The 54,000-nt window shown below is 64.9% G+C and carries 56 protein-coding genes (1 of these 56 cut by a window edge); 28 read left to right on the forward strand and 28 right to left on the reverse strand.

Annotated features, from left to right (window positions below):
• The first annotated feature begins 206 nt into the window (after positions 1 to 206).
• Together AAEO60_RS03850 and AAEO60_RS03855 are read left to right on the forward strand one after the other, a co-directional pair.
• Positions 207 to 1,577, forward strand: a complete 1,371-nt coding sequence (locus AAEO60_RS03850) for a DNA recombination protein RmuC (RefSeq protein ID WP_341672324.1) — start codon at positions 207 to 209, stop codon at positions 1,575 to 1,577.
• Positions 1,574 to 2,311 carry a hypothetical protein gene (locus AAEO60_RS03855; RefSeq protein WP_341672325.1) on the forward strand — a complete coding sequence of 246 codons (738 nt, stop codon included), beginning with the start codon at positions 1,574 to 1,576 and terminating at the stop codon, positions 2,309 to 2,311. The genes AAEO60_RS03850 and AAEO60_RS03855 overlap by 4 nt, the downstream gene beginning before the upstream one ends.
• Here AAEO60_RS03855 and AAEO60_RS03860 read toward each other — a convergent pair.
• Genes AAEO60_RS03860 through AAEO60_RS03890 form a run of 7 tightly spaced genes read right to left on the reverse strand, consistent with a single transcriptional unit; the run spans position 2,308 to position 7,571 of the window.
• Entirely contained in the window at positions 2,308 to 3,120 is an 813-nt protein-coding gene (locus AAEO60_RS03860; protein ID WP_341672326.1) for a TrmH family RNA methyltransferase, read from the reverse strand. The genes AAEO60_RS03855 and AAEO60_RS03860 overlap by 4 nt on opposite strands.
• Entirely contained in the window at positions 3,120 to 3,395 is a 276-nt protein-coding gene (locus AAEO60_RS03865) for an HPr family phosphocarrier protein (protein WP_341672327.1), read from the reverse strand. The genes AAEO60_RS03860 and AAEO60_RS03865 overlap by 1 nt, the downstream gene beginning before the upstream one ends.
• A 14-nt stretch (positions 3,396 to 3,409) precedes the next feature.
• A complete protein-coding gene (locus AAEO60_RS03870; protein WP_341672328.1) occupies positions 3,410 to 3,814 on the reverse strand; it encodes a PTS sugar transporter subunit IIA in 405 nt (134 codons plus the stop codon).
• Between the two features lie 55 nt (positions 3,815 to 3,869).
• On the reverse strand, positions 3,870 to 4,781 hold the full coding sequence (gene rapZ / locus AAEO60_RS03875; protein ID WP_341672329.1) for an RNase adapter RapZ: 912 nt from the start codon (positions 4,779 to 4,781) through the stop codon (positions 3,870 to 3,872).
• A 45-nt stretch (positions 4,782 to 4,826) separates the two neighbouring features.
• A complete protein-coding gene (locus AAEO60_RS03880; RefSeq protein WP_341672330.1) occupies positions 4,827 to 5,246 on the reverse strand; it encodes an HPr kinase/phosphorylase in 420 nt (139 codons plus the stop codon).
• Positions 5,243 to 6,811: a stimulus-sensing domain-containing protein gene (locus tag AAEO60_RS03885; protein WP_341672331.1), complete on the reverse strand. Its 1,569-nt coding sequence runs from the start codon at positions 6,809 to 6,811 to the stop codon at positions 5,243 to 5,245. Before AAEO60_RS03885 ends, AAEO60_RS03880 begins: the two co-directional genes overlap by 4 nt.
• Positions 6,804 to 7,571, reverse strand: a complete 768-nt coding sequence (locus AAEO60_RS03890; RefSeq protein WP_341672332.1) for a response regulator transcription factor — start codon at positions 7,569 to 7,571, stop codon at positions 6,804 to 6,806. The genes AAEO60_RS03885 and AAEO60_RS03890 overlap by 8 nt, the downstream gene beginning before the upstream one ends.
• A 237-nt stretch (positions 7,572 to 7,808) precedes the next feature.
• Between AAEO60_RS03890 and AAEO60_RS03895 the strand changes: the two genes are divergently transcribed.
• The 4 genes from AAEO60_RS03895 to AAEO60_RS03910 all read left to right on the forward strand — a co-directional run bounded on the left by AAEO60_RS03895 (position 7,809) and on the right by AAEO60_RS03910 (position 11,796).
• Positions 7,809 to 9,419, forward strand: coding sequence for a phosphoenolpyruvate carboxykinase (locus AAEO60_RS03895; protein ID WP_341672333.1), 1,611 nt, complete (start codon positions 7,809 to 7,811; stop codon positions 9,417 to 9,419).
• A gap of 125 nt (positions 9,420 to 9,544) precedes the next feature.
• Entirely contained in the window at positions 9,545 to 9,901 is a 357-nt protein-coding gene (locus AAEO60_RS03900; RefSeq protein ID WP_341672334.1) for a hypothetical protein, read from the forward strand.
• Between the two features lie 225 nt (positions 9,902 to 10,126).
• Positions 10,127 to 10,960 (forward strand): glutaminyl-peptide cyclotransferase, encoded by an 834-nt coding sequence (locus AAEO60_RS03905; RefSeq protein WP_341672335.1) that lies wholly within the window; start codon positions 10,127 to 10,129, stop codon positions 10,958 to 10,960.
• 38 nt (positions 10,961 to 10,998) lie between these two features.
• Complete coding sequence (locus tag AAEO60_RS03910; RefSeq protein ID WP_341672336.1) at positions 10,999 to 11,796, forward strand: class I SAM-dependent methyltransferase; 798 nt, start codon at positions 10,999 to 11,001, stop codon at positions 11,794 to 11,796.
• Here the strand turns inward: AAEO60_RS03910 and AAEO60_RS03915 are convergent.
• From AAEO60_RS03915 to AAEO60_RS03925, 3 genes are all read right to left on the reverse strand, one after another.
• Positions 11,735 to 12,802, reverse strand: a complete 1,068-nt coding sequence (locus AAEO60_RS03915; protein ID WP_341672337.1) for a polysaccharide deacetylase family protein — start codon at positions 12,800 to 12,802, stop codon at positions 11,735 to 11,737. The genes AAEO60_RS03910 and AAEO60_RS03915 overlap by 62 nt on opposite strands.
• Before the next feature lie 116 nt (positions 12,803 to 12,918).
• The gene (locus tag AAEO60_RS03920) at positions 12,919 to 15,633 is read right to left on the reverse strand and encodes a CHAT domain-containing protein (protein WP_341672338.1); all 2,715 of its coding nucleotides are present in this window, start codon (positions 15,631 to 15,633) and stop codon (positions 12,919 to 12,921) included.
• A 38-nt stretch (positions 15,634 to 15,671) separates the two neighbouring features.
• The gene (locus AAEO60_RS03925) at positions 15,672 to 17,513 is read right to left on the reverse strand and encodes a DUF885 domain-containing protein (RefSeq protein ID WP_341672339.1); all 1,842 of its coding nucleotides are present in this window, start codon (positions 17,511 to 17,513) and stop codon (positions 15,672 to 15,674) included.
• Positions 17,514 to 17,579: 66 nt separating this feature from the next.
• Between AAEO60_RS03925 and AAEO60_RS03930 the strand changes: the two genes are divergently transcribed.
• Positions 17,580 to 17,786: a hypothetical protein gene (locus tag AAEO60_RS03930; protein ID WP_341672340.1), complete on the forward strand. Its 207-nt coding sequence runs from the start codon at positions 17,580 to 17,582 to the stop codon at positions 17,784 to 17,786.
• Positions 17,787 to 17,816: 30 nt separating this feature from the next.
• Here AAEO60_RS03930 and AAEO60_RS03935 read toward each other — a convergent pair whose 3' ends face one another.
• Both AAEO60_RS03935 and AAEO60_RS03940 read right to left on the reverse strand, forming a co-directional pair.
• On the reverse strand, positions 17,817 to 18,497 hold the full coding sequence (locus AAEO60_RS03935) for an energy transducer TonB (RefSeq protein ID WP_341672341.1): 681 nt from the start codon (positions 18,495 to 18,497) through the stop codon (positions 17,817 to 17,819).
• 142 nt (positions 18,498 to 18,639) lie between these two features.
• A complete protein-coding gene (locus AAEO60_RS03940) occupies positions 18,640 to 19,296 on the reverse strand; it encodes an alpha/beta hydrolase (RefSeq protein WP_341672342.1) in 657 nt (218 codons plus the stop codon).
• A 165-nt stretch (positions 19,297 to 19,461) separates the two neighbouring features.
• Here AAEO60_RS03940 and AAEO60_RS03945 point away from each other — a divergent pair, with 165 nt between their 5' ends.
• The 3 genes from AAEO60_RS03945 to AAEO60_RS03955 are packed head-to-tail and all read left to right on the forward strand — an operon-like array spanning position 19,462 to position 21,918.
• A complete protein-coding gene (locus AAEO60_RS03945) occupies positions 19,462 to 20,457 on the forward strand; it encodes a cysteine desulfurase family protein (protein WP_481125110.1) in 996 nt (331 codons plus the stop codon).
• 52 nt (positions 20,458 to 20,509) lie between these two features.
• Complete coding sequence (locus AAEO60_RS03950; protein ID WP_341672344.1) at positions 20,510 to 21,583, forward strand: cysteine desulfurase family protein; 1,074 nt, start codon at positions 20,510 to 20,512, stop codon at positions 21,581 to 21,583.
• A 5-nt stretch (positions 21,584 to 21,588) separates the two neighbouring features.
• Positions 21,589 to 21,918 (forward strand): 2Fe-2S iron-sulfur cluster-binding protein, encoded by a 330-nt coding sequence (locus tag AAEO60_RS03955; RefSeq protein WP_341673539.1) that lies wholly within the window; start codon positions 21,589 to 21,591, stop codon positions 21,916 to 21,918.
• Here AAEO60_RS03955 and AAEO60_RS03960 read toward each other — a convergent pair.
• Positions 21,915 to 22,892: a DUF4349 domain-containing protein gene (locus AAEO60_RS03960; RefSeq protein WP_341672345.1), complete on the reverse strand. Its 978-nt coding sequence runs from the start codon at positions 22,890 to 22,892 to the stop codon at positions 21,915 to 21,917. The genes AAEO60_RS03955 and AAEO60_RS03960 overlap by 4 nt on opposite strands.
• A gap of 109 nt (positions 22,893 to 23,001) precedes the next feature.
• On the reverse strand, positions 23,002 to 23,553 hold the full coding sequence (locus AAEO60_RS03965; RefSeq protein WP_341672346.1) for a type 1 glutamine amidotransferase domain-containing protein: 552 nt from the start codon (positions 23,551 to 23,553) through the stop codon (positions 23,002 to 23,004).
• A 104-nt stretch (positions 23,554 to 23,657) separates the two neighbouring features.
• On the opposite strand from AAEO60_RS03965, the gene parC reads away from it, so the two are divergent.
• Positions 23,658 to 25,955: a DNA topoisomerase IV subunit A gene (parC, locus tag AAEO60_RS03970; RefSeq protein ID WP_341672347.1), complete on the forward strand. Its 2,298-nt coding sequence runs from the start codon at positions 23,658 to 23,660 to the stop codon at positions 25,953 to 25,955.
• Between the two features lie 62 nt (positions 25,956 to 26,017).
• Here parC and AAEO60_RS03975 read toward each other — a convergent pair whose 3' ends face one another.
• The 6 genes from AAEO60_RS03975 to AAEO60_RS04000 form a co-directional block, all read right to left on the reverse strand.
• Complete coding sequence (locus AAEO60_RS03975) at positions 26,018 to 26,521, reverse strand: hypothetical protein (RefSeq protein WP_341672348.1); 504 nt, start codon at positions 26,519 to 26,521, stop codon at positions 26,018 to 26,020.
• Positions 26,522 to 26,764: 243 nt separating this feature from the next.
• Positions 26,765 to 27,934 (reverse strand): CCA tRNA nucleotidyltransferase, encoded by a 1,170-nt coding sequence (locus tag AAEO60_RS03980; RefSeq protein ID WP_341672349.1) that lies wholly within the window; start codon positions 27,932 to 27,934, stop codon positions 26,765 to 26,767.
• Positions 27,927 to 28,529, reverse strand: a complete 603-nt coding sequence (locus tag AAEO60_RS03985) for a CoA pyrophosphatase (protein ID WP_341672350.1) — start codon at positions 28,527 to 28,529, stop codon at positions 27,927 to 27,929. The genes AAEO60_RS03980 and AAEO60_RS03985 overlap by 8 nt, the downstream gene beginning before the upstream one ends.
• A complete protein-coding gene (locus AAEO60_RS03990) occupies positions 28,526 to 29,080 on the reverse strand; it encodes a DUF1285 domain-containing protein (protein ID WP_341672351.1) in 555 nt (184 codons plus the stop codon). Before AAEO60_RS03990 ends, AAEO60_RS03985 begins: the two co-directional genes overlap by 4 nt.
• A gap of 20 nt (positions 29,081 to 29,100) precedes the next feature.
• The gene (locus AAEO60_RS03995) at positions 29,101 to 29,619 is read right to left on the reverse strand and encodes a GNAT family N-acetyltransferase (RefSeq protein ID WP_341672352.1); all 519 of its coding nucleotides are present in this window, start codon (positions 29,617 to 29,619) and stop codon (positions 29,101 to 29,103) included.
• A 61-nt stretch (positions 29,620 to 29,680) separates the two neighbouring features.
• Complete coding sequence (locus AAEO60_RS04000; RefSeq protein ID WP_341672353.1) at positions 29,681 to 30,835, reverse strand: PQQ-dependent sugar dehydrogenase; 1,155 nt, start codon at positions 30,833 to 30,835, stop codon at positions 29,681 to 29,683.
• Here AAEO60_RS04000 and AAEO60_RS04005 point away from each other — a divergent pair.
• Entirely contained in the window at positions 30,834 to 31,472 is a 639-nt protein-coding gene (locus tag AAEO60_RS04005; RefSeq protein ID WP_341672354.1) for a ribonuclease HII, read from the forward strand. The genes AAEO60_RS04000 and AAEO60_RS04005 overlap by 2 nt on opposite strands.
• On the opposite strand, the gene AAEO60_RS04010 is transcribed toward AAEO60_RS04005, so the two are convergent.
• Positions 31,469 to 32,164, reverse strand: coding sequence for a sulfotransferase family protein (locus AAEO60_RS04010; RefSeq protein WP_341672355.1), 696 nt, complete (start codon positions 32,162 to 32,164; stop codon positions 31,469 to 31,471). The genes AAEO60_RS04005 and AAEO60_RS04010 overlap by 4 nt on opposite strands.
• A gap of 229 nt (positions 32,165 to 32,393) precedes the next feature.
• On the opposite strand from AAEO60_RS04010, the gene AAEO60_RS04015 reads away from it, so the two are divergent.
• Positions 32,394 to 33,536 (forward strand): site-specific DNA-methyltransferase, encoded by a 1,143-nt coding sequence (locus AAEO60_RS04015; protein WP_423970079.1) that lies wholly within the window; start codon positions 32,394 to 32,396, stop codon positions 33,534 to 33,536.
• A gap of 49 nt (positions 33,537 to 33,585) precedes the next feature.
• Positions 33,586 to 34,698 carry a dihydropteroate synthase gene (gene folP, locus AAEO60_RS04020; RefSeq protein ID WP_341672356.1) on the forward strand — a complete coding sequence of 371 codons (1,113 nt, stop codon included), beginning with the start codon at positions 33,586 to 33,588 and terminating at the stop codon, positions 34,696 to 34,698.
• Here folP and AAEO60_RS04025 read toward each other — a convergent pair.
• On the reverse strand, positions 34,695 to 36,116 hold the full coding sequence (locus AAEO60_RS04025) for a sigma-54-dependent transcriptional regulator (RefSeq protein ID WP_341672357.1): 1,422 nt from the start codon (positions 36,114 to 36,116) through the stop codon (positions 34,695 to 34,697). The two genes, folP and AAEO60_RS04025, sit on opposite strands and share 4 nt — an antisense overlap.
• Before the next feature lie 184 nt (positions 36,117 to 36,300).
• On the opposite strand from AAEO60_RS04025, the gene AAEO60_RS04030 reads away from it, so the two are divergent.
• From AAEO60_RS04030 to AAEO60_RS04075, 10 genes are all read left to right on the forward strand, one after another.
• Positions 36,301 to 36,423, forward strand: a complete 123-nt coding sequence (locus AAEO60_RS04030; RefSeq protein WP_341672358.1) for an aa3-type cytochrome c oxidase subunit IV — start codon at positions 36,301 to 36,303, stop codon at positions 36,421 to 36,423.
• A gap of 16 nt (positions 36,424 to 36,439) precedes the next feature.
• Positions 36,440 to 37,552, forward strand: coding sequence for an NAD(P) transhydrogenase subunit alpha (locus AAEO60_RS04035; RefSeq protein WP_341672359.1), 1,113 nt, complete (start codon positions 36,440 to 36,442; stop codon positions 37,550 to 37,552).
• Positions 37,553 to 37,557: 5 nt separating this feature from the next.
• On the forward strand, positions 37,558 to 37,839 hold the full coding sequence (locus tag AAEO60_RS04040) for an NAD(P) transhydrogenase subunit alpha part 2 (protein WP_269101485.1): 282 nt from the start codon (positions 37,558 to 37,560) through the stop codon (positions 37,837 to 37,839).
• Positions 37,840 to 39,291 (forward strand): NAD(P)(+) transhydrogenase (Re/Si-specific) subunit beta, encoded by a 1,452-nt coding sequence (locus tag AAEO60_RS04045; protein WP_341672360.1) that lies wholly within the window; start codon positions 37,840 to 37,842, stop codon positions 39,289 to 39,291. It begins immediately after the preceding gene.
• A gap of 147 nt (positions 39,292 to 39,438) precedes the next feature.
• Positions 39,439 to 40,131, forward strand: a complete 693-nt coding sequence (locus AAEO60_RS04050; RefSeq protein ID WP_341672361.1) for an aspartate/glutamate racemase family protein — start codon at positions 39,439 to 39,441, stop codon at positions 40,129 to 40,131.
• A gap of 82 nt (positions 40,132 to 40,213) precedes the next feature.
• On the forward strand, positions 40,214 to 41,374 hold the full coding sequence (locus AAEO60_RS04055; protein WP_341672362.1) for a deoxyguanosinetriphosphate triphosphohydrolase: 1,161 nt from the start codon (positions 40,214 to 40,216) through the stop codon (positions 41,372 to 41,374).
• A gap of 8 nt (positions 41,375 to 41,382) precedes the next feature.
• A complete protein-coding gene (locus tag AAEO60_RS04060) occupies positions 41,383 to 42,090 on the forward strand; it encodes an NAD-dependent epimerase/dehydratase family protein (RefSeq protein WP_341672363.1) in 708 nt (235 codons plus the stop codon).
• Between the two features lie 21 nt (positions 42,091 to 42,111).
• Complete coding sequence (locus AAEO60_RS04065) at positions 42,112 to 43,098, forward strand: bile acid:sodium symporter family protein (protein WP_341672364.1); 987 nt, start codon at positions 42,112 to 42,114, stop codon at positions 43,096 to 43,098.
• The gene (locus tag AAEO60_RS04070) at positions 43,088 to 43,546 is read left to right on the forward strand and encodes an ABA4-like family protein (protein WP_341672365.1); all 459 of its coding nucleotides are present in this window, start codon (positions 43,088 to 43,090) and stop codon (positions 43,544 to 43,546) included. Before AAEO60_RS04065 ends, AAEO60_RS04070 begins: the two co-directional genes overlap by 11 nt.
• Complete coding sequence (locus AAEO60_RS04075; protein ID WP_341672366.1) at positions 43,543 to 44,139, forward strand: DUF938 domain-containing protein; 597 nt, start codon at positions 43,543 to 43,545, stop codon at positions 44,137 to 44,139. The genes AAEO60_RS04070 and AAEO60_RS04075 overlap by 4 nt, the downstream gene beginning before the upstream one ends.
• Positions 44,140 to 44,210: 71 nt before the next feature.
• Here the strand turns inward: AAEO60_RS04075 and AAEO60_RS04080 are convergent, their stop codons facing one another.
• Both AAEO60_RS04080 and AAEO60_RS04085 read right to left on the reverse strand, forming a co-directional pair.
• A complete protein-coding gene (locus AAEO60_RS04080) occupies positions 44,211 to 44,339 on the reverse strand; it encodes a hypothetical protein (protein WP_341672367.1) in 129 nt (42 codons plus the stop codon).
• Positions 44,340 to 44,404: 65 nt separating this feature from the next.
• Entirely contained in the window at positions 44,405 to 45,331 is a 927-nt protein-coding gene (locus AAEO60_RS04085) for a DMT family transporter (RefSeq protein ID WP_341672368.1), read from the reverse strand.
• A gap of 78 nt (positions 45,332 to 45,409) precedes the next feature.
• Here AAEO60_RS04085 and AAEO60_RS04090 point away from each other — a divergent pair, with 78 nt between their 5' ends.
• Positions 45,410 to 45,640, forward strand: a complete 231-nt coding sequence (locus AAEO60_RS04090) for a hypothetical protein (RefSeq protein WP_341672369.1) — start codon at positions 45,410 to 45,412, stop codon at positions 45,638 to 45,640.
• A 254-nt stretch (positions 45,641 to 45,894) separates the two neighbouring features.
• On the opposite strand, the gene AAEO60_RS04095 is transcribed toward AAEO60_RS04090, so the two are convergent.
• Positions 45,895 to 47,421, reverse strand: a complete 1,527-nt coding sequence (locus AAEO60_RS04095) for a TadA family conjugal transfer-associated ATPase (RefSeq protein ID WP_341672370.1) — start codon at positions 47,419 to 47,421, stop codon at positions 45,895 to 45,897.
• Between the two features lie 176 nt (positions 47,422 to 47,597).
• Between AAEO60_RS04095 and AAEO60_RS04100 the strand changes: the two genes are divergently transcribed.
• Together AAEO60_RS04100 and AAEO60_RS04105 are read left to right on the forward strand one after the other, a co-directional pair.
• Positions 47,598 to 48,725, forward strand: a complete 1,128-nt coding sequence (locus tag AAEO60_RS04100; RefSeq protein ID WP_341672371.1) for a glycosyltransferase — start codon at positions 47,598 to 47,600, stop codon at positions 48,723 to 48,725.
• Entirely contained in the window at positions 48,722 to 49,672 is a 951-nt protein-coding gene (locus tag AAEO60_RS04105) for a glycosyltransferase family 2 protein (protein WP_341672372.1), read from the forward strand. Before AAEO60_RS04100 ends, AAEO60_RS04105 begins: the two co-directional genes overlap by 4 nt.
• On the opposite strand, the gene AAEO60_RS04110 is transcribed toward AAEO60_RS04105, so the two are convergent.
• Positions 49,665 to 50,483: a sulfotransferase family 2 domain-containing protein gene (locus AAEO60_RS04110; protein WP_341672373.1), complete on the reverse strand. Its 819-nt coding sequence runs from the start codon at positions 50,481 to 50,483 to the stop codon at positions 49,665 to 49,667. The genes AAEO60_RS04105 and AAEO60_RS04110 overlap by 8 nt on opposite strands.
• Positions 50,484 to 50,553: 70 nt before the next feature.
• Between AAEO60_RS04110 and AAEO60_RS04115 the strand changes: the two genes are divergently transcribed.
• On the forward strand, positions 50,554 to 51,807 hold the full coding sequence (locus AAEO60_RS04115) for an oligosaccharide flippase family protein (protein WP_341672374.1): 1,254 nt from the start codon (positions 50,554 to 50,556) through the stop codon (positions 51,805 to 51,807).
• On the opposite strand, the gene AAEO60_RS04120 is transcribed toward AAEO60_RS04115, so the two are convergent.
• Both AAEO60_RS04120 and AAEO60_RS04125 read right to left on the reverse strand, forming a co-directional pair.
• On the reverse strand, positions 51,792 to 53,456 hold the full coding sequence (locus tag AAEO60_RS04120; protein WP_341672375.1) for a hypothetical protein: 1,665 nt from the start codon (positions 53,454 to 53,456) through the stop codon (positions 51,792 to 51,794). The genes AAEO60_RS04115 and AAEO60_RS04120 overlap by 16 nt on opposite strands.
• On the reverse strand, positions 53,453 to 54,000 hold the 3' portion of the coding sequence (locus AAEO60_RS04125; protein ID WP_341672376.1) for a glycosyltransferase family 2 protein. It continues 466 nt past the right edge of the window; the window shows 548 of its 1,014 coding nt (coding positions 467-1,014); its start codon lies off the right edge, out of view; it ends in the stop codon at positions 53,453 to 53,455. Before AAEO60_RS04125 ends, AAEO60_RS04120 begins: the two co-directional genes overlap by 4 nt.

Here is a 54,000-nt window from a genome sequence, read left to right on the forward strand (position 1 = left end):
GAAACTCGGCTCCACTCAACGTGTCAGCTTGCAGACGGATACCACTGGCTTCTTATAAGGCCGGATGGTCGCATCATTGGTGAATCGCAGGTCGGATTCCCGACCGAAGAGGAAGCATTGAGCGATCTCGGAGTCCGTTTGCACAACAGCTGACCGGTGCCGCCGACGGCTAAATCGTCGGCGGCATTGGGCAGAAGGGAGAAGGCATGGATCCAATTATCGTAGTCGCCATGGTGGTTGGTGCGTTGATCGTCGGCATTGCTGGCGGATACTGGCTGGGCGCTCGCCCGCTTATCGACTTGCGTAGTGAGAAAGCGGCGCTGGAAGAGCGTGCACAGGCGGCAGAGGCGGAATTCAGGCAGGCCGGTGCGGAGCTAGGCAGGGCGCATATCGAGATCGCCACGCTAAGGACCAATGCCGAAAACTTCGACAAGCAGATCGCCGCGATGAAGGAAGCGCGCGAGGAATTGCTGGCGCAGTTCAAGGCCACGGGTTCGGAAGTGCTGTCGCGGGCGCAGGAGGAGTTCCTCAAGACCGCCAGCGAGCGGCTGGGCCATTCGGAAAAGGCCAGCGAGGCCAAGCTCAAGGCGCTGCTCGATCCGGTCGACCGGCGACTGAAGAGCTACGAGGAGCAGGTCGCCACGCTGGAGAAAAACCGCGTCGACGCCTTCGGCCAGCTGACCGGCCTGATCGAGAACATGCAGCGTGGGCAGGAAGAGGTCCGGCGCGAGGCGCAGCGGCTGGGCAATTCGCTCACCAATGCCCCCAAGGCGCGCGGCCGCTGGGGCGAACGGGCCTTGCAGAACGTGCTGGAGCAGTGCGGCCTGTCCGAACACACCGATTTCACGCTGGAACATTCGGTCGATACCGACAGCGGGCGGCTGCGGCCTGACGCCATCGTCCACGTGCCGGGGCAGAAGAAGCTGGTGATCGACGCCAAGGTCTCGCTCAACGCTTACCAGGCTGCCTTCGAGGCCGAGGATGACGAGGTGCGCCGCCAGCACATGGCCCAGCACGCCAAGTCGATGCGCGGTCATGTGCAGACGCTGGGGGCCAAGAGCTACCAGAGCCAGTTCGAGGAAGCGCCCGACTACGTGGTGATGTTCGTCCCCGGCGAGCACTTCGTCGCCGCCGCGCTGGAGGCGGATCCGGAGCTGTGGGACTTCGCCTTCAAGAACGGCGTGCTGCTGGCCACGCCCACCAACCTCGTCGCCATCGCGCGCACCGTGGCGCAGGTCTGGCGGCAAGATCGGATGGCGGCGGAGGCAAAAGAAATCGGCCGCATGGGTGCAGAGCTCTACGATCGCCTGCGCGTGGCGGCGGAACACATGAAGCGCGTTGGCAGCGGGCTGGAATCGGCGGTTTCCAATTACAACAAGTTCGTCGGCAGCTTTGAGCGCAATGTCCTGACATCGGGCCGCCGGATGGCGGAGAAGGGGCTGGAAATCAGCAAGGAGATCGACGAGGTACCGCTGGTGGAAGGCGCCCCGCGCTATGGGGTTGGGGATGTCGCTGAACCGTCCGAAGGCCTGCTCATCGAAGGCAGCGAGGACGAGAAGGATACTGCTGCAACATGACCGCCAGAAGCGCCTTGCTCGCTGCCGTGACCCTGTTTGCAGCGCTTTCCGCCTGCGACCGCAGTGACCCGCCGTCTGACCGCATCGAACGCGCGGCTGAGCAACTGGTGTCCGATGCAGAGGGAGAGACCCTTCCGGCACGGCCAACCGGACCCTTCGCGCCGCGTGACGAGTGCCGTGACCAGCCGGGCGGCGGCGCATTCCTCGCCAGCCTGCTCGACGCGGTCGCCACACGCGAAGCCGATGACCTGCTAGCCTTGTCTTCGGAAGACATCCGGCTGGATTTTGGAGGCGGCAACGGCGCGGCGGAACTGCGTGATCGGCTGGCGGCTGACGACGGCGCGCTTTGGGACGAATTGGCCGAGATCGTTGCCATGGGCTGCGCTTCCGACGGCGCGACAATGACCATGCCTTGGTACTTCGCGCAAGGACTGCCGGTCGATCCTTACGGCGGCATGATCGTTACCGGTGAAGAGGTGCCGCTGCTCGACGAACCGTCCGCTGACGCTCCGGTGCTGGCAAGCCTGTCCTGGGAAGCGGTCGAGCTGACCGGGAGTCCCGAAACTGACGTTGCAGGGGGCTTCACGCGCGTCAGCTGGGCGCAGGGGGCGGCAGGCCAGACGCTGGTAGGTTTCGTCGAGTCCGACCGGCTGCGTCCATACATAGATTACCGCCTGATCGCCTCGCGCCGCAACGGCAGCTGGCACCTGACGGCCTTCATCGCCGGGGACTAGGCCTCCAGCGTATCGAGCACTTCGTAGGCCAGCACCGCCGCTGCCACCGCAGCATTGAGGCTGTCGGCCCGGCCCTTCATCGGCATGGTCACGCGCAGGTCGCAGGCCATTTCGTAGTCCTCGGGCAGTCCGCGCGATTCGTTGCCGACCAGCACGAAGCATGGCGCGGCATAGGGCGCACCGCGATAGGGCACGGCATCGCGCAGGCTCGCTGCCACGAGTTGTCCGTCCCCCTGACGCAACCAGTCGACAAATTCGTCCCACCCGGCCTGTGCCAGTTGCTGGGTAAACACTGCACCCATGCTCGCGCGCACGGCCTCGACGCTGAAGGGGTCGGCGCAGTCGTCGATCAGGATCAGCCCGCCAGCGCCCACGGCATCGCCGGTGCGCAGCATTGTGCCAAGGTTGCCCGGATCGCGCAGCGCCTGCGACACCAGCCAGATCTTCGCTTTGCTTCGGTCAAGCGCGGCGAGCGAGGTATCGAATTCCGCGAACACGCCAGCCACAGCCTGCGGGTTGTCCTTGCCGGTGATCTTGGAGAGGATGTCCGAGCTGGTCTCGATCACCTCGCCGCCAGCAGCGGCAACGTCAGCCTCCAGCGCATCGAGCAGCGGATGCGGATCGCGGCCCTTGGCCATCACCAGCGTCTTCGGCACATGCCCGCATTCGCGCGCGTCAGTCAGCAAGCGCAGGCCTTCGGCAAGGAAAACGCCCTCGCGCTTGCGGTGCTTCTTCTCGCGCAGGGAGCGCAGGTATTTGACCGTGGGATTGGAAAAGCCGGTAATCTCGCGCCGGTGAGTACTGGACATCAGTCCTCGCCGAACTTGCCTTCGACGAGCTGGACCAACTGGCCCAGCCGCACCTGGGCATCGTCGCCTTCGACGGAGACTATGACCGTGTCACCCATGGCAGCGCCCAGCATCATCAGTCCCAGGATCGAGCCGCCGGCTGCACACTGACCATCCTTCTCCACCTTGACGTTGCAGCCGGGCATTTCGGCCACGGCGGCGACGAACTTGGCGCTGGCGCGGGCGTGCAGGCCGCGTTTGTTGGGGATGATCACTTCGCAACTGGCTTCGCTCATCCGTTCCCCCTCGGTCAGGCGTCCTGCCCGAGAAATTCGGACGCCAACGTAATGTAGTTGCGGCCTGCCTCGCGCGCAGCCTGCGCGGCCTTGAGCAGCGGCAGTTCCTTGCGGGCGCCGGCCAGCCGGATCAGCATGGGCAGGTTGATGCCGGCGATCACCTCGGTGCGGCCGGCTTCCAGCAGCGAGATGGCGAGGTTCGACGGCGTGCCGCCGAACAGGTCCGTCAGCATGATCGCGCCCGACCCGGTATCGACCTTGTCGATGGCCGTGGCGATTTCCTTGCGCCGCATTTCCATGTCGTCGCTGGGTCCGATGCAGATCGTGGCGATCGCATCCTGGTGGCCCACCACGTGCTCCATGGCGGAAACGAATTCCTCGGCCAGGCGGCCGTGAGTGACGAGAATAATACCGATCATTGGGGAGGGGTGCTTCTTGCGCTCTCGATAACAGCGGTTCGGGGCGGGCGGCCTATCACGGGTGTTGCGTTCCTTCCACCAGGTCTTCCGCGCGAGATCCCAGGTTGCGGTGCAGGACGGTGGGCGAAAAGCCGCCATCGCGCAAGACCTGCGCCATCTTCTCGGCAGTGTAAACCGAACGGTGTCTCCCGCCGGTACAGCCGAAGGCGATGTTGACGTAGGCCTTTCCCTGTTTCGCGTACCGCGGGAGCAGTTCCAACAGCAGCGAACTGATCTTCTCGAAGCTGGAGGTAAAAACCGCGCTGCCTTCGATGAATTCGCCGACTCCGGCATCCAGCCCGGTCTGTTCGCGCAGTCCCGGTTCCCAATGCGGGTTGTCGAGATAGCGCATGTCGAACACCAGGTCCGCCGTGGGCGGCTTGCCGCGCGCAAAGGCGAAGCTGGAGACGGTGACCGTCATCTGCTGCGGTGCCGTCTGCGAGAAATGCTCGCGGATCGTCTGCTTCAGGTCGTTGGTGGAATAATCGGTTGTGTCGATCAGCACGTCGGCCCAGCGCCGCATGGGAGCGAGCAATTCACGCTCTGCGGCAATTCCTGACGGAACCGGTAGGTCGCCAGCCAGGAAATGGCGGCGGCGGGTCTCGTTGAAACGGCGTTCCAGCTCGTATCCGGCGCAGTCGAGGAAGAGAGTGGAGATCGCCAAGCCATCCTCTTCGATCCAGCGTTTCACCTGGGCGATGATGTCCGCTGGTACGAAGTCACGGGTGCGGCAGTCGAAGCCGATTGCCAGCGAGTGCGCGCCGGGCGCGTTGCCTCCCACCATGCGGTCGAGCAGGCGGATCGGGAAGTTGTCGATCGATTCCCAACCCAGGTCCTCCAGCTCGCGCAGCGCCGTTGTCTTGCCCGCGCCGAGCATGCCGGTGACCAGCAGGATACGTTGTTGCGACTCTGGCGCCTTGTTTGCCATGGCAGCGTCATCTGCGCGCATGGCGAGCAAATGTGAAGGGGGCTTTCAGTCCAGCCCGTGCATCTCGAGTGCCGCCTCGGCGCGCAGGGGCAAGGCCGGGGTGTCGGGATAGAGCGCCACCTGAGGCACCGGCCTGCCCAGAATCATTGCCATGCCATGGCCCAGCGGCAGGCGTTCGGCATCGTCAGTCAGGCTGATGACAATGGCCACTGGCGCACGGGTCGTCGGCACTTCCAGCAGCCCGACATTGCGCACTTCGATCAGGCCCATGGTGTTGGGCGGCGGGCTGGCGATCACCAGTTCGCCGACCTGCGACAGCGTCACCCCGTCATCGCCGATCAGTTCGCCGCCGCGGTCGAGCAGGGCGAGCGCGAGGCTCGACTTGCCGGTGCCGGGAGCCCCGGTGATCACCATGGCGCGCCCGCGCATGGCGACGCAGCTGACATTCGGAAGGACGTCACTCATACAGCAGGCAATTCCAGTACCAGGCAGGCGCCGCCAAGCCCTGTTACGTCGTCCTCCACAGTCAGGCTCCCCGAGTGCGCTTCGGCAATGGTGCGCCCGATCGCGAGGCCGAGGCCGGAATGGTTGCCGTATTCCTCGCCTTCCGGACGGTGAGAGTGGAAGCGGCGGAATACCTTCTCGCGTTCGTCCTCGGGAATGCCCGGACCTTCGTCGCAGACCGTTGCGGTGACGCGTGGGCCGTTACGGGCGATGGTCACGACGATGCGACCGCCTTCGGGTGAGAAGGACACCGCGTTGTCGAGCAGGTTTTCGGCGATGCGTTCGAGTCGCACGGGCACGCCCATGACCTCACCCATGTTCGTCTTGCAGGCGATCTCGACCGCGCAGCCGCGCGTCTCGCCGCGTTCCAGCTTGCGCGCCACCACGTTGGAGAAGAGCGAGCACAGGTCGACCTGCTCGAACGTCGCCCGGCTCAACTCCGCGTCGATGCGGCTGGCTTCGGAGATTTCGGTCACCAGGCGGTCGATCCGCCGCACGTCGTGCGCGGCCACCTCGACCAACTGGTTGCGCAGGTCGGGATCGTCGACCTTGGGCAGGGTTTCGGTGGCGCTGCGCAAGGATGCGAGCGGGTTCTTGATTTCGTGCGCCACGTCGGCGGCGAAGCTTTCGACCGCGTCGATACGGTGGCGCAGGGTGGCGGTCATGTCCGATACGGCACGCGCCAGCAGGCCGATCTCGTCCGTGCGCTCGTCCATGCGCGGCACTTCCACCTCGCGGTCCCGGCCCAGCCGTACGCGCGATGCCGCCTGCACCAGTCGCCGCAGCGGTTCGATGATCGTGGTGGCGAGGTAGAGCGAGAGGATCGTGGACAGCGCCAGTGCCAGCAGGATGATGGTCATCAGGCTGGAGCGCGCGCTGCGCACGGCGGCTGTGATGTCCACCGCGTTGCGGGTGGTCAGCAGGCTCGCACCATTGAGGCCGACGGGGGCAGCGGCATTGATGACAGGCGTGCCATCCGGCGCGCGGCGCAGCTCGATCTGGCTCAGGCCCTGTTGCCGCACGCGGACCAGTTCCGGCCAGGCGTCGGCATTGGTCTCGTCCGGCTCGACATAGGCCGGCGGGGACGGGGCACCCACGGCGATGTTGACGGCGTTGTCCGTCCATCGCGCAAGGTCCTCGAGGAAGGGTTCGGCCACCGGGTCGTCAAAGGTGAAGCTGGGTTCGTCCAGCTCGAAGCTGTCGGCGATGAGCTTGCCGCTGGCGTCGTACATGCGCAGCCGCATCGATTGCTCGCGCCCGATCTGGCTGAGGAGGGCTTCCTGCCGTTCTACCGTGGCACCTGCAAGCGCCTCTGCCGTAATCTGCGCCTCGATACGGGCGAGCTTGTAGCGTTCGTCCAGCAGCTGGCGGCGATAGGAATCGAGGAAGAACAGGCTGCCCGCCAGCACCAGCAGCGGGATCAGGTTCACGGTCAGGATGCGCCGCGTCAGCGATCCGCCGAAGGGAATGGCGAGCCGTTCAAGCCTGCTTGCTTGCAGTGTGTCCTCGCTGGACGGGTCAGCCATCGGAGAACGAATAGCCGGCGCCGTAGAGCGTTTCGATCGCCCCGAATCCGGGATCGACCGCGCGGAATTTCCGCCGCAGCCGCTTGATATGCGAATCGACCGTGCGGTCATCGACGAAGATATCGTCGGGGTAGGCGGCATCCATCAGCTGGTTGCGGCTCTTGATCACGCCGGGACGGATTGCCAGCGCCTCGAGGATCAGGAATTCGGTGACGGTCAGGCTGACGGGCTTACCGTCCCAGGTCACCTGGTGGCGAGCGGGATCCATCACCAGCCGTCCCCGCGCTATGGTCTCGTGCGCGCCGTCGGGCATGGGCGCGACGTCCTGCTCGTCGTGCGGCAGCGGCGCGGCACGGCGCAGGATGGCGCGGATGCGGGCAACCAGCAGGCGCTGGCTGAAGGGCTTCGCGATATAGTCGTCGGCGCCCATCGCAAGCCCGGCTTCCTCGTCTTGCTCCTGGTCCTTGCTCGTCAGGAAAATAACTGGAATATCAGAACTTTCGCGCAGCCGCTTCAGCAGTTCCATGCCGTCCATGCGGGGCATCTTGATATCGAATACGGCGAGGTCCGGCGGGTTCTTGCGCAGGGCAGCAAGAGCGGCTTCGCCGTCCGAATATACGCGCGTGGCATAGCCTTCCGCCTGCAGGGCAATGGACAGCGTCGTGAGGATGTTGCGGTCGTCATCCACCAGCGCGATGGTGCGCTGACCCTCGTCGGAGACGGACGCTTCACCGGTCACACTGTCAGTTGTTTCCGTCATGCCTATTCCTTGCCTGAAAGGGACGTAACCCGCCGCTGCGAGAGACACAATGTTGCTGCATGCGGACACCGAAAAAATGCTGCACTGCAACGTCGCAACAGGGGGCCGGACGCAACTATAGGGCAATGGGTCCATGCCAAATTGACGCCGCAATTCTGGGCCTCTATGCGGGCCGCAAGTTTCCGGCGCGACGACCCTGTGCCGGGACGGATTTCTTGTTGTGTTGAGGAGCACTGCGTGTCGATCCCGCTTAATGTGTCGCTGTCCGATCAGGGCATAGCGACTTCCGCCACCCTTCATGCCAATCTCGGGACTCCCGCGCTGGTCGAACATGCCATCGCCAAGGGCGAGGGCAAACTGACGAAGGATGGCGCGCTGCTGGTCGACACCGGCAAGTTCACCGGCCGTAGCGTGAAGGACAAGTTCGTCGTCCGCGATGCCGCCACCGAAGACACGATCGACTGGGGCGCCATCAACCAGCCGATGGACCAGGCAAGCTGGGACAACCTGAAAGCTGATTTCCTGGCCGCCGTGGAAGGCCAGGACGAGCTTTACGTTGCCGACCTGTTCGGCGGTAGCCAGCCGGAATACCGCGTCAACGTGCGCGTGATCACGCAGATGGCCTGGCACAACCTGTTCGTGCGCACGATGCTCGTGCGGCCCACGGCAGAAGAGGTGGCTGGCTTCAGCCCCGAATACACGATCATCAACCTGCCCAGCTTCAAGGCCGATCCGGAACGCCACGGTTGCCGCAGCGACACGGTGATTGCAGTCAACTTCACCGAGAAGCTGATCCTGATCGGCAACACCGAATACTCCGGCGAAATGAAGAAGGGCGTGTTCGGCCTGCTCAACTTCCTGCTGCCCGCGCAGGGGGTGATGCCCATGCACTGTTCGGCCAACATCGGTGCCGACGGCAAGAGCGCGATTTTCTTCGGCCTTTCGGGCACCGGCAAGACCACGCTGTCGGCTGACGCCAGCCGTACTTTGATCGGCGACGACGAGCACGGCTGGTCGGATGACAACGTCTTCAACTTCGAAGGCGGCTGCTATGCCAAGATGATCAACCTGTCCGCCGAAGGCGAGCCGGAGATCTACGCCACCACCAAGATGTTCGGCACGGTGCTTGAAAACGTCACCATGGACGAGCAGACCCGCGAACTGGACTTCACCGACGGCAGCAAGACGGAGAACACCCGCGGCGCCTATCCGATCGAGTTCATCCCGAACACTTCGGAGAAGAACCTCGGCCCGGCTCCGTCGAACGTGGTCATGCTGACCGCCGACGCCTTTGGTGTGCTGCCTCCGATCGCGCGGCTGACGCCGGACCAGGCGATGTACTACTTCCTCTCGGGCTACACCGCCAAGGTGGCCGGCACCGAGATCGGCGTGACCGAGCCCGAAGCAACTTTCAGCACCTGCTTTGGTGCTGCCTTCATGCCGCGTCACCCCAGCGTCTACGGCAACCTGCTGAAGGATCGCATCGCCAAGGGCGGGGCGCAGTGCTGGCTGTTCAACACCGGCTGGACCGGCGGCAAGTATGGCGTCGGCCACCGCATGCCGATCAAGGCCACGCGCGGGCTGCTGAACGCCGTGCTCGACGGCAAGATGGACGACGTCGAATTCCGCAAGGACCCGAACTTCGGCTTCGATGTGCCGGTTTTCGTGCCCGCACTGGAGGAGGCCGGGATCGACCAGACCCTGCTCGATCCGCGTGCCACCTGGGCCGACAAGGACGAATACGACGCCACCGCGCGCAAGCTGGTGCAACTGTTCATCGACAACTTCGAACAATTTGCAGAGCACGTTGATGAGGGTGTTCGGCAGGCTGCGCCGCAGGCCGCCTGACACGCGTTACCCGGTTTTCCGGCTGGAGAGGAGGGCCCCGCACGGTGAACGCCGGAGCGGGGCCTTTATTATGTCATCAGAGGGGCCTAGTCTTTCAACGAAATTCATCTCGAGGAGACAGACCCATGAGCATGCTTGACGGAATTCTGCGCAACATCGGCGGCGCTCCGGACGATATCGCCAACCTCGCCGAACGCGTCGGACTCGACCCTTCCATGGTCGAGCGCGCCGTGGCCACGCTGGGCCAGACGCACCAGATGCAGGGTGATACCGTCGAGCTCGCTTCGCAGCGCACCGGTCTCGACACGGGTGTCCTGTCGCAGATCGTGCAGCAGATCGGCGGCGAAGGCTCGCTCACCGAATTTGCCAATGCCATCAAGAACGATCCTTCGAGCCTGAAGGGCCTGATCGACCAGGATGGTGACGGCGACGTGATGGACGATATCTCCGGCATGGCCGGCAAGCTTTTCGGTCGCGACTGACCGCAGTCTGCAAGTGGCTGTCTGGTGGCGGCGCCTGCTCGCCATGAAGGTATGGGTGGCGCCGTGCAGTCCCGGGCCCAGCTGCCCGGTTGACCAAGGGCCGCCAAACATGGTTGCCCGAGGGACGACGCCGTTCGTTCTGATAACGCAGCCAATTTTTCGCATGAGCCCATGTCATCAGGGTCTTCAGCCCCTGCTCATCTCCGGCGCAGCAGGAGGGCGTCAATGATGAAGGTTCGCAATCTCCTCTTGTCCTTCATGGCGGCGCTGGCACTGCCGGCCGCCGTGCAGGCGCAGCAGCCACAAGCTGCCGCTGCGGAGGAGGCCCCGGCTGGACCGGCGGTCTACGATGCGCAGATCATCGCGACTTACCCGCACGACGCCAATGCCTTCACCCAGGGCCTGTTATGGCACGACGGGGCGCTTTACGAGAGCACCGGGCAGGAAGGTGAATCCGAGGTGCGCCGCGTCACACTGGAAACCGGCGAGATCGAGCAGAGCCAGCCGATCCCGACCGAGCAGTTCGGCGAAGGGCTGGCACTGTGGGGTGACGAATTGGTCAGCCTCACCTGGATGGACAGGGAGGTTCACCGTTGGGACGTCGCCACGCTGGAACACCGCGCGACGCAGGAGTTTCCGTTCGAGGGCTGGGGGCTGACCTACGACGGCACCAGCCTCATCGCCTCTGACGGATCATCCGTGCTGCGCTTCCTCGATCCGGAAACGCTGGAGGTGCAGCGCGAGTTGACCGTGACGCTGGGCGGCGACGAAGTCATCCGTCTCAACGAGCTGGAATGGATCGACGGCATGGTGTTCGCCAATGTCTGGTTCACCGGCTTCCTGCTGGGGATCGATCCGGTGGACGGCGTGGTGCAGCAGGTGGTCGACCTGCGCCCCCTGGTGCCCGCCAACCGGCAAGGTCGCAACGATGCGGTGCTGAACGGTATTGCCCACGATCCGGAGAGCGGACGGCTGTTCGTGACCGGCAAGCTGTGGCCCAACCTCTACGAAATCCGCCTGGTCGAGCGGGTGGGGGCGACGGCCGCCGCCGCGCGCTAGCAAGGCAATTTCAAGCATTGCGCGCTAGGGTGCGCCGCATGACTGCCCACGTCCCCATTGCGGCCGAGGCCGATCCCGTACACCGGGAGGAGTTTCGCGCCATTGCCCGCGAGCTGGGTCTCGACCCGGACGATCGCTGGGTGGGAGGCTATGTCGACTACGAATGGGAACACTTGCGCCCGGTGCTGGCCGCCTATGGCATCGACCCTGCGGACAAGACGGCGCTGGAATTTGGCTGCAACTACGGCGCGTCCGGCATTGTCCTGGCGCGGCTCGGCGCACAGGTGACGGGCGTTGACGTCGATTCCGGCAACATCCGCCTGGCAAGAGCAAATGTCGCCATGCATGGCGCCGATGCGGCCATGTCCGTGCTGCACGTGCCGGACACGCGCACTATGCCCTTTGAAGACGCGCAGTTCGACCTCGTGATAGCCAACAGCGTGCTCGAATATGTCGCGCCGGAGCAGTTGGACGCCGTCATGGCGGAAATCCACCGCGTCATGAAACCGGGCGGACAGATGCTGGTACTGGGCACCGCCAGCCGCCTCGCCCCGCGCGAGGTGCATTCGGGCCGCTGGCTGGTGAACTACCTGCCGCGTGCGGTGGACCGGCTGGTGGGCAAGGACTGGCAGCGCGGCCTCAAGCCCTGGCACCTGGCCCGCACCTTGCACGGGCGTTTCACGGCAACTGCCGAAGATAGCTGGATCGCCGCCCGCAGCGGGGTGCATGGGCAGCCATCGGCGCCGGTTCGGCTGGTGAACCGGCTGGCACGGATCACAGGACGCGCGCCTGGTTGGCTATCTCCAAATATCGAATTGCTCTTGCGACGGGCTTAGCCTCGCCTTCCGCTTCCTCGACATGGGCCTGCGTCTTGCGGCCATAGAGGGCATTGGCAACTGCCTGTTCCACCATCCGTGTGCCATTGAGCAAGGGCGCACCCGCGAGCACGGGAGCCATTGCCTTGCGCTTGGTGGGCCTGGGTGGGTGCTGTGTGTAGGTCGCCGTATCGACGCCGCGCATCTTTTCGACATGGGCGCAGACCTTCTCAAACCGGCGCTGCACGATCCGGTTGAGCCGCGTGCGCTGGCGGCAGAGCAGTTCGAACGAGTGCGAGACCACGGTGAAGCAGGCGAAGTCGTTATCGCGCGCATGGCGCAGGGCGGCCACGATCTCGCGGTAGGATAGTGCGGTCAGCTGGGCATGGCGCAGGCCGCCGAAGGCATCGCCGATGCAGCCGATGGGCACCTCGATCACGCCAAGACGGCGCAGCGGGCGGCGGTGTTCCTCTCCCAGGCCGATTTCGCAGTCGCCCTCCATCAGGCCCGGCGGGTGGCTGGAATCGTGCGTCAGGCCAAGGTCTGCCAGTGCGCGCAGCGTGTCGTCGTTGGCGCCGTAGTTGCCCGCTCGGAAGGCGACAGGGCGGGGGGCGCCCGCTTCCATCAGCAGTTCCATCGCCAGTTCCAGCAGTACGCGCTGTTCGTCGCGGGTGAAGTCCTTGATGTCCGCGCCGATGCGGTCGCCCAGCGGATTCTTGTTGCCCAGCAGGTTCAGCCATTCGGTATGGAGGTGCAGCTGCACGTCGTGCCCGCGCTCGATGATCGGCTCCACCACGTCGGCAATCGCGCCCGTCCCCCACAGCAGGGCGGGCATGGGATCGACGAAGAAGACGCCTTTCAGCCCGTGGCGGTCGAACACGTCCATCTGGTGGAAGATACCCGCGTCACCGTCAGGGGTTTCGCCCTTGATCGCGCGGGCGAAGTTTTGCGCACGTGAACCGGCCCCGTGCCGTGCGGTGAAGCCATATTCGTATTCGGTGTCGATGGTTATGTACAACGCAACCATGATCGCCAGCTTGTCTTCTGTCTCCGTGCGCCAGCAAGCCGCAAAACGCGGATGGCCGGATGCGGGACAGATAGCAGTGCGGGGTTAAGCTTGCGTATCGCGCCGTCGGGGCGCTCCTACCGCAGGTCGCCAACGGTGATGAACGGCGCCCAGCTGCTGGGATGGTCCGCCCGTTCGATGTCGGCATTGTTGCGCACGTCAATCATGGCCTGCTGCAGGGCCTCGGCGCGCGACATGCCGGGGTTGTCTTCCAGCATGCGGACCGAGGTGGAAGTGAGCAGCGGCGCGATCTCGTCGATCACCGGCCAGTGCGATGCCAGCAGGCTGCGCGCGCCGGCGTAGAAGAACGATCGCGCCAGGCCAGACAGCCCGCCGCCGCCGATGCCATCGGCTGCGGCAGTGTTGCAGGCACTCAGCATGACCCAGTCGGCAGACAGGTCGAGCGAGAGAATTTCGGATGCCGTCAGCAACCCGTCGTCGGCCATGGTCGCTTCTTCTGGCGGCGTGAACACGAGGCCCGGTTCCGAGGCGATGCCGCCTTCCCCTGCGGTCAAACCATGGGTGGCGAAGACAAGGTAACGGACGTCGGAGAGGTCCTGCGTCTTCACGGCGGTTTCGGTGGCGGCAGGGCCGATGAATACCGAGTGCTCATCAACGGCGAGCGCCTGCGCCAGCATCTGCACTTCCCGCGCCGTACCCGGCAGGCGGCTGAGCGCGCGCAGGCTGGTGAGGTCAGCCAGCGCCGTCTGGTTCGAGCCCGGCCCGGCCACCGTGGCCAGCCGCTGGCTGCCTACCAGCCCGGCGTTGCGTCCGCCGCGTGTGGCCGCTTCGCCCTCCAGCACCGGATCGGCAAAACCCACCATGGTGCGCGCGCCGGAAGTCGCCGCGCCATCGCGCCGCAGGAAGGCAAGCGAGGAGAGCGACGGTAGCTGCGCCATGGCAAACCTGTCCCCCAACCACTGCATCGCGCGGTAATCGTGGTGACGCTCGTCTGCCTCGGCAGGCTCATCCAGCAGCAGTACGGTGAGCGGGATGGAAGAGAGGGCAGGCCCGGTCGCATAGAGTAGTGCGTCACTGCCCTCGAGGGTGGGCATCAATGGTTCGATCAATTCGCGATAGAGGATCCACGCGCTGTTCGCGTCGAAGCCGCCATCCCAGTTGTTGACGATACCCGCGCCCCAGGGATCGAGGTCGTTGCGCAGCACGCGCGCCTGCGAGCGGATATCCTGTTCGGTCCATTCGGACTTGTGCCATGCAGTGGCATCAGGCGTCAGCGCGAGCACGTGGGTGCCGTATTGCGTGGGCAGGACCAGCAGCATCGCCTCTCCCGGGAGGAGCAGGGCCTGTGCTTCCTCCGGCGTCAATGCGGAGGGGCGGATCAGGCTGAAGAACTCGGGCGCAGCTTCCTGCAACTCCCGATCAATGTCCTGCTGGCGCGCGCGGGCACGGAGGAATTCCTGCCCGTCCAGTGTCTGCATGGCGATGCCCAGCTCCTCTCGTTCGCGGGCGAGACCGTCCAGCCCTGCACGCTCCGCTACGGCAAGGGCAGCGACGCGCGCGATGGCCGGTGTCGTGCGGTCCTGTGCGGACTCCTGGGCGGCTGCGAAAGCCTCGGCAAACAGGGCCGTGTCGTCACTGTCGCCGCTTTCGCGCACGCGCCAAGCCGCTTCGACGAGATTGGCAAATTGCTGCCGGGCGTCCTGGCCGAAAGGCTCGTCCCTCGGTGCGCGGAACTCCCGGTCAATCGCCGCCTCGACATCTTGGGTGAACGGTCGCCCTTGCCGGTAGCCGATCAGGTAGCGCGTACCGAAGCGGGCGCTTTCCAGGGCAAGGTCCACGTCGCCATCGCTTTCGAGCAAGAGGCGCGCCAACTGTGACCGGGCCTGCCCCTCGCGGTGGTCGGGCTGCATCGGGTCGCCGGTCTTGGGTGAGATAAGCTCCGGCGGGACCCTGTTGGCGGTCGGATGCGTCACCAGCGGTGCCAAGGCGGCAGTTGCGCCTTCAAGGTCGAACTGGGTCTCACGAGCAAGCGCGAGGTACTGGCCGACCGTGATTGCCAGTTCGTTTCCGAGATCGCCGCCTTCGGTGTAGATCACGAGCAGATCCTTTGCTTCGCGCTCCATCTGTTCCCACTCGCCGATCTGGTAGAGTTCGTCGAGGATGGCAAAGCGGGCGGCCTGGTAGCCGGGCCAGAAGACACCGCCATAGTCTTCTTCCAGCCGCGCAGCTTCACGGAAGATCGCGATCAGCGCCTCGCCGCTCTGGCCTTCTGCCGCTTCGCGCAGGGCGGCCATCTGCTGGCGCATCGCCTCGTTGGCGTAGGGGAAGTCGGCCAGCCAGGCGTAAGGCTCTTCGTCCGCCTCTTCGTCGAACCCGGTGTAGACGTTCTCGTAATCGCCATTGCCTTCGCCGGCCTGTTCCAACAGGATTTCGCGCCAGGCGACCATCAGTTCGGTATCGTTGTGGTCCGGACCCAGGGTGGCCTCCGCCAGCGGTACAGCCTCGATCAGGCGCTCGCGCAGCTCCGATTCATACCGGCCGTCATAGTCGACGATGTTGGCAAGCCCTACCGCGTCGGCCAGGAGCTCCAAGTAGAGCTCGCCGTCACGCGGGTAGGTGTCGCCGACATAGCCGACTACCGCAAATTCTTGATCGAGGGCCTCTGCATCCGAGTCGGCCTCGGCATTGAACAACTCGGCAAATCGCGGATCGCTGTCGAGTGCTTCCTGAACCGCTGGCGAGGGCGGGCGCTGCGCCACGGCGGAAGGCGTAAAGGCCATGCTGGCCGCCAACACGGCCAGCAGGCTCGCGAACAGTCTCTTGCCGATCAAACTGATGACTTACCCCCGCAGTCAGTACTTGGTGCGACTTATCCGCCGTTCTCGATATAGCGGGTGATGTTGCCGGCCAATACGTCCAAGGGGACATTGCCGCCGTCAACCACGGCCTGGTCGAAATCGCGCAGGTCGTAGGCATCGCCCAGTTCCATCACGGCCCGCTCGCGCTGGCGCAGGATTTCGAGCTTGCCGATCATGTAGCCGCAGGCCTGTCCCGGCCACGAGCAATACCGGTCGACCTCGTTGATCACCTCTTCGAACTTGTTGCCGTTGCGCTCCATGAAGAAGCGCACGCCCTCGTCGCGGGTCCACCGCTTGTGGTGCAGGCCGGTATCGACCACCAGGCGGCAGGCGCGGAAGGCGGCGGCCTGCAGGTAGCCCAGCGCCCAGGCGGGGTTCTCCTCGTAGGCGCCCAGTTCGGAGGCCAGCTGTTCGGCATAGAGCGCCCAGCCTTCGGAGAAGGCGTTGAAGGCGAGGATCGAGCGGATCAGCGGCAGCTGGTTGGAATACTCGCCCTCCCACACATGGCCGGGAATGGTCTCGTGGTGCACCAGTGTCGGCACGTCGTACTTGCGGTGCAGGTCCGTGGTGCGCAGGTTGATCCACATCTTGCCTGGCACGGTGCCGTCGACGCTGCCCGCGCCGCCATAGGCGGTGGGCGCGCCGGGTTCCTCGGCCGGCGGCAGGCGCCGGACTTCGAGGTTGCCCGATGCCACCCGGCGGAAGGCGCGGGGCATCTGGTCGCGGATCCAGTCGATGCGGTCTTCGATGAATTCCATGATCTCGGCGCGGCCGGGATCGCCCTCGGCGAACATGAAGCGCGGGTCTTCGGCGAGCGCGGTCATGCGGTCGCCCACCGTGCCGTCGGTATAGCCGATATCGCGCAGGATCGGGTCCATCTGCGCGTGGATGTCTTCCAGCGTGGAGAGGCCCAGTTCGTGAATCTCGTCGGGGCCCATGTTGGTGGTGGTGCTCGACTTGAGCGACCAGGCGTACCATTCGTCGCCGCGCGGCTGGTTCCACATGCCGGCATGGCCCTCGGCGGCAGCGCGCTGGGTTTCCAGTTCGGCCAATTGGGCTTCCAGCGCCGGAGTAATCTGCTCGGTGACGATTGCGTTTGCACGGCTTTCCCAGTCACCGGCGATCCCAAGCTCGCCCGTGCGGCGGACGATGGACTCCACCATGGCCCCGCCAGACTGCGTGTCAGCGATCTGCGAACGCATCTGCTCGATCGCCTTGTCGAGCAGGAAATCGGGCGGGACGACGCCCATCTCGCGCGCGCCTATGATGCGTTCGAGTTCGCCGGTCAGGACACCCGGAATCGCTTCGAGGCGTGAGACGTAGGCCTCGGCGTCGGCCTCGTCGGCAATCGGATGGTCGGAATCGAGGAAGCGCGGCAGGTCGATATAGGCGCCGACGTTCTGGATCACGGCATAGGGTGCGGTGCGCCACGAGCCGACGGGAATGTCGCCATAGGGCAGGTCGAATCCCTCGATGGCCGTGGAATAGGCGCTTTCGACCACTTCGAAGCTGGTGCGGGTGGCGGCGTCGAGGCCGTCCTTGTCGAACTCCCGCACACGCTGGAGGTCATTGCGCAGGGTGTCGGCATAGGCATTGATACCTTCCGGCGTTGCGTCAGCCAGCCGACCACGCAGGGCAGCGTGTTGGCCCACGTCCACGCCCAGCGAGGTGGCGCGGGTCGGCTCGTGGCGCAGCATGTTCCAGGCCACATCGTCCAGCAGGGCTTCGCCCGCCGCCTGCGTCTCGGCAGGCGAAGATCCGCGACAAGCGGGAAGGAGGACGGCAGTAGCGGCGGCGGTGCCCGTGGCGAGGAAGGCGCGACGGGACAGGGTGAAGCGTGGCATGTCTGTCATGGCGCAATTGGTTACGCCCGCAACCTGAGGCTGGCAAGCGGGCTGCAGAGCGGCTAGGCGAGGCCAATGTTCGACATGATCCTGTCCATTATCATGTTTGCGGCCATCGTGCTGCTGATCGGGGCCGTAGCGCTGTTTCGCAAGGGAATGACCAAGCAGGCGACCCTGATGGTAATCCTGGCCGTGGTGATGGCGGTAAACGTCGCCATCTGGCTGGTGCCGGACGAGAACGGCACGTCCCCGGCGGAACTGGTGAGCGAGGCCGGACAGTAGCTGCCCGGCCCCAGGTGGTAACAGACTGGCTCAGTCGGGGATCTGCCAGGTGACCTGTCCGGTATAGGTGCCCACCACCACGTCACCGCGATTGTTCTTCGCCGGTTCGAACCGCGCGCGGCTCTCCAGCTGGCGGCAGGTTCCGCGGTCGAGCACGGAGTGACCGGTGCTGCGGGTGATCTGGCAGTCATTGACGCGGCCGTTGCTGCCCACCACCAGGCGATAACCTGCGGTGCCTTCCATATCGCGCATCAGGGCGCGGCGCGGGTAGTCGGCATTGGTGATCCAGCCCGCCGGGCCGTTCGTGGGCAAGGGTCCGACCGGATCGAACAGCGGCGTGGCCGGTGGGGCGACGGGGCCGGGGACCTCGATGATCGGCGGCGTGGCAACACGCACCACGCTATCGGGCAGGTCCAGCTCCGTCGGCCTTGCCGGAGGCGCATTGTCCAGCGGCACGCGGATCGGCGGCTCGGGCGCGGTGATCACGCTTTCGACCGGCGTGGGTTCGGGCGTTTCCACCGGCGGGGGAGGCGGCAGTTCGACTTCGTCATCAACGAATATGGAAATCAGCTCTTCGTCCTCCTCGACAATGATGTTCGTAATGGTGAGGCCGATCACGACACCCGCACCCAGCAAGGCGTGGATTCCGACGACCCCCGCAATCGAGCGGGCTCTCGTGGCAGGACTGACAGTGGCATTCACATAGGACATGGCCTTGGCTCCTTCTCCTCGGACCCGCATCATGGCGAGTCATGTTATACTATAACATTAACGAGTCGGGCAGGCAAATGCAAGCGCGCGCCGGAACCGGAGCTCCGACGCGCGCTGGAATGTCAGTCCTTCAGGCTGGCGATCAGGTGATCGGGCAGCTCGGATCGAGGCGGAAATCGAGATACTTGTCGACCGAGGCCATTAGTTCCACCTGCTCGTTCTCGAAGAAGTGGTTGGCGCGCGGGATCTCGTCGTGGTGGATGGTGATGTGCTTCTGCGTGCGCAGCTTGTCGACCAGCTTCTGCACTGCCACCGGCTGAACCACGGTATCCGCCGTGCCCTGAATGAAGATGCCCGAAGCGGGGCAGGGCGCGAGGAACGAGAAGTCGTACATGTTCGCCGGCGGGGCGATCGAGATGAAGCCGCGGATTTCCGGGCGACGCATCAGCAGCTGCATGCCGATCAGCGCACCGAAGGAAACTCCGGCCACCCAGGTGGTCTGCGCTTCGGGGTGGATCGACTGGACCCAGTCAAGCGCCGAGGCGGCGTCCGACAGTTCGCCGATGCCGTTGTCGAAGCTGCCCTGGCTCCTGCCGACGCCGCGGAAGTTGAAGCGCAGCGTGGCGAAACCACGGTTCACGAACGTCTTGTACAGTTGCTGGACAATGCGGTCGTTCATGGTGCCACCGCCCTGCGAATGCGGGTGCAGGATCATGGCGACGGGTGCGCGCGGACGCGGTCCGGGAGAGAAACGACCTTCAAGGCGGCCTTCGGGGCCGGGAAAGATGACGTGCGGCATGGGCGGTATGGGCCTTGCTGAATGGGTTGGCGCCAGCGCGGGTAGCGCGGCGGAAGTGGGCGGCTATATAGGGATTATGCCGCTTTTCGCAATTGTTCACTGATGTCACGCGTCTATCTGGACCACGCCGCCACTTCGCCGCTGCGCCCGGAAGCGCGTGCGGCAATGGAAGAGGGCTTCGCAATCTGGGCCAATCCGTCGTCGCCGCATGCCGAGGGACGCAAGGCCAGGGCGGCGCTCGAAGACGCGCGCGAACGCTGCAAGGCGGCGCTTGGCTGGGACGGGGAACTGATCTTTACCAGTGGCGCGAGCGAGGCGCTGGCGATTGCCTTACAACGCGCCAAGGTTGAGCGGCGGATCGCCAGCGCGGTGGAACACGATGCGGTGTACTTCGCGGGCGAAGGCTATTTCGACGCTATCCTGCCGGTGCGGGAAAAGGGCTATATCAATCGTGGCGACATTTACGAGGCGCTGGGCGTGATCGGCACCCGGTCGGACGATGTCCGGCCACCGAGCATGCTGTGCCTGCAGCACGTCAATTCGGAGACCGGCGCGGTTCTTCCGGCGGCTGGCGTGCGCAGTGTCCTGTCGAACTTCGCCGAGGCGCGGATGATCTGCGACTGTTCGCAAAGCGCAGGCAAGCTGGAGCTGCCCGAAGGCACCGACATGGCCGTGGTCTCTGCGCATAAGCTTGGCGGGCCCATCGGCATCGGCGCGTTGTTGGTGCGCGATTTCGCCCTACTGGAGCCGAGCGGCGGTCACGAACGCGGCTATCGGCGCGGTACGGAAAACATGCCTGCGGCCCTTGGCTTTGCCGCGGCGCTGGAGACGCAGGGCTGGCAGACTACACCTGACCAGCGCCAGTCCTTCCTCGCCGGGTTCGGCGAGGCGCGGATGAAATTTATCGACCAGGTGGACTACATTGCCGCGCTCACCCATCCGACTATGAGCGCGCAGGCCCTGCTGATCCGGCTCGATGCCATGGGTTTTGCCGTCTCGGCGGGCAGTGCCTGTTCGTCGGGAACGCTGAAGAAAAGCCGCGTGCTCGATGCCTTCGGCGTGCCCGACGATGTGGCCAGCCGGACGATCCGGGTCTCCATGGGCTGGAGTACCACGCCGGAAGAGTTGGACGCTTTTGCGGAAGCCTGGAAAAGCCTGTGATATCCTGTAACATCGGACTTGGTTTCACCTGTAATCAGTCTATAGCCACGCCATGATCTACCTCGACAACCAGGCCACGACCCCACTGGCGCCCGAAGCGCGCGATGCCATGCTGCCATACCTCGGCGGGCCGGACACCAACATGTTCGGCAACCCGCACAGCCCGCACCGCATGGGCCGGCAGGCGGCGGCTGCCGTCGATATTGCGCGCGAGCAAGTGGCGGCACTGTTCCCCGATGGCGGGCGGGTGATCTTCACCGGCAGCGCCTGCGAGGCGATCAACCTTGCCATTCGCGGGGCGGAAACGGGCGGGAAGATCGCGGTTTCGGCGATCGAGCACGCTGCCGTGATCGACACCGCCCGCGCGCTGGGCACGCCGCACATCATCCCCGTCGATAGCGAGGGGATTGCCGACACCCGCAGCAACCTGCCGTCGGACACCGCGCTGGTCGGCGTCATGCAGGTCAACAACGAGATCGGCACCTTGCAGCCGGTCGAGGCGATTGCGGTACAGGCGCGCGAAGTCGGGGCGCTGGTGCTGTGTGACGCGGTGCAGGGCGCGGGCAAGTTCGCGCCGCCGCAGGGCGCCGACATGATCGCGATTTCGGCGCACAAGATCTACGGGCCCAAAGGCATCGGCGCCCTGTGGGTGCGTGACGGCGTGGAACTGACGCCGCAGATCACTGGCGGGCTGCAGGAAGGCCTGCGTTCGGGCACGCTCAACCCTGCGCTATGCGCGGGCTTTGGCGCGGCAGCCAAGCTGGCCAGGGAACGGATGGCAGAGGATGCCGCTCACGCCAGGGCGCTGTGGGACCGCGCGCTCGACCTGTTCGAGGGCTGGACGGTGAACGGCAGCTTGTCGCAGCGCAATCACGCCAACCTCAATATCCGCCGCGAGGGCCTGGACGTCGCGCGGCTGATGTCGGACTGCCGCGATGTCATGTTCTCCGCCGGGTCGGCCTGCGCCAGCGGCTCGGGCAAGCCCAGTCACGTGCTGACGGCGATCGGCCTCACCTCCGAACAGGCCAAGACATCGGTCCGGCTCGGCTGGGGCCGCTATACCACGATGGAGGAACTTGAAACGGCCGCGGAAAGGCTTAATCTTGCTGCGCTGCAACAAGGATAAGAGCCATCAGGGTCACTTTTATTACGCGCAATGGCGACAAGGTCGAAATCGAGGCCAAGCCGGGCGATGGCCTGCTTGAGGCCGGACAGGCAGCGGGCATGCCGCTGGAAGGCACCTGCGAAGGGCAGATGGCCTGCTCCACCTGCCACGTGATCGTCGCCCGCGAGTGGTTCGAACGCTTGCCGGAAGCCAGCGAAGAGGAAGAGGACATGCTCGACCTCGCCGCTGACGTCCACGCCACCAGCCGCCTCTCGTGCCAGATCCTGTTGACCGAGGAGCTGGACGGCCTCGAAGTCCGCATCCCCGCCGACAGCAACGACGCGCAGGGGTTCTAGCTCTCTGATTCGCCGCTCTTGCGTCGCCACAAACGCAGGCCGTTCTTCCGCCAGAGCCAGCGCAGGGCAAAGAACAGCAGGACGAAGGGGAACGCCCCGACGACGAGGTAGACGACTGCGGCAACGGCAACACCCAGGGTCGTTGTAACCGAGCCAAGGGCCTCGGATACCGGTGCCCAGAAGCCGACCGAATAGTGCCCCATCTGCGGATCGTATTCGATCGATACCGAAGTATAGGCCACGCGATTGCGGAGACTGGCGAGCCGCGACTGTGTTGCATCGATCTCTTCGTTGACTGCGGCAACACCACGCTCTGCCTCGACAAGGTCCCCAACCGATCCCTGTCGGTTGCGAAGAACCTCCATCAGCCGGTCGCGCAAGACCATGCGGGCGGCAAGCCGGGCTTCGTTGTCGATAATGTCGTCGGTCAAGTCCTCGCCGAAAATGGCGAAAGATATCTGTTCCGCATCAAGTTCATCGCCCGCCGAATTCAATGATGTTGAAAACGCGTCGATTTCGGAAGCAGCGACTTGCAGTTCCATGCGGCCATAACCGTAATCCCCGTCGCCCGATTGCGAGAGCGACAGGACGCGGCAGTTCCCTGCTAAGGAGTCGCACAGGTCCCGGTGGCGCTGCTGCAAAGTGGCAAGGTCAGCCGCGTCGACCTGGAAGCCCCACGAATAGGCGTAGGCAATCTGTGTGCCGGGGGCGGGATCTTCGTTGTCGTTGGCCCCGCCGCGCGCCGAGCTTTCTGCGAAGTTGGCGGCGCGTCGGGCACTTTCCGCTCCCGATGGCCCGGAGAATGGGCCTTGCTCCATGGCTTCCATAAACCCGAAGTTCTGGGTGGGGGCATCGCCGGACGTAGCGAAGTCCATTTCCATCCGTTCGACTTCGGCGCGAGGAGTGGTTTCCTCGGCATTGCAGCCGATTAATGCGGCCAATACAGGCACGGCCAAAATAATACGCAACTTCATAGACATCCCCTCAATGCCCCGAAGTTGGATTCAACGGCATACGATCGTCAAGCGGAAAAGGGCGGTGCCATGGCCGCTTCAACGGGAGAATATGCAATCCCTGCGGCCGTCAGGCGGCTTCGCGCTCTTCTGCGAGCTGTCGTTCCAGCGCCTTGATCAGCGCCTTGGAGAATGCAGGAATGTCGTCGGGATTGCGGCTGGTGATGAGGTGGCCGTCCACGGCCACTTCCTCGTCCACGACATTGCCGCCGGCATTGGCGAGGTCGGTGCGCAGGCTGGGCCAGCTGGTCACGATCCTGCCGTCGACCACACCAGCTTCCACCAGCATCCACGGCGCATGGCAGATGGCGGCGACGGGCTTGTCCTGGGCGACAAAGTCGCGGACCAGCTGCACTGCCTTTTCGTTCATGCGCAGGATATCGGGATTGATCTGCCCGCCGGGGAGCAACAGCGCGTCGAAGTCGGTGGCTTCGACTTCGTCCACTGTCAGGTCGACCGAAACCGGCTCGCCCCATTCCTTGCTCGAGAAGCCGCGGATTTCCCCGGTCTCCAGGCTGACCACGACGGTTTCGTAGCCGGCCTCGTCGAGATTGGCCTTGGGCTTTTCGAGTTCGGATTGCTCGAAGCCGTCGGTTGCGAGAATCATGATGCGTTGAGCCATTGCTTTTGCTCCTTTGGCTATGTGGCGTTTGTTCGATCAACGGGTGGGGAAATCCCTTTGTTCCGCGCTGTCAGCCGGACCGTGGGGGTGATAGGGCGAACCGCATGGCAACAGTCGAAGAACCTGATGATTCCGGCGCGGGGATTGTCCGCGAACCTTTCGAGTCCGCGCTGTCGGAGCGCTACCTCGTCTACGCCCTGTCGACGATCACGGCGCGTTCGCTGCCGGACCTGCGCGACGGGCTGAAGCCGGTTCACCGCCGTTTGCTGTGGACCATGCGGCAGTTGCGCCTGTCGCCGGACAACACCTTCAAGAAGTCCGCCCGCGTCGTGGGCGATGTGATCGGCAAGTATCACCCGCATGGTGACGTGGCGGTTTACGATGCCATGGTGCGCCTCGCCCAGCCGTTCACGCTGCGCTATCCGCTGGTGGAGGGGCAGGGCAACTTCGGCAACATCGACGGCGATAACGCTGCTGCCTACCGCTACACCGAATGCCGACTGACGCGCACCGCGATGCAGCTGATGGACGGGCTGGACGAAGGCACCGTCGAGTTCATCCCCACCTACAACAACGAGGAAGAAGAACCGGTCATCATGCCGGGTCTGTTCCCCAACCTGCTGGCCAATGGCGCGAGCGGCATTGCCGTGGGCATGGCCACCAGCATCCCCAGCCACAACGTGGCCGAGGTGCTGGATGCGGCCGAGATGGTGTTGTTCAACAAGGACGTGACCCACGCCGAGTTGATGAGTGTGTTCAAGGGCCCGGATTTTGCCACCGGCGGCCTCGTGGTCGACAGCGCGGAGAGCATTTCCCGCGCCTACGAGACCGGGCGCGGCTCCTTCCGCGTGCGCGGGCGCTTCCATGCGGCAGAGGCGGAGAACCAGGCGGACCGTGAAGCGGGGATCGAGCGGCTGAAGGGCGGCGGCTACCAGCTGGTGATCTCCGAGATCCCCTACCAGGTCCCCAAGGGCAAGCTGATCGAGCAGATCGCGGCGGCGATCGGCGACAAGAAGCTGCCGATCCTCGAAGACGTGCGCGACGAGAGCGACGAGGACATCCGCCTGGTGCTGGTGCCGCGCAGCCGCAACGTCGATCCGGAACTGCTCAAGGAAAGCGTCTACAAGCTGACCGACCTGGAGACGCGCTTCAGCCTCAACCTCAACGTGCTCGATTCCACGCGCACGCCGATGGTGATGGGCCTGAAGGAACTGCTGACCAACTGGATCGTCCACCAGATCGACATCCTGCAGCGCCGCACCCAGCACCGGCTCGACCAGATCGCCGCGCGGCTGGAGCTGGTCGAAGGCTATATCATCGCCTTCCTCAACCTCGACCGGGTGATCGAGATCATCCGCACCGAAGACGAGCCCAAGCCGGTGATGATGGCGGAATTCGGCCTGACCGACCGCCAGGCCGAGGCCATCCTCAATATGCGCCTGCGCAGCTTGCGCAAGCTTGAGGAAATGCAGCTGCGGCAGGAGAAGGACAACCTGCTGGCCGAGCAGGAAGAGCTCAACAAGCTGCTCGAAAGCCCGCCCCGCCAGCGCACGCGGCTGAAGCGCGACATGATCGCGCTGCGCAAGGAATATGCCGAAGATACCGCGCTGGGCGCGCGCCGCACGACCATTGCCGAGGCCGCGCCGACGGTGGAGTTCAACCCCGATGCCATGATCGAGAAGGAACCGGTCACCGTGGTCCTCAGCCAGAAGGGCTGGGTGCGCGGGGCCAAGGGCCATGTCGACCTCGGCACGGATGGCTGCGGCGACTTCAAGTACAAGGAAGGCGACGGGCCCGCCTTCGCGGTCCACTGCCAGACCACCGACAAGGTCTTGCTGGCGGCGGACGACGGGCGCTTTTTCACGCTCGGCGCGGACAAGCTTCCTGGCGCGCGCGGCTTTGGCGAGCCGGTGCGCAACACGCTCGATATCGACGCCTCGGCGCAGATCGTGGCGCTGGTGGTACATGAGAAGGACAAGCAGGTCCTGCTCGGCTCGACGATCGGCAAGGGCTTCGTCGCGATCACCGACGAATTGCTGGCGGAGACGCGCAAGGGCCGGCAGGTGGTCAACCTGAAGGGCGATGCCAAGCTGACGGTGGTTCGTGAAGTCGCACCCGAGCACGACCACGTCGCCGTGGTGGGCGAGAACCGCAAGCTGGTGGTCTTTGCGCTGGAAGAAATGCCGGTGATGACGCGCGGGCAGGGCGTGACCCTGCAACGCTATCGCGACGGCGGCCTGTCCGATGCGACGACCTTCAAGCTGGAGGAGGGCCTCAGCTGGGCCATGGGCGGCGACAGCGGTCGCACCCGGACCGAAACCGAGATCGGCATGTGGAAGGTGGCGCGCGGTGCCGCCGGCCGCCTGCCGCCGCAGGGCTTCCCCAAGGATAACAGGTTCTAGGCAAACAAAAGGGCCGGCGGGATGTTCCCACCGGCCCTTCCGTAATTCCGAATGGCTTCGGCTTAGCCGGCCTGTGCGGCCAGGGCAGCTTCGAGGTCAGCCATCATGATGCGGGCCATCAGGGCGCCGTTGGGGTCAACCGCGAACATTTCGCGCGGCAGGGTGACCAGGCTTTCGTCCTCGCGGGCGATCACGACGTTCTCGCCGGTGATCGAGTCCACGGTGCCCAGCGGAGCCGGGTCAGCGGTGACGACGGCAGCGCCTTCGACCAGCGCGGCTTCCAGCGCAGCTTCAGCTTCAGCCAGGGCGGCTTCGTGCATCTGCACCAGCTGGGCGCGGGTGATGTTCAGGGTCGGGCCAGTGTCGCTGGTGCCCAGCAGGTTGGCGGGCAGGGCGATCTGGTATTCGCCGACAGCCAGCACAACGGCGTTGGTGTCGATCATCTCGATGGTGCCGATGGCGGCATCGTCGTTGCCCATCACGGTGTCACCGACGGCCTGCGCCATGGCAGGAGTGGCGGTGAACGCAGCAAGTGCAGCAGCGGCAGTAAGAGCGAAACGCTTCATGCAAAAAATCCTCTTCCATCCGGCCCGCAGCATGAGCCGGGCCAGGGTTAAAATCGTCCGACGTAACGTCCACGAAGTGGAGCCGGAAATGATAAACGGGCGGCAAGCCAAAAGGCAGACACAGCAGGTGCACGAACCGCACCAATCCCGTTAAAAGACCGTCTAGCAGACAGCTTCTGAACCTTACCTGCACTAGGCGGCAGGGCGATTTCAACCCATTTTGTAAGTTATGCTTACAAAACGCTACGAAGCGAGTTCATCGGCGAGCAGGTCATTAACGCGGCTTTCGTCGGGAAACCCTTCGGCGATCCAACGCGCTTCAACGGCCTGCAGGACGCGCGCGACCTCGGGGCCGGCGGCGACCCCGCGCGCGACAATTTGCCCGCCTTTCAGGGGGAAGACGGGGATCTCCCAGGCCTCGATCGCGGCAACCGGTTGGCCTGCAAGCAGCAGCAGGTCGCGGGCGACTTCCAGCCCTTCACGGTAGGTGAGAGCGTAGGGATCGTCCGTTTCGGCGCCGCGTCCGGCAAGGCGCACGAGATGCTTTCGCTGGGCGTTCGAGAGCCGCAAGCGCGCCGCGACGGTCTCCGCCAGCTTGGATTCGGTCGGCAGCAGGGCTGCGAAACGGCGCAGGGCAGAGGGCTCGGCACCGTACCCAATTTCCGTCTCGATCAAGCTTGCCAGCGCCGCGAGGCCATCACCCGTCACCTCGGGAAGGACCACGGCCAGCACGCCGCGTTCATACATGCGTTCGACGGTTTCGAGCGGTTCCGGCAGGCCCAGCAGGAGCAGCAGTTCCGACGCCACGCGTTCGCGGCTGAGGCCCTTGAGGGTGGAAGCGAGGTCAGCGCAGGCTTCCTCGCCTTCGCCGTCGAGCAGCGAGCCGAAGCGGGCCTGGAAACGGTAGTAGCGCAGGATGCGCAGGTGGTCCTCGCGGATACGTTCGCGTGCATCACCGATGAAACGGACGCGGCGGGCCTCGAGGTCGGCCAACCCGCCGAAGTAGTCGGTGATCTCCAGCGTCTTCGGATGGGCGTAGAGCGCATTGATGGTGAAATCGCGCCGCGCCGCATCCTCGCGCCAGTCGCTGGCGAAAGCGACGGTGGCGCGGCGGCCGTCGGTGGACACGTCCTTGCGCAGGGTGGTGACCTCGACCGGCCCGCCGTCGAGCAGCGCGGTGACAGTGCCGTGGTCAATCCCGGTGGGCACGGTGCGGATACCTGCGGAATTGAGGCGCTCGATCACGACATCCGGCAGCAGCGTCGTGGCGGCGTCAATGTCCTTCACCGGCAGGCCCAGCCGCGTGTCGCGCACGGCGCCGCCTACCCAGCGGACGTTGTCCACGCCGAGCGCAGCCACCAGCGCCGCGAGGTCTTCGCGCTTGGTCCAGTCAGCTGCTGGCAGGTCAGCCATCGATCAGTTCTTTCCAGTCCAGCCGGTGCGAGAGGTGGGCGAGAATCCCGGCGGTAATGCCCCAGATGCGGTGCCCCTGCCAGTCGATCTCGTAATAGGGACGCTCGTAGCCGAGGAATATCCCGATCTTGGCCTTGTGGTTTTCGCGGTCGAGCACGTGGCGCAGCGGGGCCTCGAACCAGTCGGCGACCTCGCGCGGATCGGGGCGGATCGGCAAGTCGCCAGGTACGACACCGAGCACGGGCGTCAGGCGGAAACCGGTGCCTGTTATAAAGCTGGTGGCTTGCCCGACCACGCGCACCTGCGCCGGGTCGATGGACAGCTCTTCTTCCGCTTCACGCAGAGCGGCGGCAACGGCATCTTCGCCCGGTTCGAACTTGCCGCCGGGGAAGGCGACCTGCCCGGGATGGTTGGCCATGCTTTCCGGGCGATGCGTCAGCAGGACGCCGGGCTCGGCGCGCTCGGTAATCGGCACCAGCACGGCGGCGTCACGCAAGGGCTGGCGGGCGAATTCGCTGTCATCGCGAAGGCCCTCGAAGCCCACGTGGGTAGAGCGCGCAAAGTGTTCGGATAGGCGGTCGAACAGCGCGCTCATGCCGCAGGCACCAGGTCGAACTCTGCGCCGCCGCTGGTAACGCTGAGCGAGCCGTCATCGGCCAGTCCCTGTTCTGCCAGCTGGAGCCACGTCGAGCGGTCGAGCCGCGCTTCGCAGCCGTGGCGCACGGCGAGGTAGATGGCCGGACTGTCCGGATCACCCGCCGCGCGCAGCGGATGGTCGGGCCCGGCGATCACGAATTCGTCGGTGTTGAGCCGGAAGGCGAGGCTGTCCTCCTCCGCGCGCATGTCCACGGCGAGGAAGGCGGCATCTTCCACTTCGATTGTCTGCCGGTATTGCGGGGTGACGAGGTAGTGCTGACCGTCAACGGGATCGCGCCACAAGAGGCTGGCGAAGGCGCGCACCATGGCGGGGCGCGTGATGGGGCTGCCCCGGTGATACCAGGTTCCGTCCGCCGCAATACGCATCTCGCTGTAGCTGGTGTGTTCGGGCTGCCAGCGTTCGACCGGCGGAAGCTTGCGTGCGGCCACCAGGTCGGCGACTTCGAGCAGGCTCAGCGATGCAAGGTCGGGCGGAATGTCATAGGCCATGGCTGGCCATCAGATGGCAGCTAGGTGCGGGCAATCCAAGGGCCGAGCGTGCCTTCTTCGGGCAGAACGCCCGGATTTTCAGCGCGCACCATCAGGCGATGCCGTTCGAATTCGCCGGGAAGCTCCCACTTCTGGGTCGGTGCAGCCGTGAAACCGAAGCGGCCGTAATATTCCGGATCGCCGATCAGCACCTGTGGCAGCGGTGCCGCCGGATCGAGCGCGTCGGCCATGGCCGCCATCAGCGCCAGCCCAAAGCCCTGATTCTGGTGGCCCGGCAGGACGGCCACGGGGCCGACCATCAGCAATGGATGGCGGCGGCCCTGCGGATCGGTAAGGGCCACCGGCCAGACCTGGATGGTGCCGACCAGCATCTGTGCCTCGTCAACCACGGCAAAGCTTAGGGCGGGCAGCCACTCGGTCCCCGCGCGCACGCGATAGGCCGTCCGGTCCTTGCGGTCGGTGCCGAAAGCGCGGTCGAGCAGGGCTTCGACGAGAGCCGGATCGACCTCGGTCAGCGGAATGATGGTTGCAGCGTCCATGGGCGCGCGCCGTTAGGCCCGCGCCGCACAGGGTGCAACTGTTTCCGGCGAAACCGTGGTTCTAATTTGCCGGAGTCAGGCGCAACAACCGGCCCTCACCGCCATCCTCGGCCACCCAGATGGCGCCGTCGGGTGCCTCGGCGATCGAGCGCAGGCGGGTGGGCATGGTGTAGCGTGCGAGTTCGCCGGCGCTGTTGGCTTCGGCATCGACGCTGATCCGGGCGATAGCCGTCGTGCGCAGCGTGGTCACCAGCAACTGGCCCTGCCAGTCGGCGAACATGTCCCCGGTGTAGAAGATCATGTCGGACGGCGCGATCACCGGGTTCCAGAAGATGGCCGGCTTGGTGAAGCCGTCATCCTCGGTGTGGTCGGGGATGTCGCTGCCGTCGTAATTGTCGCCGTTGGAACGCACCGGCCAGCCATAGTTGGCACCGCGCACGACGAGGTTCAGCTCGTCGCCGCCCGCCGGGCCATGTTCCAGGTCCCACAGGTTGCCGTCGGGTGCGAATTCGAAGCCGAGCAGGTTACGCTGGCCGTAGGACCAGATCTGGTCCGCCGGGCTGCCCATTTCGGCAAAGGGATTGCCCTCTGCAGCCGTACCGTCGAGGTTGAGCCGCAGCACCGCGCCGCGATTGTCCATCAGGTCCTGCGCGGGATCACCTTCCTGGCGGTCCCCGCTGGCAAGGAACAGGTATTCGCCGTCGGGCGAGAAGGCGATCTTGTGCGAATAGTGGCCGAACCGCTCGCCGACATGGCTCTGGCGCCAAATCTCGCTGAAGTCTTCCAGCTCGCAGTGCGTGTCGCTGTGACAGACCAGCGTGCCGCGCCCCATGGCGGCAAGGGCGCCTTCGCCTTCGGGCTGGGCCCAGGTGATGTAGACCGTGCCACTTTCTGCATAATCCGGCGCAAAGGCGATGTCGCCGAGGCCCCCCTGGCCACGGTTGAGCACTTCCGGCGCACCGTCGACGGCGCCGACGGTGCCCGTGGCGGGAGCGACAAACTTGATCGTCCCGGCCTTCTCGGTGAGGAAAATACGGCCCGTGCCGGGCTCGAAAGCAATCGCCCACGGCGCGGCGAAAGTGCCATAGCTAGTGGCGGTGAAGGGGGCTTCTTCGCCCAGCTCTACCGTGTCGCCATCCCCAGATTGCGCATGGCTGCAACTTGCGAAGCCCAGCGCGCTTGCGAAAAGGGCGGTACTCAGGATTGTCTTGCGCATGTTGTCTGCTTCACCTTCTGCCGAATTTGCATCCACTTTGGGGCCTGCGCCGCTGGTCGCCGGGGTGGACGAGGCCGGGCGCGGCCCGCTTGCTGGCCCTGTAGTGGCGGCTGCCGTGCTGCTGTGCAAGCCGGTACCAAAGGGCATGGCCGATTCGAAGAAGCTGACGGCCAAGGCCCGCGGCGCGGCAGAAGTGCTGATCCGGCGTGATTGTGCCTTTGGCATCGGGGTAGTGGACGTCGAGGAGATCGACCGGATCAACATCTTCCAGGCGACCATGTTGGCGATGAGCCTGGCCATGGAGCGCCTGTGCGAGGCGCTGGGTCGCAATGACCTGCAAACGCTGATCGACGGCAACCTGACGCCCGCCGGTCGCTGCGATCGCTGGCGCTGGGACGCCACCCCGATTGTCGGCGGTGACGGGATCGAGCCGGCCATCGGTGCGGCCTCCATCCTCGCCAAGGAATACCGTGACCGCCTGATGATCGAGGCGGCGCAGCGCCACCCGCACTACGGCTGGGAGCGCAACAAGGGCTATGGCTCGAAGGAGCACATGGCCGCCCTGCGCGAGCACGGCCCGACACCGCTGCACCGCCGCAGCTTCGCGCCGGTCGCGCAGATGGAAATGGAGCTTTAGCCGAAGGCTTTTGCGCGCAGCTCTTCGATGTAACCGCCGGCAAATCCTTCAAGGATCACCGGGTCGGCAGGCAGGCCGCCCTGTTCATCCGACTTGCCGCCAAGCTCGTCGCGGCTGTTGACCTTGGGGAAGCGCTCTTCGGGTACCGGCACGCCGAGGAATTCGCACAGTGGCTCCCAACCTTCCTTGGGATGGAAGACCAGCAGTCGCTCGGGTGCGATGGTGTCGATCACGGCCTGGTTATGCGCCTCGTACCACTTGGTCATGAAGTCGCGGTCGTTTATCTTGCCGCCGCCGAAATCGCGCAGGTAGGTGCCTTCGAACATCTTCATCAGCGGCGAGCCTTCGAGCGAGGCCAGCATGCGCGGCGACATGATCGTTTCGCTCACTGAATCGAACCACGTATCCGCATCGCGCACGGTCAGCAGCACCTTGGCCTCAGGATAGAACTCCGACAGTTCGCGCCAATAGGAGCTGGCGGGAAAGTCCGTGGTCGAGCGATAGCCGTCGAAAATTGCGTCCCAATCGGGCTTGCCGTCGGCCACGTCCTGCCACAGCGCGATATTGCGGCGGGCCCCGCGGAACACCTCCGCCATGTGATAGCACGGCCCGAAGCCGAGATGTTCCAGTGCGAACTTCATCGAGAAGGTCGCCGTGCGGCCGGGACCAGCCCCAATAACTTCAAGTGCCATCGTCTTTCCCCCTTTGAGCCGTTTTGCGCCCCGTTCGGTACCTTCTGCCATGAGTGAGTCCTTAGCGCCACACCCCTGCATATCGAGTCTGCGGAAACCGCGAGGACTCAATATCTTGTGTCGGACTCTTTTCGTTCTCCCTGAACAAAATCCGAGCGTGGCCGAATTGCCGCTTGACCCGCGGACTCCGAGGACTCAGACCCCCTGTGGATAACTTCAGGGGAAAACCGTGGGTGAACTGACGAAAATTCGTGCGCCGAAGGCGCGCAAGCGCAAGGCGCCTGCGGTCGACAAGGCGGACCTGCCACTGGGACAGATCCTGTGCGGCGACTGCGTGGAGCGCATGCGCGAACTGCCAGATGCCTGCATTGACCTCGTCTTTGCCGATCCGCCCTACAACCTGCAACTGGGCGGGGACCTCAACCGGCCCGACGGCAGCCATGTCGATGCCGTGACCGACGACTGGGACCAGTTCGACAGCTTCGCGCTCTACGACAAGTTTACCCGTGAATGGCTGACCGAGGCCAAGCGTGTGCTGAAGCCGGATGGCGCGTTGTGGGTGATCGGCAGCTATCACAACATCTACCGCGTCGGCGCGATCCTGCAGGACCTCGGGTTCTGGATCCTCAACGACGTGGTCTGGCGCAAGACCAACCCCATGCCCAACTTCCGGGGTACCCGCTTCACCAATGCGCACGAAACGCTGCTGTGGGCGAGCCAGGGAGAGAAGGCCAGGTACCAGTTCAACTACACCGCGATGAAGACGCTCAACGACGAGATCCAGATGCGCAGCGACTGGACCTTCCCGATCTGCAGCGGCGGCGAGCGGTTGAAGGACGACACCGGCCACAAGGCGCACCCGACGCAGAAGCCCGAGGCGCTGCTTTACCGCGTGTTGCTGGCGACCACCGAGAAGGGCGACGTCGTGCTCGACCCCTTCTTCGGCACCGGCACCACCGGCGCGGTGGCCAAGCGCCTTGGCCGCGACTGGATCGGGTGCGAGCGAGAGGCGAGTTACCGCAAGGTCGCGACCGCGCGCATCGCAAAGGAACTTCCGCTCGACGAAAGCTCGCTGGCGACCATGCAGAGCCGCAAGAGCCAGCCGCGCGTCGCCTTTGGCGCCGTGGTGGAGGCCGGCCTGCTCAAGCCCGGCACCGAGGTGTTCGACAAGAAACGGCGCTGGAAGGCCGTGGTTCGCGCAGACGGTTCGATCGAATGCGACAAGCTGGTCGGATCGATCCACCTTGTCGGCAAGACCTTGCAGGACGCGCCCAGCTGCAACGGCTGGACCTTCTGGCACTATGAAGCGGACGGCGACGTGAAGCCGATCGACGCGGCGCGCGCGCTCTACCTGCTCGCTGCCGAGGATTAGTCGCCATTCGCGCTTTCGCAGGGCTGACGATCTGGGCTAGTCCGCCAGCATGACTGATCGCATCTACATCCAGCCGCTCACCACCGTTTCCGGCCCGCAGGCGGTGGACGGCAAGGCCGTGCGGCTGGGCGGCTCCATGGTCTACGCCCGCGAATTCGCCGTGATCCTGCGCCGGAATGGCGCTGTTGCCGAACGCATGCTGGCGACGGTCGACACCATCGACGACGTGCTGGCTTTCATGCCCGAGGAGGTGCGCGGCGAAGGTCGGCAACAGTGGGAGGACCTGCGCAAGGTCCATGCCCCCATGGAACTGGGCGCGCGCACTGTGCGGCTGGACCAGCCGCAGGTCATGGGCATCCTCAATGTCACGCCCGACAGCTTCAGCGATGGCGGCAAGTTCATGGACGATGCCGAGGCCATGCGCGAACAGGCCGCCAAGATGCACGAGGCGGGCGCGGCGATCATCGACATTGGCGGCGAAAGCACGCGGCCCGGCGCGAAAGACGTCTGGGAAGGCGAAGAGATCAAGCGCGTCGAGCCCGCCATCGAATATTGCGTCGGCATGGGCGCGGCGGTCAGCGTGGACACACGCCGCCCCGCCGTGATGGAGGCCGCGCTGGCTGCCGGCGCCCATGTGATCAACGACGTGTCTGCCCTGCGCTACGACCCGCGCAGCCTGCAATTTGCAGCCTCCAGCGGCGCGCCTGTGGTGCTGATGCACGCGCCGGGCACGGGCGAGGACCTCCACGCCGATCCCGACTACACCAGCGTGGTGTTCGACGTATTCGATTTCCTCAAGGACGCGCGCGACCGGTGCCTTGCAGCGGGTCTCGCGGCTGACAAGATCGTGCTCGATCCGGGCATCGGCTTCGGCAAGTCACTGGCGGACAACCTCGCGCTGCTCAATTCCCTGCCGCTGTTCCACGCGCTGGGCCAGCCATTGCTGCTGGGCGCCAGCCGCAAGCGGATGATCGGAGCCTTGTCGAACGAGGCCCCGGCACACCAGAGACTCGGCGGTTCGCTCGCCATCGCACAGCTGGGCATGGACGCCGGGATGCATATCCTGCGCGTCCACGATGTTGCCGAGACGGTGCAGGCCCGCAACGTCTGGCGCGGCCTGCGCGACGCGGCGCTGACGGACTTTGCGGGGCTGGCCGACTAGGCCGCGTTGTCGATGCCGAGATCGCTGAGCTTGCGGTAGAGCGTCGAGCGCCCGATCCCCAAACGGCGCGCCACTTCGGTCATGCGGCCGCGGTAGTGGCCGATGGCGAGGCGGATCACGTCGGCCTCGATCTCTTCCAGCGGGCGCAGGTTGCCGTCGGACGAGTAGAGCATGACGCCCGCGCTATCGCGCATGGGGCCGCGAGCGACCGGCTCGATCTCGCCGACGATCTCGCGCAACTGCGGGAAGTCGTCCTCGGTCAGCGCGTCGCCTTCACAGAACACCGCAGCGCGGAACAGCACGGCCTGCAGCTGGCGGACATTGCCCGGCCAGTCGAACGAGCCGAGCAGGCGCATGGCGTCGGAGGTCACGCCGAGCGGGCGCAGGCCCGGCTGCTGGCCGATCTGGTGGAGGAAATAGCGGGTGAGCGCACCGATATCGCGGTCGCGCTTGCGCAGCGGGGGCAGTTCGATGCTGGTGCGCGAAATCAGATCGAGCAGTTCCTGGCGGAAGTGTCCGCTGGCGACGAGGTCTGCCAGCGGCAGGTTGCTGGCGCTGATCACGCGCACGTCGACCTTGAAACCGTACTGCGCGCCGAGCGGCTTCACGCTGCCGGTTCCAAGCAGGTGGATCAGCCGGTCCTGCACATCTATCGGCAGGCGATCGATCTCGTCGAGCACCAGGGTGCCGCCATCGCAATGCTGGAAAGCGCCCACCTGCTGGTCGAAGGCGCCGGCAAAGGCACCCTTCTCATGACCGAACAGCACCGATTCAAGGCTGCTGGCAGGAACACCAGTGACATTGATGCTGCGGAAGGCCGTCTTGGCACGCGGGCTGGCCGCATGCATGGCGCGCACCAGCATTTCCTTGCCGGTACCGCTTTCGCCCTCGATCAGGACGTGCCCGTGGCCGCGGGCGGCCTTGGCCGCCTTGGCCAGCGCATCGCGGAACGGCGGGGCCGTGCCGACCATGGCATCGAAATCGAGGTTTGCGGGCATCTTCTCGCTGAGCGGGATCAGCTCGTCCCGCGGGGCTTCACGGGTGGTGGCATTGCGTAGCGCCTGCATCAGCCGTTCAGGTGCGACAGGTTTCACCAGGTAGTCGGTAGCGCCGGCACGCATGGCTTCCACAGCCAGCTGCGGGCTGGTGCTGGTGGTCAGCATCAGGATCGGCAGGGCAGGGCGACGCGCCTTGAGTTCGGCGATAAGTTCGCAGGCGCGGTCACCCGGAACGGCCTGATCGAGGATGATGGCCGAAAGCTGCATGCCCTGACGCGTGCCCAAGGTGGCAATCGCCGTCTCGCTGTCATCGACAGAAAGCGTGCGCCAGCCTTCGCGGCCTGCAAGCGCGCCCACGAGGCGACCTTGCCCCGCTTCCTTGTCGATCAGCATAAGCAACCGCTGTTCGGGCTCTACCATGCGCAAAATACCTCTGGTGCCGGTTTCTGCCGGATGTCGAACCAAGGTCGTATCAGGGCGAGGTAAAGAGGCCATTAAGGCTGGCAATCGGTGGTTCGTGCTCTTGTGGGACTTGAGGCCGGTGCCAACCGAGGATAGGACAGCAGGCAACACCTAGACGCCAGAAAGAAGGCAAGCCAAGACCATGACCGATCCGCAGGACCTGAAAGCCCACGAAGGCACCTACTCCAGCTTCATCGGGATGTTGAAATGGGCGATTCCGGTAATCGCGATTATCGCTGCCATCGTCGTCGCCCTGATCGCCTGACGCGGCGCGCGGGGGGATGAAGATTGCTGTCCTGAAGGAAACTGCCGCCGGGGAAACCCGCGTGGCGGTAACGCCTGAAACGGTCAAGAAGCTGGCCTCGCTGGGAGCGAGCCTTGCGGTCGAGGCAGGTGCTGGTGCGGCCTCCGCCATTTCCGACGCCGACTATGTCGACGCCGGTGCCGAGGTCGGCCCTGCTGCGGCGGTGGTGAAAAATGCCGACCTGGTGATGGGGGTGCAGGCACCCGATGTCGCCGCGCTGGCCGGTGCCAAGCCCGGTGCCTGGGTGGCGGCTACATTCGATCCCTTCGGTCAACGTGAGCGCGTCGATGCCTATGCCAAGGCAGGGCTGGAAGCGCTGTCGCTCGAATTCATGCCGCGCATTACCCGCGCGCAGTCGATGGACGTGCTTTCCAGCCAGTCCAACCTCGCCGGCTACAAGGCCGTGATCGCGGCGGCGGACCAGTACGGCCGCGCCTTCCCGATGATGATGACCGCGGCGGGCACGATTTCGGCGGCCAAGGTCTTCGTCATGGGTGTGGGCGTAGCGGGGCTGCAGGCCATCGCCACGGCCAAGCGCCTAGGTGCGCAGGTTTCGGCCACCGACGTGCGGCCCGAAACCGCCGAACAGATCAAGAGCCTCGGCGGCAAGCCGGTGTTTGCCGAGGGCCTCGAAGCCTCGGGCGAGGGCGGTTACGCCGCCGAACTCACCGACGAGCAGAAGGCGGCGCAGGCGGAAATGGTCTCCGCCCATATCGCCAAGCAGGATATCGTCATCACTACCGCGCTGATCCCCGGACGAGCGGCTCCGCGACTGGTGAGCGACGCGCAGATCGCGACGATGAAGCAGGGCAGCGTGATCTTCGATCTGGCCGTGGCGCAGGGCGGCAATGTCGAAGGCTCTGTGGCGGACCAGGTGGTGGAAAAGCACGGTGTCCACATCATGGGCTTCTCCAACACGCCCGCGCACCTCGCGGCGGATGCGAGCGCGCTGTTCAGCCGTAACCTGTTCAATTTCCTCAGTGCTTTCTGGGACAAGGAAGCCAACAAGCCGGTCCTCGACGAGGAAATCGGCGACGCCATCCGCCTGACCAAAGGTGGCGAAGTGGTGAACGCGAGGCTCAAGGGGTAGGCCGCATGGACTTCATATCAATCCTCTCGATCTTCGTGCTGGCTTGCTTCGTCGGTTACTATGTCGTGTGGTCCGTCACCCCGGCGCTGCACACACCGCTGATGGCCGTCACCAACGCGATTTCATCGGTGATCATCGTCGGCGGCCTGATCGCTGCGGCGGAAGCGGGCAGCGACGTGGCCAAGTGGCTCGGGCTGGGCGCGGTGGTGCTCGCCAGCGTCAACATCTTCGGTGGCTTTGCCGTCACCGAGCGGATGCTCGCCATGTACAAGAAGAAGGACAAGTAGATGGACCTGTCGTTCTTCGCTGCCGGAGCCGCACACGGTCCGGTGAACCCCTGGGTGGCGCTGGCTTACCTCGTCGCGGGTGTGTTCTTCATCCTCGCGCTGCGCGGGCTTTCCAGTCCTGCCACCAGTCGCGCGGGCAACCGCAACGGCATGATCGGCATGGCGATTGCCGTGGTCACCACGCTGGTGACGCATGACATCGCCAATATCGTCGAAATCGGAGTCGCCATCTTGCTCGGCGGGATCATCGGCATCACCGTCGCACGCCGCGTGGCCATGACGGCCATGCCCGAACTGGTCGCCGCCTTTCACTCGCTGGTGGGCCTTGCCGCCGTGCTGGTGGGCCTTGCCGCATGGCTCAACCCCACTGCATTCGGGATAACCGACGCTGACGGGCAGATCCTCGTCGCCAGCCGCGTCGAACTGGGCCTGGGTATCGCCATCGGTGCGATCACCTTCTCCGGCTCGGTCATCGCCTTCCTCAAGTTGTCGGGCAAGATGAGCGGTTCGCCGATCCTCCTGCCGATGCGCCACGTCATCAACCTCGGCACCCTGCTGACCATCATCGGCCTGGTTGCCGCCTATGCCATGTCGGGCGCGGGCGGTGCGGGTGAGGGGCTGCTGGTCGTCTGGATCACGCTCGCGGCCTTCATTATCGGCTTCCTGCTGATCATCCCCATCGGCGGCGCGGACATGCCCGTCGTGGTCTCCATGCTGAACTCCTATTCGGGCTGGGCGGCAGCGGCCATGGGCTTCACGCTGGGCAACACGGCCATGATCATCACCGGCGCGCTGGTCGGCTCGTCGGGCGCGATCCTCAGCTACATCATGTGCCGGGCGATGAACCGCAGCTTCATCAGCGTGATCGCCGGCGGATTCGGTGCCGACGACAGCGCGGGCGGCGGCGAAGCGCGCGAGCAGCGACCCTTCAAGCAGGGCAGCGCGGCGGATGCGGCCTTCATGCTGGAACAGGCCGAGAAGGTCATCATCATCCCCGGCTACGGCATGGCCGTGGCCCAGGCGCAGCATGCCCTGCGCGAGATGGCGGACTTGCTGGAGGAAAAGGGCGTGGAGGTGAAATATGCCATCCACCCTGTCGCCGGGCGCATGCCGGGCCACATGAACGTGCTGCTGGCGGAAGCCTCCGTCGAATACGACAAGGTGTTCGAGCTTGAGGATATCAACAGCGAGTTCGCCCAGGCCGACGTCGCCTTCATCATCGGCGCCAATGACGTGGTGAACCCGGCGGCGAAGACCGACAAGTCGAGCCCAATCTACGGCATGCCGGTGTTCGACGTGGACAAGGCCAAGCAGGTGTTCTTCATCAAGCGCAGCATGGGCGGTGTCGGCTATGCCGGTGTCGACAACGACGTCTTCTACATGGACCAGACCATGATGCTGCTGTCCGATGCCAAGAAGATGGTTGAGGAAATCGTCAAGGCGATCGACTGATAGCCGGGTAACGGTGACGTCGCGCCAGCGTGACATCATCCCCCTGACAATTCGTCCGCATCGTGGAACCAGTCGTCGCCATCGCCCGTTAGGCGGGCAAGGCACGCGCTACTAATATTGTGTCACGCAAAATGGGGACATCGCGACTTGCGTAAACTTGGGCTGATTGGCGGAATGAGCTGGGTTTCCACCCGCAGCTATTACGAACGCATCAACCGCTATGTGCAGCGGAACGTAGACAAGGCGGCATCGGCCCCCATGCTGATCGAGAGCCTCGATTTCTCGCAGGTTTACCGCGCGCAGACGACAGAAGAGTGGCAGAACGCCAGCGCAGTCCTGGGCGCGAGCGCGCAGCGGCTGGAAGCGGCCGGCGCGGAAATGCTCATTATCGGCGCCAATTCGATGCACAAGGTCTACCGCGACGTTGCCGCCCAGGTGGAGGTGCCGATCCTGCACATCGCTGAATGCGTCGGCGCCAAGATGGCCGATGACGGCGTCAACCGTGCGGCACTGATCGGCACGCGCAATGTCATGACGGAGAGTTTCTACCGTCGGCGGCTGGTGGCGCACGGGGTGGACCTGTTGCCGCCCGACATGGCCAACGTCGAGGAACTGGACCGGATCATCTACAACGAGCTGATGCAAGGGAAGGCGAGCCGCAACGCCGAGCGCAGCCTGCGCACCATGTTCACCAATTTCCAGAAGGTGGGGGCGCAGGCAGTGATCCTCGCCAATACCGAGCTTGAGCAGGTGGTGGACGTCGATGCCAACGTCCTGCCCATCTACGATTGCACCGCGATTCACGCGCGAGCGGCCGCAGAATGGATAATCGGCGGATAATCGTCGGCGACTTGCCGCTTTTTCGCGGCGTTCGCGGGCTGTTCCCGTTGTCATGCGGCTGGCCGCAATTTAGCGACCGCGCATGTCCCGTGCGCCCTATGCAGCCGATCCCGCGAAAACCCGCGGGCGCGAGTTCGAACAACCGGGCTTTGGTGCGCGCGGTCCGCGCAGCGCTTTCCAGCGTGACCGCGACCGCATCATCCACTCGATCGCCTTCCGGCGGCTGGCGGGCAAGACGCAGGTCTTTGTCGCGCCGGACGGGGATCATTACCGGGTTCGCCTGACGCACAGCCTCGAGGTGGCGCAGATCGGCCGGGTGATCGCGCGCCAGCTGGGGCTGGACGAGGACCTGACCGAGGCGCTCTGCCTGGCGCACGATCTCGGCCATCCGCCCTTCGGTCATCCGGGGGAGGAAGCGCTCAACGCCTCGCTCGCCCCGCGCGGCGGGTTCGACCACAACGAGCATGCGCTCCGCACGGTCATGCGGATCGACAGCCCCTATTGCGACAATCACGGCCTCAACCTGAGCTGGGAGACGCTGGAAGGCATTGCCAAGCACAACGGTCCGGTGGCGCAGCCCGGGTGGGCGCTGAGCGAACTGAACGCGGCCTTCCCGCTGGAACTTGACCGCTGGCCTTCGCTGGAGGCGCAGGTGTCCGCGCTGGCGGACGATATTGCCTACGACAACCACGACATCGACGATGGTCTGCGCGCGGGCTTCCTCCAACTCGACCAGCTGCTGGAGCTGGATTTCATTGCTGACCTGTGGCGCCAGATCGAGCGCGAATATCCGCACGCACGGCGCGAGGCGCAACTGCGCGAGCTGGTGCGCACGCAGATCGGCGTAATGGTGAACGACCTGCTGGAGACCACGCGGGCCAACCTGAAAGGCATCGGCAGCGCGGACGAGGTGCGCGGTGCGGGTGTTGCGCTGGCCGGCTTCTCGCCTGATATGACCGCAATGGAACGGACGCTGAAACGCTTCATGTACGCCAACCTCTACCACCACGAGGCGCAGTTGCGCACGGCGGAGCGGGCGCGCGGCGTGATCTCCAAGCTCTATGCCGCATACGACCAGGTGCCATCGTTGATGAACGCCGGCTGGGCCGAACGCCTGCCGCCGGAGGAACCCGAACGGGCCCGGCACATCGCCGATTTCATCGCCGGGATGACGGACCAGTACGCCATGAACCAGTATGCCGAAATCTTTGGCAACCGCCCTGACGGACTCTCCAATGTGTGATTTCGCCAATGTCTGAGCCGCTGCGCGTCTTGCTGGTCGGTGCCACCGGCCTGATCGGTAGGACGATTATCGCCCGTTCTCCGCAATTGCAGGGAATCAAGCTGCAGGGCCTCGCCCGGCGGGAAATTCCCTTTGCCAAGGGCACCCGCATGGAGCTCGTGCTGGCCGAGAGCGGCGAATGGCCCGGCATCATCACCCAACTGGTGCCCGATGCCGTGATCAGCGCGCTCGGTACCACCCACAAGAAGGCGGGCAACGACGATGCCTTCCGCGCGGTCGACCATGACCTCGTGCTCGAAGTGGGCAAGGCCGCCAAGGTGGCAGGCGTGAAGAACTTCGTACAGGTGTCATCGGTGGGGGCCGATCCCTATTCGAAGAACAACTACATGCGCGTGAAGGGCGAGACCGAGCGGGACCTCAAGGCGTTGAAGCTGCACCGGCTCGACATCCTGCGGCCCAGCCTGCTGCGCGGCAAGCGGCAGAATGATCTGCGCCCGGCAGAATTCCTCGGCCAGGTCTTTGCTCCTGTCGGCGACCTGTTCCTGCACGGATCGAAGGAGAAGTTCCGCTCGATCCGTGCGACCGATGTGGCCGCCGCGGCTTTGCAGGCTGCGATCTCCAAGGCCGGCGGCCAGTTCGTCCACGAACACGAATCGCTCATGCGGCTGGCGCGCGAGTTCGACCGCGCCCAGGCAGACTTGGCCGGATCCGGCTAGGCGCAGCGAGGGGGAGGGGACATGCGAGGGCTGGTAGACAAGGCAACGGCGCTGTTTGCTGTCTGGACCGTGCTCGGCGTGGGCTGGGCCTGGCTGTTCCCCGCCCATTTCGCCTGGGTGACCAGCGGCAGCCTGTTCGGCCAGTCGCTCATCAGCGTACTGCTGGGTGTCATCATGCTGGGCATGGGCCTGACCTTGCGGGTGGAGGACTTCGCCCGCGTGCTGACCATGCCGCGCGGCGTGGCGGCGGGCGTTGCCCTGCAATTCACCGTCATGCCGGCGGCAGGCGTCACGATAGCCATGCTGAGCGGGCTGGAGACCGGCCTCGCGGTGGGCCTGATCCTCGTTTCCTGCTGCCCCGGCGGCACGGCAAGCAATGTCGTGGCCTACCTTGCACGGGCCAACCTCGCGCTCTCGGTCACAATGACCATGGCTTCCACGCTGGTCGCGATCGTGCTCACTCCGCTACTAACCGGCTGGCTGGGCGGCGTGTTCATCGAAATCGACCGTTGGGCGCTGTTCCAGCAGATGGTCGCCATCGTGCTGGTGCCGGTGGTGGCAGGCGTTGCCATGGGCCGCTTGTTGCCCAAGACGACCCGCAGGATCGCCACGTTCTCACCGCTCGTCTCGGTCATCGTGGTGGTGCTGATCGTCGGGGCGATCGTGGGGGCTTCGAAGGACCTGATCGAAGCGCATTTCGGAGTGCTGCTGCTGGCGGTTTTCGCGCTCCACGCTATCGGTTTCGGCCTCGGTTTCGTGATCCCACGCCTGATGGGCTTTGCATCGCCCGAGCAGCGCACCATTTCCATCGAAGTGGGCATGCAGAACTCCGGCCTTGGGGCCAGCCTTGCCAGCGCGCCGAGCTTTGCAAACCAGTTTGCCAACCCTATGCAGGCGGCGCTTGCGCCGGTGCCGAGCGCCATCTCGTCGGTCTATCACGTGGTGATCGGATCGATACTGGCGGGTATCTGGGCGCGCCAATCTGCGGAGAATGACCATGTGGAATAGCCTGTTCGGGATCGCCAACATCTGGGCGATGATCTTCTGGGCGATCCTGGTGCTACTGCCCCGCAAGCCGCTGGCGCTGAGTGCGGTCTTCTACGCCGGTGTGGGCCTCCTCTGCCTCGCCTACGCATTGCTGCTCGGGCTGCTGCTGGGCGGCGTGGTTGACCCCGGCGCGACAGGCGAGGGCGCGGCGTCCGGTTTCACTTCCATCGAAGGCGTGCGCGGCATCTTCATGTCGGATGGCGGCGTGACGGTTGGGTGGATCCACTACCTCGCTTTCGACATGTTCGTCGGGCTCTGGATCGCGCGCGATGCCGACCAGAAGCAGTTTTCGCGCCTCGTGCAGGCACCGGTGCTCTTGCTCACCTTCATGGCTGGCCCGGCGGGCCTGCTGGTGTGGATGGCAATTCGCGAGAAGCGCGCGCGCAAGGGAGCGAGGAAGGGCGCATGACCAAGCTCTACTACCCCTCGACCGAACGCAACCGCGAGCCGATCCTGGCGGTGTTGCAGCAGGAATTGCCGGCCTCTGGCCTGCTGGTGGAAGTAGCTGCCGGCAGCGGCGAGCACGCGCTGTTCTTCTCGCGCAGGTTTCCGCAATTGCAATGGCAGGCGACCGATCCACAGGTGGAGGCGCTGGAATCCATCGCTGCCTGGCGGGAAGAGGAGGGTAGTGACAACCTCCTGCCGCCGCTCGAACTTGATGCCTCGGCCCGGCAATGGCCGATCGACGGCGCTGACGCGATCCTGTGCGTCAACATGACCCACATTAGCCCGCCTGCCGCGACGGAGGGCCTGTTCGCCGCTGCCGGACGGTTGCTGCCGCCAGGCGGGCCGCTGGTGATCTATGGACCTTTCGTGGAAGCCGATTTCGAAACAACCGCGTCCAACCTCGAGTTCGACGCCAGTCTCAAGTCGCGCGATCCCTCCTGGGGCCTGCGCGACGTGGCGTGGCTGGATCAACTGGCGGCGGGCAGTGGACTTGAGCGCAAGGCGCGTCATGCCATGCCCACGAACAACCTCACACTGGTCTATCGCCACAAGTAGAAAGCGCCCGCCGGATTGCTCCAGCGGGCACCTTGCGACCCAATATAAAGGGCATCCCGTCGGTAACTTGCCTAGATCGCTTCGTCAGCGTCGTCAGCAAGCGATTCCAGGTCCTCACCGGCACCGCGGACGGTGTTACAGGCAGCGACGCTCAGCGTCAGCAGGCCGGCGGTGACGGCAATCACGATTTTGCGAGCCATTGTTCGTTCCTTTGTATGCTGCCCGGAAATTGCGGGCTTGCGTTGTTAAAACCCCGTTGGCGGTATCAGGTTCCAATGGACTGCCGCTGGTCAACAAAACGTTTCTTGCTAACGACGCGCTCGCGCCAGGCAATGATGATCCCCGCGACGACGACCAGCGGCGCGCCCAGCCAGGTGCTGGTGCCGGGCAGGACAGCAAAGAACAGCCAGCCATACAGCGTCGCCCAGATCAGGCTGGAGTAGTCCATCACCACCACGCTGGAGACTTTGCCGTAACGCAGGGCGAGCGTTATCAGCAGCTGGCCCACGGTTCCCGACAGACCGATCCCCGCAAGGATCGCATAGGTCTGCCAAGTCTGTGCCGCCATGGTGAAAGGCAGGAACGGCAGCACGCATAGGGTGCTGAAGGTGGCGAACCAGAAGACAATGCTGATGGCCTTGTCGGTGCGGCTGAGGTCCCGGATCTGAATCGATATCAGCGCTACCATGAAGGCGCCGCCCAATGCCGCTGCTGCACCGCCTAGGGGAATGGCATGGCCGCCCGGTTGGGCGATGATGATAATGCCGAGAAAGCCCGCCACGACGGCTGACCAGCGCCACCAGCCGACTTTCTCGCCCAGCAACATGGTCGACAGGATCACGGCCCAGATTGGCGCGGTGAAGCTCATGGTCGTGGCTTCGGCCAGCGGCAGCAGGATTACCCCGCCGAAGTTGAGCAGCATCCCGACGAAACCGTATCCCGCGCGCACGAAATGCGCCTTGGGGCGCTGGGTCTTGAGCATACCGATGCCGCCGGTCGCCAAGACGAAAGCAAGCAGCAACGGGATGGAGATGAACTGCCGCCAGAAGATGATCTCGGCAACGTGGACACCGGCTTCGGAAGCCAGTTTGATCAGCGCGGCCATGGTAGCGATGCCTGCCATGCCGCCGAGGCGGATCAACAGGGCCAGCAACGGGCGGTCAGTCGAGGCGTCTTCCACGTCTTCGGCCATAGGCTAAGCCGCGCGGCGATCAAGCATTGAGGCGAGGGATTGTGGCAGGGCGGAAGACTGCCCATATCGCCGCGCGTGATGCAGCTGCCTGATTGGCTCAGATTCGCCAGCGACGCGACACGGTTCGGCCTGTGGGGCGGGGCTTTCCTGCTGCTGTCCGCGCTATCCATCTGGGGCGACCGCCGCCGCGCCAAGCGCAAGCAAGTCGATGACGTTGGCTTGGTACCCTGGCGCGATATTGCCGCGCTGAGCACCTTCATCGGCCTGGCCTTGATGAGCTTTGCCGTGGTGGGGTGGGTCAGGGGTTAGGATCGTTTCCTTGCGAAGCCGCCTCCGCGGCTTCGTCCTCGCTAGACGCGCAGCAGAGCCGCGCCCGCTGCGGGAGGCCAGTCGGCCTTGCGGTCACTTGCGTGACCGTTTTCAGCGCAAGATAGCTAGGTGGTGCTGGCCTCGGGCGCGATTAGCACACGACAGAGCGCGACTGCGCGACCGCAGGTGCCGCGCAGCGAAGCGGAGCGAACAGCACCGAGGACGCTCCGACGGAGGTCGGAGCGAAAGGCAAATTACAGGCAGGCTTCCAGATAGGCCTGGTCGAAGCCGAACTGGCGGGCTTTCTCCAGCGTGTAGGGCCGCAGGCCGGACGAGCGATGCTCGCCGATGATCTTGCCGTCGTCGCCTTCGTCGAGATACTCGAAGCTGAACAGCTCCTGCGTCACGATCACGTCGCCTTCCATGCCGATCACCTCGGTGACGTTGGTCGTACGGCGCGAACCGTCGCGCAGACGCTTCACCTGCACGATCAGGTCGACCGATTCGGCGATCTGGCGCGAAATGGCTTCCTTGGGGATCTTGATGTCGCCCATCAGGATCATGTTTTCCATACGGCCCAGGCACTCGCGCGGCGAGTTGGCGTGGAGCGTACACATCGAACCGTCGTGGCCGGTGTTCATGGCGGCGAGGAGGTCGAAACACTCTGCGCCACGAATTTCGCCCAGGATGATACGGTCAGGACGCATACGCAGGGCGTTCTTCACGAGGTCGCCGATGGTGATGGCACCCTGGCCTTCAAGGTTTGGCGGACGTGTTTCCAGTGGCAGCCAGTGCGGCTGCTGCAGGCGGAGTTCGGCGGCGTCTTCGATGGTCAGCACACGCTCGCCCGGGTCGATCATCTTCGACAGCGAGTTGAGCATGGTCGTCTTGCCCGAGCCGGTACCGCCCGAGATCACGATGTTCATGCGGCAGGCACCGGCAATCTTGAGCGCGGTACACATCTTGTCGCTCATCGAACCCCAGTCGCGCAGGTTGTCCAGCGTGATGGGCTTTTCGGAGAACTTACGAATCGAGATCGCCGTGCCCTTCAGGCTCAGCGGAGGAACGATCACGTTCACACGGCTGCCGTCCTTGAGACGGGCGTCAGCCAGCGGCGTGGTCTGGTCGACGCGGCGGCCGACCTGGTTCACGATGCGCTGGGCGATCTGGAACAGGTGGCTCTCGTCGCGGAACTTGATCGGCGCGACAATCAGCTTGCCGCCTTTTTCGATGTAGGTCTGGTCCGGACCGTTCACCATGATGTCCGACACGTCGGGGTCGTTCAGCAGCTCTTCGAGCGGACCGAAGCCGAGCAGTTCGTCGATCAGCACCTTTTCCAGCGCGAACTGTTCGCGGCGGTTGAGGGTGACCTTCAGCTCGGCCAGCACTTCCATGATGATCGGACGGAATTCTTCCGACAGCTCTTCCTTGGTCAGCGTGGCCGCTGCTTCCGGATCGACGCGTTCGAGCAGGCGCGGCAGCACCTGTTCCTTGATCTTGTGGACGCTGGCTTCGAAGCCGCCAAGCTCGCTGGAATGGTCGTGGATCGCGTTGGAACGGTCCGCGAGGCGGCTCATGGCATCGGATTGCTTGTTCCCCGATCCATTGACCGGCGTTCCTTCGGCAGGCACCGGCGGGAACTGGTCGCCGCCTGCTGCACCATCGTCGGAGGACGATGCAGGAGCCCCGTCGCCACCGCGCATGGGCCTGGCAACGCCAAAGCTCGGACGTGCGCCCTTGGACAAGCCACCTGCGCCGTTCTTGCGTCCGAATGCGCTCATTCTCGCAAACCCCCTAAAGTCACTTGATCACCTCATTCCGAAGAATTCGGCGGATTTCCTCTGCAGGGCTTCTTGCGAATTTAGGTGAAGAACTGGTTAAGTTTGTACGTGTAGCGGTTAAATGGGTACACGAAACAAGGGTAAACGGACCAGTGGCGACAGGCGGAGAATCTGCGATGCATGTCGTCCTGCTGGGCACTTACGACCTTGGCAAGCCACGCACGCGCCTGCTGCGGCAGAGCCTGCAGGCCATCGATCCGGGATTGCAAGAGCTGCATGTCGACGTCTGGCGCGGCGTCGAGGACAAGTCGGTCATGCACGGAATGGCCGCGCGGCTTTCGATCGGTCTGAAGATGCTGTTCGGCTACCCTTGGCTTGCGCTGCGCTACCTCTTCTGCGGCCGACATGACGTGGTGGTGATCGGCTACATGGGCCTGTTCGACATGCTGCTTCTGGCGCCGCTGGCGAAAATGCGCGGCAAGCCCGTGGTTTGGGACGTGTTCCTGTCGGTCTACGATACATGGGTGCGTGATCGCGGCATGGGCCGGGAGGGGAGCCTCAGCGCGCGCCTGCTGCGCCGGATGGAGCGGCGCGCCTGCCGCACGGCGGATCGGCTGGTAATGGATACCAGGGCCCATGCCGCGCTGCTGCAGCAGCTGCACGATGTGCCGGAAAGCAAGCTCGATGCGGTGCTGGTCGGGGCGGAGGAGGGGGCCTTCACCCCCTCGGGCAACCAGCCTGCTGCCAGCACGGATACAGGCGTTTCGATCCTGTTCTACGGCCAGTTCATTCCCTTGCACGGGATCGACACGATTATCGATGCCGCACTCGATCCGCGCGGGCGGCCGCATTCGTGGACGATCGTTGGGAGCGGGCAGGAAGCCGCCCGGATCGACGACCGCCTGCAAGATGCCGACACCGCGCATGTGCAGCGGCATGACTGGGTGGACTATGCCAAGCTGGCAGGCCTGATGTCCGGCGCACATGTCTGCCTTGGCATATTCGGTACCAGCCAGAAGGCGGCAAGCGTCATTCCCAACAAGGTCTATCAGACGCTGCTTTGTGGCAAGCCGCTGATAACCAGCGATTCTCCTGCCATGCGCGAACTGGCGCGGCAGGAGCAGGCGGGCCTCTACCTTGTCCCCGCGGGCGATCCGCAGGCCTTGCTCGATGCGATTGACCGCTTCGCGCAGGAACGTGCAGAACTGCCCGCGGTGCTGCACAGGCACCTGTGCGAGGATTTCTCGCTAACGGCCCTGACCCGGCAATGGCGCGGCGTGCTGGAAAAGGCGGTAGCGCAATGAGCCGGATCGACCTGCTGCTGGCGACCTACAACGGCGCGAAGTACCTGCCGGAGCAGCTGGCTTCGCTCGCCACGCAGACGCATGGCGACTGGCGCTTGCTGGTGCGCGATGACGGATCGAGCGACGATACGCTGGACGTGGTCCGGGCGTGGTCTGAAACGGTTTCACAGCCGGTCGAAATCGTCGAGGACGGGCGCAAGGGACTGGGGGCCTCGCTCAACTTCGCGGCCTTGCTGGAAAAGTCCGATGCCCCCTATTTCGCCTTTTGCGACCAGGATGATGCGTGGCTGCCCGAGAAGCTGGAAGTGATGTTGAGGGCGATCAGATCCGAGGAAAGCCGGATCGGAGAAGACGCATCCGTGCTGGCTTTCAGCGACTTGCTGGTGGTGGATGACACGCTGACCCAGGTCGCTCCGTCGTTCTGGGAAATCAGCCGCATCGATCCTGCGGCTGGCGATACCGAGCTTTGTCGCCTGATGGCCCGCAATTGCGTTACAGGCTGCGCTTCGCTGGGCAATGCGGCGCTGCGCGAGACGGGGCTGCCGATCCCGGCAGGGGCGCGGATGCACGACTGGTGGCTGGCCATGGTGGCGAGTGCCTTTGGCAGTTTGGTGCCCGTCCACCAACCGACGATCCGCTATCGCCAGCATGGCGGCAATGTCGTGGGCGCAGCGGATTCGCGCTCGATGGCGCTGGTGGGGCAGGCGGTTTCCCGGCCACGCTTCTATTTCGCCAAGGCCTTGGCCGCACGCGACAACAGCCAGCGGCAGGCCCGCGCCTTTGCCGAACGGTTTGGCGACCAGTTGCCGGATGAGGAGCGGGCGCTGGTGGAAGGCTATGGCGCGCTTGCCGACCAAGGCTTCCTTGCACGCAAGGCCTTCATGCTGCGGCATCGCGTCGGGGCCGGTAGTCCCTTGTTCCGGCTGGCACTGCTGGCGATCAGTTAGTCGGGGGACCCGCCTGCTTGACCTCGTTTCGCAAGACAAAGTCACGGGCGTAGAATTCGCGGACGAAAGCTTCGATCTCGGCGTCGGGCAAGGCCTCGGGCGCGGAACTCTTCAGCGTCGAGGCGGCGCCAGTCGCCAGCAGTCCGCGCTTCGCCAGTCCGAACATCGGCCCGGTCACCGAGGCGGGCAACAATCGCCGCAGGCCGCGTTGCACGGCTCCGCTGGCGCTTGCGAGGATAGGGCTGGAATATTCGACCCGGCGGTTGCGATCCTTGCGTGGCAGCGGCTCGCCGACGCGTTCTTCGATGTCGTCCAGCATCTGGCCGACGTGTTCGAGCAGGTAGAGGCCATCGACGATCCTTTCTCCGTCGAGCTCGATGTAATCGGACTGGCGGGCGAAATGGATCAGCGCGGGGTTCGTGACGGGTGCGTTGCCGTGCTGGCCGAGCAGATCGAGTACCGTGGCGATGTTGGAGCGCTGTTCGACGGGCGAAAGGTCAGCCAGTAGCCCGCCGGTCCGCGTGCGCACATATTCGTGCAGCGAGGATTCGAACCTCGTCAGCGGGTCGCGCAGCAGGGCATAGGCGCGATATTCGCGCAGCAGCGCAAGATCTGCGGAAAAGTGCTCGGCCAAGACGGCGAGCGGGATGTGCGCATGGTCGAGCGCGCCCAGAACCGGGTGCTCGGCACGCGAGCGGTCGTAGTATTGTTCGCGTCGCTCGTCCAAGCTCATCAGTGCGTGACGCACCGTCGAACCGGCGCTCTTGGGGATGTGGATGAATGCGAATTGGTGTTTGTCACTAATGATCAAGCGCGTACTCCCCTGCCGAACGAATTACAGATTGAGCCACGATATGCCAGTCCGATCAGGGTCCAGAGCGATGCCAGCCGACGTCTTGTCGGTCGTGCGCAACGGGGCTTTCCTCACGGGCGCGCAATGGAGCGAGGCCGTACTGCGGGCGGTGTTCGTGATTGCCATAGCCAGGCTGCTGGGCGCCGAGGCCTATGGTATCTGGAATTACGCTATCGGCGCCTACACGCTGGGGGTCCTCTGCTCGATCATGGGGACTGACGTGTTGATGGCTCGCCAGGTGGGCAGGGCGCCGGAGGAAGCGACCCCGTTCATTGCTGCCGCGCTGGGGCTGCGTCTCGTGCTGCTGCTGGCGAGCGGTGTCGCGCTCGCGCTCTTTGCCTTGCTCGCTGCCGAGGATTCGACCTTGCAGCTCGCATTGCTGCTGACGGTCCCGGCCCTGTTCGCCCGCGGTCTGGCCTTGTGGAGCCGACCGATCTTCACCGGGCTGGAGCGTGCCGGAATGGTGCTCCGGATCACCGGCTCGATCCGGTTGCTCGAACTGGTCGTGGGATTGGTAATCCTGTTCGCAACGCGTGACGTGCTGCTGGTGCTTGGTTGGCATGCCGTGAGCTGGGTGCTCGAGGCGTTGGTTTCCTACCGCTTGGTACAACGGGCGACCGGCTTGCGCGGTCCGCGGTTTTCACGTGCGCAGGTTATGCCGGTGCTGCGCGCGGGCATGCCGATCGGCCTCGCCGCAATGGCGGTTGCCGCGTTGACCACAGTGCCGGTGCTGCTGGCGGTGCCGCTGGGCTTCGACTTGCAGGCAGTCGGCCAGTTGGGCATCGCGGTGCAGCTGGGCAGTCTGCTGACAATGGCTGCACAAGGCTTCCTCAACGCCAGCCTGCCCGTACTCTCGCGCCGCACGGACAGCGAACAGACAGGGACGGGCAGTCACGGTTGGCTGGTCGTGCTGGCCACCTTGTTGCTGTTTGCTCCGGTGTGCCTGCTGGCCTGGCAATTCGGTGGGCCGCTATTGGCACTGGTGCTTGGCGAGGGTTACTCGCGCGCCGCGGAATTGCTGTGGCTGGTGCTACTGGTCGCGGGTGCCAGCGTGGTTCCCAACGGATACTGGCAGTTGCTCGTCGTGGCGCATCGCCAGCGCGCCGGGATTTTCCCGAGTTGGGCGGGGCTGCTGCTGTCGCTGGGGCTGCTGGTCTTTACGGACCTGCACCAGACGCTTGAAGGGCTACTCTGGGCCGCCCTCGCCGGCTGGATCTTGCGTGCCTCGCTGCTGGTGGCGGCGAGCCTGCGAATTCGCGAGGCTGATCAGAACCCGACGTAGAGCTCCCCGTCGTCCCAGCCTTCCGCGGGCGGGGCGAGGTTGTCGCCCCACTGCAGGCGGAGGGGATGCTCGCCAGTCTCAACGCGGTGCATGCCGCGAGTAATCTCGACCAGGCTTCCCGAAGCATGGCTGGTGCCGTCAATAACGGCGGGACCGCCGATCACGGTGTAGGTGCCGGGCACGAGCATCGCGACCTCCGTATCGCTGCCGGGTGCGAACTCGCGACCTGCAATGTGGATCGGACCCCAGAAGCTGACGTAATTGTCGCGCAAGGCGGCAGTGTCGGCGGGCAGCAGCGGGCTGTACCGGTCTTCCAGTGCGGCTTCGATGGTCGCGTCGTTGGCCAGCAGCATTGGCACTGGCCGGGACTCCATCGTCTCACGATAGGTAGGCGTGCCGTTCCGGCGATACGCTTCAAGAGCGGCAGGGGTCACCAGCCAGTTCGCCTTGTCGAGTCCGGGCACCATGCCGTTGTGGTCGAAATAGGCGGTTCCGGCGGGCAGCAGGGCCTCGGCCGTCTCGACCACGGCGCGCTGGCGGTCGATCGCCTCGCGGTCCTCGATGGCGAAGATGCCGGTCGCCATGACGGCCAGCACCGCGACGATCAGGCGCAGCGAATAGCGCTTCAGCGCGGCCTGCAGCGCGATCACGACGCTCACCGTAACGGGGGCAAGCATGAAGGCGTAAAAGTAGGCGGCAGTGTTGGTGTAGAACAGCGGCAGCAGCAGCGGCAGCCACAGGCCGGTGAGGCCCCACTTGGCACCCCTGGACAGCTCCGAACGCCAGATCGCGAAGGGCGCGGCGAGGGCGAGCAAGGTGAGTACGGGCGCGGTGAGCGCTGCCTTCACCCCCATTTGCCAGTATGGCGGCACGCCGAGGAAGAACATCCAGCGCGATGCCCCGGCAGCCATGGCGGTGCCTTCAGTGGCTTCGGTGAGCGCGGAAGAGTGCCACCAGTAGAGCGCGGCGAAAGCGCCAATGGCTGCGATGCCTGCTGCGACCATGCGGAGGGCGGTGGCGACAGCGAAGCGGTCCTCGCTCCAGCGCATCCATGCAAGGCCGAGGAAGGCGGGGGCAAAAAGCACGGCCTTCATGGTGATCAAGCCGGCGGCAGCCACCAGCAGGGCAAAGGCGGCGAGCGGCAACACGGCAAGGCGCGCACGGGCGAGCAGCGCCAGCGCGCTCATCAGTGCGGCCGTGGCCATGGGATCGGTGCGGAAGGAGAAGCCGTGCTGCAGCACGAAGCCCGCCGAGAGGTAGAGTAGGGCGGCACACAGCGCTACGGGGCGCTCCACGAACTTGCGGGCGATGGCGTAGATCGCGCCCAGTGTCACCATCTCGCAGCCGAGCATGGCCAGCCGCGCGGTCACGATCTTGTCTACCCCGCTGCCGGACATGCCGGGCAGCCAGGCGAACAGCCGCACGTGCAGGCTCTGCAGCGGCTGTGCGAGGTTGTCGCGCGCGAAGTCGGCGACGTGGTAATAGAACCAGAATTCGTCCCAGTTGATCGCCCGGGTGAAGACCATCGACAGCTGGAACGCCAGCAGCAGGCCGATGGCAGCTGCTGGCCAGACGGCAGAGCCCGCCAGCGGCAGGCGCGCGGCGGGCTTGCTGTCCATGTGCGGGGCGGTGATCGCCTGCGCGGTCACGCGGCGTCCTTGCGCCTGGGCCGTGCGGGCGTCGCGGTCTTGTCCTCGGCCTTTTCGTGCATCTTCGCCAGCAGGTCTTCCAGCTTGCGCGTGCGGGCGAGGTTTTCCTCGATCAGCTTGCGGTTGGCGGCGACGAGGTCGGCTACCATGCCCATGATCGCCACCAGCGTGCCGAGCACCAGCAGCGCGCCGCCGATGACGAGTGACTGGATGTGCCCGCCGGTATCGCCTTGGGCCCAGAACCACAGGAAGCGCAGGATCGGCAGCAGGCCGATGAAGGCGATGATCGAGCCGGTACCGACGAAAGCGCGCAGCGGCTTGTAGGCGGTGAAGGCGCGCACCATGGTGATGCCGGTGTGGGTGATGAAGCGCGGGATCGACTTGAACAGGCGGCTGGGCCGCTCGACCGCATGGGTGCGCACGGGCACCGTGGTGATCGCCATCTTCTTGCGACCCGCCTGGATCAGCATGTCGGTGGTGTAGGAAAATTCGGTGGTGATGTTGATGCGTTGGGCGGCGTCACGGCTGATCGCCCGGAAGCCGC

The sequence above is a fragment of the Aurantiacibacter gilvus genome, assembly GCF_038289935.1.
Classification (GTDB): domain Bacteria; phylum Pseudomonadota; class Alphaproteobacteria; order Sphingomonadales; family Sphingomonadaceae; genus Alteraurantiacibacter; species Alteraurantiacibacter gilvus.

Excerpts from the sequence above, each read along its gene's own strand:
- AAEO60_RS04040 (WP_269101485.1), top strand. The coding sequence starts at position 37,558 with ATGGACTTCATATCAATCCTCTCGATCTTCGTGCTGGCTTGCTTCGTC.
- AAEO60_RS04030 (WP_341672358.1), top strand. The coding sequence starts at position 36,301 with ATGACCGATCCGCAGGACCTGAAAGCCCACGAAGGCACCTACTCCAGC.
- AAEO60_RS03880 (WP_341672330.1), bottom strand. The coding sequence starts at position 5,246 with ATGAGTGACGTCCTTCCGAATGTCAGCTGCGTCGCCATGCGCGGGCGC.
- AAEO60_RS04090 (WP_341672369.1), top strand. The coding sequence starts at position 45,410 with ATGCAGCTGCCTGATTGGCTCAGATTCGCCAGCGACGCGACACGGTTC.
- AAEO60_RS03940 (WP_341672342.1), bottom strand. The coding sequence starts at position 19,296 with ATGCCGCACGTCATCTTTCCCGGCCCCGAAGGCCGCCTTGAAGGTCGT.
- AAEO60_RS04065 (WP_341672364.1), top strand. The coding sequence starts at position 42,112 with ATGCGAGGGCTGGTAGACAAGGCAACGGCGCTGTTTGCTGTCTGGACC.
- AAEO60_RS03925 (WP_341672339.1), bottom strand. The coding sequence starts at position 17,513 with ATGACAGACATGCCACGCTTCACCCTGTCCCGTCGCGCCTTCCTCGCC.
- AAEO60_RS03960 (WP_341672345.1), bottom strand. The coding sequence starts at position 22,892 with ATGAAGTTGCGTATTATTTTGGCCGTGCCTGTATTGGCCGCATTAATC.
- AAEO60_RS03980 (WP_341672349.1), bottom strand. The coding sequence starts at position 27,934 with ATGGCTGACCTGCCAGCAGCTGACTGGACCAAGCGCGAAGACCTCGCG.
- AAEO60_RS03860 (WP_341672326.1), bottom strand. The coding sequence starts at position 3,120 with ATGTCCAGTACTCACCGGCGCGAGATTACCGGCTTTTCCAATCCCACG.
- AAEO60_RS04010 (WP_341672355.1), bottom strand. The coding sequence starts at position 32,164 with ATGGCACTTGAAGTTATTGGGGCTGGTCCCGGCCGCACGGCGACCTTC.
- AAEO60_RS03930 (WP_341672340.1), top strand. The coding sequence starts at position 17,580 with ATGTTCGACATGATCCTGTCCATTATCATGTTTGCGGCCATCGTGCTG.
- rapZ (WP_341672329.1), bottom strand. The coding sequence starts at position 4,781 with ATGGCAAACAAGGCGCCAGAGTCGCAACAACGTATCCTGCTGGTCACC.
- AAEO60_RS04075 (WP_341672366.1), top strand. The coding sequence starts at position 43,543 with ATGACCAAGCTCTACTACCCCTCGACCGAACGCAACCGCGAGCCGATC.
- AAEO60_RS03935 (WP_341672341.1), bottom strand. The coding sequence starts at position 18,497 with ATGTCCTATGTGAATGCCACTGTCAGTCCTGCCACGAGAGCCCGCTCG.
- AAEO60_RS03945 (WP_481125110.1), top strand. The coding sequence starts at position 19,462 with ATGGAAGAGGGCTTCGCAATCTGGGCCAATCCGTCGTCGCCGCATGCC.
- parC (WP_341672347.1), top strand. The coding sequence starts at position 23,658 with ATGGCAACAGTCGAAGAACCTGATGATTCCGGCGCGGGGATTGTCCGC.
- AAEO60_RS04070 (WP_341672365.1), top strand. The coding sequence starts at position 43,088 with ATGTGGAATAGCCTGTTCGGGATCGCCAACATCTGGGCGATGATCTTC.
- AAEO60_RS03950 (WP_341672344.1), top strand. The coding sequence starts at position 20,510 with ATGATCTACCTCGACAACCAGGCCACGACCCCACTGGCGCCCGAAGCG.
- AAEO60_RS03855 (WP_341672325.1), top strand. The coding sequence starts at position 1,574 with ATGACCGCCAGAAGCGCCTTGCTCGCTGCCGTGACCCTGTTTGCAGCG.
- AAEO60_RS03900 (WP_341672334.1), top strand. The coding sequence starts at position 9,545 with ATGAGCATGCTTGACGGAATTCTGCGCAACATCGGCGGCGCTCCGGAC.
- AAEO60_RS04100 (WP_341672371.1), top strand. The coding sequence starts at position 47,598 with ATGCATGTCGTCCTGCTGGGCACTTACGACCTTGGCAAGCCACGCACG.
- AAEO60_RS03915 (WP_341672337.1), bottom strand. The coding sequence starts at position 12,802 with ATGGTTGCGTTGTACATAACCATCGACACCGAATACGAATATGGCTTC.
- AAEO60_RS04025 (WP_341672357.1), bottom strand. The coding sequence starts at position 36,116 with ATGGTAGAGCCCGAACAGCGGTTGCTTATGCTGATCGACAAGGAAGCG.
- AAEO60_RS03985 (WP_341672350.1), bottom strand. The coding sequence starts at position 28,529 with ATGAGCGCGCTGTTCGACCGCCTATCCGAACACTTTGCGCGCTCTACC.
- AAEO60_RS03885 (WP_341672331.1), bottom strand. The coding sequence starts at position 6,811 with ATGGCTGACCCGTCCAGCGAGGACACACTGCAAGCAAGCAGGCTTGAA.
- folP (WP_341672356.1), top strand. The coding sequence starts at position 33,586 with ATGACTGATCGCATCTACATCCAGCCGCTCACCACCGTTTCCGGCCCG.
- AAEO60_RS04045 (WP_341672360.1), top strand. The coding sequence starts at position 37,840 with ATGGACCTGTCGTTCTTCGCTGCCGGAGCCGCACACGGTCCGGTGAAC.
- AAEO60_RS04035 (WP_341672359.1), top strand. The coding sequence starts at position 36,440 with ATGAAGATTGCTGTCCTGAAGGAAACTGCCGCCGGGGAAACCCGCGTG.
- AAEO60_RS03975 (WP_341672348.1), bottom strand. The coding sequence starts at position 26,521 with ATGAAGCGTTTCGCTCTTACTGCCGCTGCTGCACTTGCTGCGTTCACC.
- AAEO60_RS04095 (WP_341672370.1), bottom strand. The coding sequence starts at position 47,421 with ATGAGCGCATTCGGACGCAAGAACGGCGCAGGTGGCTTGTCCAAGGGC.
- AAEO60_RS04000 (WP_341672353.1), bottom strand. The coding sequence starts at position 30,835 with ATGCGCAAGACAATCCTGAGTACCGCCCTTTTCGCAAGCGCGCTGGGC.
- AAEO60_RS03995 (WP_341672352.1), bottom strand. The coding sequence starts at position 29,619 with ATGGACGCTGCAACCATCATTCCGCTGACCGAGGTCGATCCGGCTCTC.
- AAEO60_RS03990 (WP_341672351.1), bottom strand. The coding sequence starts at position 29,080 with ATGGCCTATGACATTCCGCCCGACCTTGCATCGCTGAGCCTGCTCGAA.
- AAEO60_RS04080 (WP_341672367.1), bottom strand. The coding sequence starts at position 44,339 with ATGGCTCGCAAAATCGTGATTGCCGTCACCGCCGGCCTGCTGACGCTG.
- AAEO60_RS04055 (WP_341672362.1), top strand. The coding sequence starts at position 40,214 with ATGTCCCGTGCGCCCTATGCAGCCGATCCCGCGAAAACCCGCGGGCGC.
- AAEO60_RS03905 (WP_341672335.1), top strand. The coding sequence starts at position 10,127 with ATGATGAAGGTTCGCAATCTCCTCTTGTCCTTCATGGCGGCGCTGGCA.
- AAEO60_RS03890 (WP_341672332.1), bottom strand. The coding sequence starts at position 7,571 with ATGACGGAAACAACTGACAGTGTGACCGGTGAAGCGTCCGTCTCCGAC.
- AAEO60_RS04115 (WP_341672374.1), top strand. The coding sequence starts at position 50,554 with ATGCCAGCCGACGTCTTGTCGGTCGTGCGCAACGGGGCTTTCCTCACG.
- AAEO60_RS04060 (WP_341672363.1), top strand. The coding sequence starts at position 41,383 with ATGTCTGAGCCGCTGCGCGTCTTGCTGGTCGGTGCCACCGGCCTGATC.
- AAEO60_RS03965 (WP_341672346.1), bottom strand. The coding sequence starts at position 23,553 with ATGGCTCAACGCATCATGATTCTCGCAACCGACGGCTTCGAGCAATCC.
- AAEO60_RS03870 (WP_341672328.1), bottom strand. The coding sequence starts at position 3,814 with ATGATCGGTATTATTCTCGTCACTCACGGCCGCCTGGCCGAGGAATTC.
- AAEO60_RS04085 (WP_341672368.1), bottom strand. The coding sequence starts at position 45,331 with ATGGCCGAAGACGTGGAAGACGCCTCGACTGACCGCCCGTTGCTGGCC.
- AAEO60_RS04005 (WP_341672354.1), top strand. The coding sequence starts at position 30,834 with ATGTTGTCTGCTTCACCTTCTGCCGAATTTGCATCCACTTTGGGGCCT.
- AAEO60_RS03865 (WP_341672327.1), bottom strand. The coding sequence starts at position 3,395 with ATGAGCGAAGCCAGTTGCGAAGTGATCATCCCCAACAAACGCGGCCTG.
- AAEO60_RS04105 (WP_341672372.1), top strand. The coding sequence starts at position 48,722 with ATGAGCCGGATCGACCTGCTGCTGGCGACCTACAACGGCGCGAAGTAC.
- AAEO60_RS03910 (WP_341672336.1), top strand. The coding sequence starts at position 10,999 with ATGACTGCCCACGTCCCCATTGCGGCCGAGGCCGATCCCGTACACCGG.
- AAEO60_RS03850 (WP_341672324.1), top strand. The coding sequence starts at position 207 with ATGGATCCAATTATCGTAGTCGCCATGGTGGTTGGTGCGTTGATCGTC.